Raw genomic sequence first — 54,573 nt, 5'->3', positions numbered from 1 at the left:
ACAGATCAGCCACCATCAGCTCAGTCCCGCGGCGTCCATCCCACGCAGTTCCTTCTTCAGGTCTGCGATCTCGTCGCGCAGCCGGCCCGCCAGTTCGAACTGCAGTTCGCGGGCCGCGTTCATCATCTGGTCGGTGAGGGAGGCGACGAGGTCGGCCAGTTCGGCGCGCGGCATCGACTTCACGTCGCGTTCGGCGTAGATGCCCGCGCTCACCGCACGGCCGGGTTCGCCCTGGGCGCGCCTGCCACGGCTGACGTTGCGGCCGGAACCGCCGACGGCCACTTCGTCGCCCGCCTCCAGATACACCTGGTCGAGGATGTCGGCGATCTTCTTGCGCAGCGGCTGCGGGTCGAGGCCGTTGGCTTCGTTGTAGGCGATCTGCTTGGCGCGGCGGCGGTCGGTCTCGTCGATGGCGTGGCGCATCGAATCGGTGATCTTGTCGGCGTACATGTGTACTTCACCCGACACGTTGCGGGCCGCGCGGCCGATGGTCTGGATGAGGCTGGTGCTCGACCGGAGGAAGCCCTCCTTGTCGGCGTCGAGAATCGCCACCAGCGAAACCTCGGGCAGGTCGAGACCCTCACGCAGCAGGTTGATGCCGACGAGCACGTCGTACTCGCCGAGGCGCAGCTGGCGCAGCAGTTCCACGCGGCGCAGTGTGTCGATCTCCGAGTGCAGGTACCGCACCCGGACCCCGAGCCCGAGCAGGTAGTCGGTGAGGTCCTCGGCCATCTTCTTGGTGAGCGTGGTGACGAGCACGCGTTCGTCGCGTTCGGTGCGCTGCCGGATCTCGTGCACGAGGTCGTCGATCTGGCCCTTGGTCGGTTTCACCACAACCTGCGGGTCGACAAGACCGGTCGGGCGGATGACCTGTTCGACGACCTCACCGCCCACCTGGCCGAGCTCGTACGGCCCGGGTGTAGCCGACAGGTACACCGCCTGCCCGATCCGGTCGGCGAACTCTTCCCAGGTGAGCGGCCGGTTGTCGACCGCAGAGGGCAGCCGGAACCCGAATTCGACGAGGTTGCGCTTGCGCGACATATCCCCCTCGTACATGCCACCGATCTGCGGGACGGTGACATGGGATTCGTCGATGACCAGCAGGAAGTCGTCGGGGAAGTAGTCGAGCAGGGTGGCGGGCGCCGACCCGGCGGGGCGACCGTCGATGTGACGCGAATAGTTCTCGATGCCCGAGCAGAACCCGACCTGGCGGATCATCTCCAGGTCGTATTCGGTGCGCATGCGCAGGCGCTGTGCCTCGAGCAGTTTGCCCTGGCCCTCGAGCTCGGCCAAGCGGGCGGCCAGCTCCTCCTCGATGGCGGCGACGGCCTTCTCCATGCGCTCCGGGCCCGCCACGTAGTGGGTGGCGGGGAAGATGCGCAACGAGTCGACCTGCCGGACCACATCGCCGGTGAGCGGGTGCAGGTAGTACAGCGCCTCGATCTCGTCGCCGAAGAACTCGATGCGGACCGCGAGCTCCTCGTAGGAGGGGATGATCTCGACGGTGTCGCCACGCACCCGGAACGACCCACGCGTGAACGCCATATCGTTGCGGGTGTACTGCACGTCGACCAGCAGCCGCAGCAGCGCGTCGCGGTCGATCTCGCCGCCGACCTCGAGCTGCACCGAGCGGTCCAGGTACGACTGCGGCGTACCGAGACCGTAGATGCACGACACCGACGCGACCACCACCACATCGCGGCGCGACAGCAGGCTGGAGGTGGCCGAGTGCCGCAGCCGCTCGACGTCGTCGTTGATCGAGCTGTCCTTCTCGATGTAGGTGTCGGTCTGGGCGATGTAGGCCTCGGGCTGGTAGTAGTCGTAGTACGAGACGAAGTACTCGACCGCGTTGTGCGGCAGCATCTCTCGCAGTTCGTTGGCCAGCTGGGCCGCCAGGGTCTTGTTCGGCGCGAGCATCAGGGTGGGCCGCTGCAGTTTCTCGATCAGCCAGGCGGTGGTCGCCGACTTGCCGGTGCCGGTGGCACCGAGCAGCACCACGTCCTTCTCCCCCGCGTTGATGCGGCGCTCGAGCTCGGCGATGGCGGCGGGCTGATCGCCTGCCGGCTGATGCGGGCTGACCACCTCGAAGCGGCCACCCTTGCGCTCGATCTCACCGACCGGGCGGTGCTCCGAATGCGCGAGCGGGTGCCCCCGCTCTTCGTACCCTTCGGCCGGGATCTCGGTTGCGAATGCCATGCACACCAGGTTAGGCGCAGCCACCGACAGATTCGTCCCGGCGCGAAAGCGAGCGGCACACCTGCCCGCGTGCCGGTAGATTCTGCGCACATGACCCAGGCCTCGACCGTGCACGTGCACCCGCCCAAAATCGAGCTGTTCGACGTAGCGGCCAAGACCAATACCGATCCGAAGGGTTTCGTGCGGCCGGTCGAGGTGTACCGGGAGGAGCCGTGGGGCCTCTACATGGGGCGGCACTCCGACCATGCCAGCTTCCACTATCTGGAATCGTGGCTGCTGCCGAGTCTGTCGCTGCGCGCGTCCAAACTCTGGTACAACCCCGGCATCGAGCAGTGGCAGGACGTCTACGTCGATGTCGGCGTCTTCGCCAGGGACTCCCCGACGCTGTGGCGCTCGGTGGACCACTACCTGGACCTGCTGGTCCGCACGGGCCGCGATGTGCGCCTGGTCGACATCGACGAGCTGCTCGCCGCGCGGACCGACGGCTTGCTCGATGCCGAACAGGCTCAGGCGGCGATCGAACACGCGGTCGCGGCGGTCGACGGGATCGCCGCGCACGGGTACTCGCTCGAAGCGTGGCTCGCCACCCTGGGCATGACCCTGACCTGGCGTTGAAACGACGAAACCGCCCGTGACCGGACAGGTCGCGGGCGGTTTCGCCATCGATCAGCCCGCCGAACCGCTGCCGAGCAGGTCGCCGAGGCCGCCGCCGCAGCCTGCGCTGCCGGTCGCGGCCGCCTCACCGACGGTCACGGTGATCGAGTCGCTGATCAGCAGCTGCCGCGCCTCGAGCTTGTGCTGGCCCGTCGTGGTCGGCTTCCAGGTCATGCTCACCGTGCCGGAGAGCAGCGACGGGGAGACCGTGCCGATGTCGCGGCCGTTGTCGGTGAACTTCACCGAGGTCAGCCTGTCGACCTCCACGCTGGCTGTCAGCTTGTAGCTGCACCCGACCTTGTGATCGGTGCCCGCGACGCTGAGGTTGCCCACCCAGGCCGAGGCCTGTGGCGCGGCCAGCACGATGGTGGCGGCGACAGCGCCGAACGCGGTGATGCCGAAGCCCGCACGGCCGAGACGGTGATGTGTTGTCATACGCGCTACAACTTCCCTGTGAATCGAGTCACCCGGTAGTGACTCGCCACAATGTAACCAGCACGCCGTCCACTACGGACAGTTTTTGAAACATTTGTGTTTAACAGATGCCACGCGGGGTTACGCGCGGGCGCGAGCCCACTCACCGACCCTCGGGTAGACCACGTCGAACCACGGTTCCTTCACCGCGTAATAGGCCTCCCCCGCCGCCTCGCCCGACTTCCCCGACGCCGTCCGTTCGGCCGTCCGCTTGATCTCCAGATACTCCGTCCGCACGCCCTCCTCCGCCCGCAACCAGTCGCGGAAGTCGAGCGCGAACCGCTGGCCGGGCGAATCCTGCACGCGCAGATGGATATTCGCCGGTCGGCCGGGATCCGCGTTGCCGTGCAAGCGTTTTGCCCACAGGTCAACGTCGGTGCCCGCCGGATCCTCGGGCGTGGGCTTCGGGTTGTCGTGCGTGATGCCGACCGCGCGCGGGAATCCCGCGGCTGCCAGCGAATCTGCCAGTGCGTCAGCGGTTTCCAGGTCGGGCACAGTCACCTGGATGTCGATGAGGTCCTTGGCGGGAAGCCCGCTCACCGCCGTGGAACCGACATGGTCGATACGCACCGCCGCCGCACCGCACACCAGGTGCAGCCGGGCGATGATCCGGCGGGCCTGCGCACCCCATTCCGGGTCGTGCGGCACCAACCGGTACTCCGCCCGTGTCCGCACCCCTTCGCGCTGATTGCGTTCGAACGGGACGAGCCGATGCTCCCACAGCGCCCGCACCTGCTCCTCGACCGCGCCAGGTGCGCCGTTGTTGTCCAGCCACACGTCGGCCACGGCGTGCCGCTGCTCGTCGGTGGCCTGCGCGGCGATCCTGGCCAGCGCGTCGGCCTCGGCGACACCGCGCTGTTCGACCAGCCTGCGCAACCGGGTCTCCACATCGGCGCCGACCACGACCACCAGCTGCATGAGCGGAGCGAGCCCGTTCTCCACCAGCAACGGGATGTCTTGCACCACAATGGCATCGGCGGGGGCGGCGCCGATGAGCTCGGCCGTACGGGCACCGACCAGCGGATGGGTGATGGCGTTGAGCTTGCCGCGTGAGGCGTCGTCGGCGAAGGCCACCGCCGCCAGCGCGGGCCGGTCGAGGCTGCCGTCCTCGGCCAGGATCGCGTCACCGAACTCGGCGACGAGCGCGGCCAGACCCGGCGTTCCCGGCGCGACGACCTCGCGGGCGATGGCATCGGAGTCGATCACCACCGCCCCCAGCTCGACCATGGTCCGCGCCACTGTGGACTTACCCGCTCCCATGCCTCCGGTGAGGCCGATCCGCAACATGCGCCAAGTCTCGCATCCCCACGCCGGGAGCAGGGCAGGTGCTCCCGACACGCCGATGTGCGGCGGCGGCAAATCCGGGGCCGGGCGCGTCGCGTCGACTACCCTTCGCGCAGGCGAGAAGGCCAATCACCAGCGAGCGAAGGATGATCATGGGCACCACACAACACCGGACGGCTCGCCACCGCCTCGGCATGCCCGGCGGTGTGCACTGCGTTGAATTGCCTGCTGTGGCAGCGACTCTCGCCGAATATCGCCGGTCCTGGTTCACCGCTCTGATCTCGCCCGCCAGACACAGTTTCGCCGCGATGCGCAAGCGCACCAGTATGGGCGCCACCTACTGGGTGCCCGCCGCCGCCGCGAACTGAGCACCGACCACCCGAGCCCACCCGTTGCGAACGGGTGGGCTCGTTGTCGTGCACGCCCCGGGTGATCGAATGGGCCGGAAACAGGCCGAAGGCCCCGGTCCGTGTGGACCGGGGCCTTCGACAGTGTTGCTCTACCCGAATCGGGCGTTGCCGCTCACTCAGGCGTTACCGCTGAGCTTCTCCCGCAGAGCCGCCAGCTGCGCGTCACTGGCGAGCGAACCGCCGGTGGACTCGGCCGGACCGGAGGTGGCCTGCGTGGCGTTGCCGCTCTCGGAGGAGTAGTTGCCCGCGGCCGGACCGCCGGCGGCGGCTTCGGCAGCCGCGTCGGCGGCCATCTTCTCCATCTGAGCGGTGTGCATCTTGTGGCGACGCTCGGCCTCGGCGTAGCGGCCTTCCCACTCTTCCCGCTGCTTGTCGAAGCCCTCGAGCCATTCGTTGGTCTCGGGATCGAAGCCCTCGGGGAAGATGTAGTTGCCCGCTTCGTCGTAGCTGTCGGCCATGCCGTACTTCGACGGGTCGAACTCGGCGTGGTAGTCCTCGTTCGCCTGCTTCAGCGACAGCGAGATCCGGCGACGCTCCAGGTCGATGTCGATGACCTTGACCATCGCGTCGTCGCCGACGGCCACGACCTGGTCCGGGACCTCCACGTGGCGCTCGGCCAGCTCGGAGATGTGCACCAGGCCCTCGATGCCCTCTTCGACGCGCACGAAGGCACCGAAGGGAACCAGCTTGGTGACCTTGCCGGGCACGATCTGGCCGATGGCGTGGGTCCGGGCGAACTGACGCCACGGGTCTTCCTGGGTCGCCTTGAGCGACAGGGAGACGCGCTCGCGGTCCAGGTCGACGTCGAGAACCTCGACGGTGACCTCGTTGCCGACCTCGACGACCTCGGACGGGTGGTCGATGTGCTTCCAGGACAGCTCGGAGACGTGCACCAGGCCGTCGACGCCGCCCAGGTCCACGAAGGCACCGAAGTTGACGATCGAGGAGACCACACCCTTGCGGACCTGGCCCTTCTGCAGCTGGTGCAGGAACTCGCTGCGGACCTCGGACTGGGTCTGCTCGAGCCAGGCGCGACGCGACAGGACCACGTTGTTGCGGTTCTTGTCGAGCTCGATGATCTTGGCCTCGATCTCCTTGCCGACGTACGGCTGGAGGTCGCGGACACGACGCATCTCGACGAGCGAGGCGGGCAGGAAGCCACGGAGACCGATGTCGAGGATCAGGCCGCCCTTGACGACCTCGATGACGGTGCCCTTGACGGCCTCGTCCTTCTCCTTGAGCTCCTCGATCGTGCCCCACGCGCGCTCGTACTGAGCCCGCTTCTTCGACAGGATCAGGCGGCCTTCCTTGTCCTCCTTGGTGAGAACCAGGGCCTCGACCGCATCGCCCACGGAAACGACCTCGTTCGGGTCGACATCGTGCTTGATGGAGAGTTCACGGGAGGGGATGACGCCTTCGGTCTTGTAACCGATGTCGAGCAGGACCTCGTCACGATCGACCTTGACGATGGTTCCCTCGACGATGTCGCCATCGTTGAAGTACTTGATCGTGGCGTCGATGGCGGCGAGGAAATCCTCGGCGGAGCCGATGTCGTTGACGGCTACCTGCGGCGAGGTGACGGTGGTGGGCATATGTGGGTTTGCTCCGGACGGATTGTGGTCGGTTGCGGACATTGGAACTTTCGGTACGCTGCGAGATCACCGCGACGAGGCGACGAGGGACCGAACAAGTATCGCACGGACCGCCGACATTGCCGCTGATCAAACTCAGCACGGGCGACTCCGTCATCGGATACTGTACGCATCAACCCCGGCGCACGGCGTTCCTCGTGAGAGGTTCCTCGAAAGACACTCGCGTGCCTCAGCGTACGCGAGGGTGTTCCAGCCGGGCAAACCACCCCCCGTTCCCGCCGATACCCTTGGCGCCGTGTCCGATGACGAACGCCATGCGCAGGCGAACGCGCTGCTGGGAACCGCGGCGACCACCCGAACCAGGATCGGCTCGGCCGACAGCGAACGCGCCAGCAGGCGCTGGTGGGACGCCGACGCCGACCAGTATCACCAGACCCACGCCGATTTCCTCGGTGTCGACTCCCCCGGCGGCGAGTTCGTGTGGTGCCCGGAGGGGCTGCACGAGGGCGACATGCGCTTTCTCGGCGACGTGACGGGCAAGTCGGTGCTCGAGATCGGCTGCGGTTCGGCGCCGTGTTCGCGCTGGTTGGCGGGGCAGGGCGCGTATCCGGTCGGGCTGGATGTGTCGATGGGAATGCTCGCGCGCGGCGTGGCGGCGATGGAGCAGGGTGGACCGCGGGTGCCGCTGGTCCAGGCCGGCGCGGAGGCGTTGCCGTTCGCGGACGAATCCTTCGATCTGGCCTGTTCGGCGTTCGGCGGGGTGCCGTTCGTCGCCGATTCGGCGCGGGTGATGCGCGAAGTGGCGCGGGTGCTCAGGCCGGGCGGGCGCTGGGTGTTCTCGGTGAATCATCCGATGCGCTGGATCTTTCCCGACGATCCGGGTGAGGCCGGCCTGGTGGCCCGGATACCGTATTTCGATCGCACGCCCTATGTAGAGGTCGACGGCGACGGCGTACCGACCTACGTCGAGCACCATCGCACGATCGGTGACCGGGTGCGCGAGATCGTCGGCGCGGGGCTGACCCTGCTCGACATCGTGGAACCGGACTGGCCGGAATGGCTCGACCGCGAATGGGGGCAGTGGTCGCCGTTGCGCGGGGAGATCTTCCCCGGCACCGCCATCTTCGTCACCGAGAAGCCCGGCGCCTAGAACTCGGGAAGCGCGGCGAACGACGGGGCGACCTGGACGTTCGGCACCGTTTCGGCGACCCAGCGACGCGCCCTGGTGAGCGCGTGATGCGGGAATTCGGCGTCGAAGCGGACGTCGTCGGACAGCAGGTACGGCAGTTTCCCGTGCAGGCCGGGCGCGTAGGGGTGAGGCGGGCACATCTCGTCGCGGCGGAATCGGCTGCCGATCGTCCGTTCCCGCTCCCCCGGCGGCCCCGTCTCCGGACAGATGATCTGGAACACCGCCGAGCAGCGGTCCCTTGGCACCACGATGGACGCCGCGAACACGAGCTCACCGTGCGGACCCGGCATCCGCGTCTTCTCGACGCGCAGCAACGCGGGCAACTGGTCGACCCACACCACGAATGCCTCGATCAGACAGCCGGTGCGCGCGTGGTGTTCGGCCAGCCGCCTGCGCAGCCGCTTCGGATCGTCGAGCCGCGCGGGCAGATCGGGTGCGCCGTTGACGTAGTTCAGCGCGACGACATCACGAGTGGCCGGATTCCCCCAGGTCGTGTCGTCCAACTGTTGCATTCCAGGAATGTCGAACGAGATGGGCACCGGATCAATTTACCGGCGCGGTCGAGTTCGGTTGTCGCCGTGCACGGCTCGGCGCGTTGTTCCAGACGAAACCCGGTGATCGCCCAGGTCGGCCGGTCGGGTGCCGTGACAGATCACCACATTGAGCGTCCGAGGGCCCCGATCCGAGCGACTCAGTCGCGCTTGGGCTTTCGGCCGACCTGTTCGAGGGCCAGACGCAGGGCGTATTCGATCTGGGAGTTGATGCTGCGCAGGTCGTCGGCCGCCCACTTGGCGATGGCCTCGTGGACGGCCGGGTCGAGCCGCAGCAGAACCTTTTTGGGTTCTCTCTTCGGCGCGGGCACAGTCGACCTCAGTAGAGGGATCCGGCGTTGACGACCGGTTGGGTCGCGCGGTCGCCGCAGAGGACGACGAGCAGGTTGGAGACCATGTTGGCCTTGCGTTCCTCGTCGAGTTCGACGGTGCCCTGTTCGGCCAGGCGGTCGAGCGCCAGCGCGACCATGCCGACGGCGCCCTCGACGATCCGGGTGCGGGCGGCGACCACCTGCGCGGCCTGCTGACGGACCAGCATCGCCTGCGCGATCTCGGGGGCGTAGGCCAGGTGGGTGATGCGGGCCTCGATCACCTCGATACCGGCAGTGAGGGTGCGTTCGCGCAGTTCGACGGTGAGTTCCTCGGCCACCTCGGCGCCGTCGCGCAGGCTGGTGCGGGCGTCGTCGTGTGCGTCGTAGGGGTGCGTGGTCGCCAGGTGACGGACCGCGGCCTCGGACTGGGTCTCGACGTACTCCTCGTAGTCGTCGACCGCGAAGGCGGCCTTGAAGCTGTCGACCACCTTGTAGACCACCACGGCCGCGATCTCGACGGGGTTGCCGTCGGCGTCGTTGACCTTCAGCTTCTGGGTCTCGAAGTTGCGCACCCGCAGCGAGATGGACTTGCGGTCGCTGAGCGGGACCACCGAGAAGAAGCCCGGTTCGCTGACCGAGCCGATGTAGCGGCCGAAGAAGGTGACGACCTTGGCCTCGTTGGGATCGACCACGATCAGCCCGGTGGCCAGCGCCGCGACGATCACCACGCCGAGCACGCCGATCACCGCGCCCGCCCAGGCGAGGGCACCGCCGTCGTGCTTGGACACCGCGATCAGCGACAGCACCGCGAGGGCGCCGAACAGCAGGGTGGACACCAACCACCCGAGTAGGACGGCAAATCCGTTGAAGCGAAAGGCGGGCCGCAGTTCCATGACATCCTCCGATATCTGAGTGATATCATTACAATAGCAGATACAGACTGCGGCGACAACGTCGGTTACGCGCCGGGGATGGTGCGATTGGCGCGGAACATGCCGTGCGGGTCGTACTTCGTCTTCAAGGCCCGCAGCCTGTCGAAATCGGCGCGGGGATAGCCCGCCGCGGTCTGCTCGGGGCCTGCCGCGGCGCCCGCCCCGTAGAGGAAGTTGAGGCTGTGGCCGATCGTCCACGGCGCCAGTGCTTTTCGCACCGTGTCCAGCGCTTCGGGAGCGGCATCGCCGGCGCCCGCGTCGGTGATGACCCGCACGATGTACTCGGCGTCACGATGACCGACCGACGCGGTCCCCCGGCGCAGCGCCCCACCGAGATGACGGATGTCGACCACGGCGTCGACCGGCCCGCCGGGTGCGGTCTGGGCCCGCAGCGCGGCCAGCGCTTCGGGGGTGAGGTCGGCGAGCAGTGCGTTGGTCGCGGCGTAGGCGTGCGGGAAGTCGGGATCGCTGTGCACCGTGTGGGATTCGGTGTAGGGCATGGTGCGCAGGTCGTCGCGCAGGCGGTCACCGATCGCGCGCAACGGTGCGATCAGGCGCTCGGCTGCCTCGGCGGCCAACGTGGTCGCCACCCGGATGGAGGCGACGTGCCTGCCGCGCAACGGCTGCGGGACCGGTGGGATGTCGGGGAAGGTCAGCACGGCGAGGGTGGAGGTGATTTCCTCGGGCACGGTCGCACTCCACTGCCGCCAGGTATCGAGCACCGTGTCGACGAGCGGGGTATCGAACATCAGCTGGCCGCCATAGATTTCGGTGACGGGCACGAGGTCGAGTTCGAGGGCGGTCACCACGCCGAAGTTGCCGCCGGTGCCGAGGACCGCCGCGAACAGTTCGTCGGCGGGACCGATGGTGCGGACGCGACCGTCCGCCGTGACGAGTTCGATCGAACGCACATGGTCCGCGGCGTAACCGAATTCGCGGCCGAGCAACCCGAGTCCGCCGCCGAGCACATAGCCGACCACACCCACCGACGGTGACGAACCGTTCAGCGGGGCCAACCCGTGCGCGGCGGCGGCCTCGACAAGTGCGCCGGCCCGGACACCGGCGCAGACCCTGGCGGTTCGTTTGTCCGGGTCGACGGTGATCGCGTTCATCCGACCGGTGGTGACGAGCACCCCGCCGTCGACGGCGACCGACAGCCCGTGCCCGGTGGCCTGCACAGCGAGGGGAGCCCGGTGCCGCACCGCGTATTCCACGGCGGCGCGCACGTCCTCGGCGTGGACGGCACCGGCGACGAGTGCGGGCCGGTGGGTGTAGGCGGTCTGGAATCCGGCGATCTCCTGCTGGTACCCGGCGTCGTCCGGGGTGAAGACGGGGCCGGTGAAAGTGGCGGTTTCAGTCATGACTCCACTGTGCTCACCATGGTGGAATAAGCCCAACAGATAGTTTTTCTGGGTCCTATAATCAGTGGTTATGGAACTGCGGCAGCTCCGGTACTTCGTGACCGTCGTCGACGAGGGCGGCTTCACCCGGGCAGCCCAGCGCCTGCACCTGAGTCAGCCGGGTCTGAGCGCGCAGCTCAAACAGCTCGAACGCGAACTCGGCCAGCGGCTTCTGGATCGCGGCGCCCGGACCGTCACCCCGACCGAGGTGGGCCGGGCGGTTCTCGACCACGCCCGCGCCGCCCTGGCCGCCGTCGACCGCATCGACCAGACCGTCCAGGAGTTCAGCGGACTGCTGCGTGGCCGGGTGCGGTTGGGTGCCGTCTCCGGTGCGGCGGCCGACGAGTTCGACATCGCGGGCGTGCTGGCCGGCTTCCACGACGACCACCCCGGTGTCGCGATCAGCCTGACCGAGGACACGTCCGAACGCATGCTCGACGCACTCGACCGCGACGACCTCGACCTCGCGCTGGTCGGCCTCACCGGCGCCGAGCTCGGACCCGGCATCGCCACCGACGTGGTGCTCGAGACCCCGCTCGTCGCCGCGGTCGCCGCCGGGGCCGACGAACCCGCCGACACCATCACCCTGCGGGCGCTCACCGGGCGACGTCTCATCTGCCTGCCCCGCGGCACCGGCCTACGCGGAATCTTCGAACGTTCCTGCGCCGCCGCGGGTTTCGTTCCGGAAATCGCCTTCGAGGCAGCCGCTCCCCCGCTGCTGCTCGAGCTCGCCGCACGCGGCCTCGGCACGGCGGTGGTGCCCGCGCTCGGGGCCGAGGAAGCGGCGGGATTCGGGGTTCGCGTGCTGCCGATCGTCGAGCCGGCGATCCGCGGCAGGCTGGCGCTTGCCTGGCGAGCCGATCGCCCACTCACCCCGGCAGCCAAGGTGCTGCTCGGTCAGCTGCGCATCGCGCTGCGCACCGGCACCTGATGCCGCCCGCGCCGCCGTCGTCACGGCGGCGTTAGGCTCGCACCCACACTGATGAAGGAGAGCTCGACCACGACAGGAAGGGCGCGACATGGGGCAGTCGACAACCGCGGGGAAGTTGCGGGAGCTGCGGCAGAATCTGAGGGCGGCACAGGAACCGGCGGGGGAAGCCGGCGTCGCCAAGCGGGCGGCCAAGGGGATACCGAGTCCGCGTGAACGGATAGACATGCTGCTGGACAAGGGCAGTTTCGTCGAAATCGGCGCCCTCGTGCGGCAGCCGGGAGAGGGCCTCTACGGCGACGGCGTGGTCACCGGGCACGGAACCGTGGACGGACGCCCCGTGGTGGTGATCGCCCACGACCAGACCGTGTACGGCGGGTCGGTCGGTGAGATGTTCGGCCGCAAGGTGGCCATGGCCATGGACCGCGCGGCCGACGTGCAGTGCCCGTTCATCGCGATCAACGACTCCGGCGGCGCCCGCGTGCAAGACGCGGTGACCTCGCTGGCCTGGTACGCGACCATGAGCCGCCGCCAGCTCCGGTTGTCGGGCCTGGTGCCGCAGGTATCGATCATGCTCGGCAAATGTGCTGCGGGAGCGGTGTATTCGCCGATCAACACCGATGTGCTGATCGCCACCGAGTCGGCGTACATGTTCGTCACCGGTCCCGAGATCATCCGTGAGACCACCGGTGAGGTGGTCACCCTCGAGGAACTCGGGGGTGCGTTCAACCAGGCGCAGAACGGCAACATCCACCACGTCGCCGCCGACGAGCGGGCCGCCTTCGACTGGGCGCGAGCGTATTTGAGTTACATGCCGTCGAGCTGTTTCGACGAGGCGCCGGTGGTGAATCCCGGTCTCGAACCCGAGATCACCGAGTCCGATCGCGAACTCGACTCGCTGATCCCCGATTCCGATCGCGCCGGTTACGACATGTACGACGTGCTGTTACGCATCTTCGACGACGGCGACTTCCACGAGATCGGTGGCAACGCCGCCCGCAATCTCATCACCGGTTTCGCGCGTGTGGACGGCCGCAGTGTCGGCGTGATCGCCAACCAGCCGCTCGTGTCCAGCGGCGCGATCGATGCCCGCTGCTCGGACAAGGCGGCCCACTTCATCCGGCTCTGCGACGCGTTCGGTTTGCCGCTGGTGTTCGTCGTCGACACACCCGGTGTGCTGCCGGGGGTCGAAGAGGAGAAGATCGGCGTCATCAAGCGGGGCGGGCGGTTCTTCTACGCGGTGGTCGAGGCGACCGTGCCGATCGTCACCGTCGTCGTGCGCAAGGCCTACGGCGGTGGTTACGCGGTGATGGGCTGCAAGCAGCTCGGCGGCGATGTGAACCTGGCCTGGCCGACCGCCCGCATCGCGGTGATGGGCGCGGAAGCGGCGGTCGGGTTGACGCAGCGGCGCCGACTGGCCGCTGTCGCCGAGGAACAGCGCGGCCAGGTCCGTCAGCAGATGATCGACTTCTACAACGCCACCGTGGCCACCCCCTGGATCGCCGCCGAACGCGGCTACATCGACGCGGTGATCGAACCGTCGCGGACCCGCCTGGAAATCCGCAAGGCCCTGCGCCTGCTCGCCGACAAACGCGAGATCCGAGGGCCACGCAAACACCTGCTCATGCCGTTGTGACACCGTGCTCGGCCCGGCGCCCGCGCCGGGCCGGCCCGCACGCCGCCACATAGCCGCGGACCACGGGGCGGGTACCGTCGCGACGCCGGGCCAGGGCCAGTTCGCGAGCCGGTCGCGCCACACCACCTTCTCCGAGAACTGAACGACGACCGGCCGGCCGACGGCGTTCACACGATGGCCGGATCCGCCTGCGGCGCGGGGGGATTCGGCACCCGGCTCACCACTGTCCGCAGTACGAGATAGATCGGGAACGCGATGGGCGACAAGAGAATCGTGCCGACCAGCAGGGGTCCCATGAGCAGCGGGTGGATGGCGCGGTCACGGCTGTCGAGGTAGATCCAGCGGCCCAGGAACAGGTCCCAGGCGAGGATCTGGGCCCACAGCGCGGTCAGGACCGCGGGCTCGGCGGCGGCGGAGGTCATGGCGGCCAGCGACGGCGAGGTCACCAGCGACCACAGAGTTCCCAGGACCGGGATCGCCACGATCGCCCAGATCACCAGGGACGGCGCGACGATCCACGGCGAGGCGATGATCGGGCGGGTGCGCCGCCACGTCGGCGCGAAGATCATCAGCGCCCAGAACGGCACCGTGACATAGAACGACAGGTCGAACAGCGTGCTCATGCGGTGACCACCTTCCGGTTCCCGATCGCGCTCGCGAACGAAACCACTACTCCGACAACAACTCCCACGGCGACCGCCGCGGCGACGACAAGGGTTGCCCGGTCCGGGTGGACGAGCGGCTGCCCACGCAGCGCCTGCCAGGTCACCAGGGCAAGCACCGCGGCGTAACCACCCGAGGCGGTGAGGATCAGGCCGAGCCGCACGCGTGCGTGCCGCAGCAACGGAATCCGTGGCGCGAGGACTACGAGCAGGGCGGCGAGCAGCGGCAGAATCTGCAACGCGTGCATCCCGACGAAGTGGGGAATGCGCAGGTCACCGTTGGTGGTGCTCCAGCCGGTGATCGGCATACCCGGTGTGCCGTCGGGCGCACCGACGGTGTGCGCGCCCGCGATGCCCTCCACCCCCGATTCCCGCATGGGCATCAACTGCCCGAGCGCCAGGCCGACGAGGGTGATCGCGAGCCCGAGCCGGATCGACCAGGTGACGGCGGCATCGCCGATGCGGGCACGCGACAGACCGACCGCGACGGCCATCGTCGCGAGGAACAGCACGACGATGGTGACGGCCATCGTCACCCAGAGCACCGTGTCGAACACCGTCGTCGTGTTGAAGTGACTGCGGGTGCCGCGCACCACCTGCCCGACGATGATCACCTGCTCGATGGTTCCGGCGATCACGATCACCGTGGCCATCCACCACAGGAATCGGGAAGGCTTGGGCCGCAACGAGATCAGCCAGGCCAGTGCCACGCTGTAGAGCACGAACGACAGTGCGAATTTGGACGGCTTGAACCAGGCGGTCGACCCGGCGATCACCCGGTCGTCGACCAGCATCCCGACGACGGTCACCACCGCCAGGACCGCGTTGACGGCGGCGAAGTACAGCAGCGGCCGATGCAGTGGGGCGTGGCGGCGAGGCAAGGACTCTGCGATGGGGACGGACATGCGAATCTCCCGACGTTCTAGATAGCTACACTATCCGTTATGGATAGTTAGACTATCCATGAACGGGGCGCTAAGCAAGAGGGGCGAACGAAGGAGGCGACGGTGCGGATCTCGGAGTTGAGCGAACGCAGCGGCATCGCGGTGGCGACGATCAAGTACTACCTGCGTGAAGGGCTGCTGCCGCCCGGCGAACGCACCGGCCCCAACCAGGCCAGTTACGGAGACGAGCATGTCCGCAGGTTGCGCCTGGTGCGCGCGCTGATCGAGGTCGGCGGGCTACCGGTGGCCACGGTAGGTGACGTTCTGAGGGCCGTCGACACCCCCGATCTGCCGATGTTCAGCCTGCTCGGGGTGGTGCAGGGCAGCCTCATCTCCCCCGCTCCCGCCGCCTCCGACGCCGAGTGGGAACGCGCCTACGAGACCGTGCGCAGGGAAATGGATCGGCGGGGATGGTCGATGAAGCCTGCCCAGCCGGTGATCGAGGCCCTCACCGCCGTCCTCGTGCGCGCCGCCCAGCTCGGCTACCCCGAATGGGGCGAGACCGCGCTGCCCGCCTACTTCGACGGCGCGCGCATCGTCGCCGAAACCGATGTGGCCGAAGCACTTTCGGCGGGCGATCGCGATGCCGTCGTCGACGCGGTCGTAGTCCTCACCGTCCTGGGCGACACCGCCCTCGCCGCCATCCGCCGCATCGCCCAGGCCCAGGTCTCCCTGGAACGCCTGAACGTGAATCCCGACCTGCCCCACTGATCCCGCGAGAAATCCACCGAGTGATCTCGCACTCGCCGCCTCGAAAAGCCTCCCCGCGCCTGAGTCCGGCCCGAAGTCGCGGGGAGGCGGCTACAGCAGGCGGGAGAGGAAGGACTTGGTTCGTTCGTGCTGTGGGTTGGACAGCAGCTCACGCGGCGGTCCCGACTCCACCACCACACCGCCGTCCATGAACACCAACTCGTCGGCGACTTCGCGGGCGAAGCCCATCTCGTGGGTCACCACCAGCATCGTCATGCCCGAATCGGCAAGCTCACGCATGACCGTGAGCACCTCACCGACCAGTTCGGGGTCCAGCGCCGAGGTCGGCTCGTCGAACAGCATCAGCTTGGGATCCATGGCCAGCGCCCGCGCGATCGCCACCCGCTGCTGCTGACCGCCCGAGAGCTGTGCCGGGTAGGCATTGCGCTTGGCCGACAGACCGACCCGCTCGAGCAGTTCCTCGGCCCGGGCGATCGCCTCGGACTTGCGGATACCACGCACCTGGGTGGGTGCCTCGATGACGTTCTCGAGTGCCGTGCGATGCGGAAACAGGTTGAAGTGCTGGAACACCATGCCGATATCGCGGCGCTGGACCGCGGCGTCGCGCGGATGCATCTCGTAGAGCTTGCCGTTCTTCTCCCGGTAGCCCACGAGCTCGCCGTCGACGTAGAGCCTGCCCGCGTTCACCTGCTCGAGGTGGTTGATGCACCGCAGGAAGGTCGACTTGCCCGAGCCCGACGGGCCGACCAGGGTGAGCACCTTGCCCCGGTGCACCTCGAGCGAGATGCCCTTGAGCACCTGCAGCGCACCGAAGTTCTTGCACACCCGATCGGCGAGCACCATGGGAGGTGCGGTCACTGCTTCGCTCATTTCGCCTTCACCGCCGCCTGTGCCGTGGCCAGTTCCTCGAGCTGCTTGGCCGTCAGCTGCCGGGTGGCACCGCGCGAGTAATACCGTTCCAAGTAGTACTGCCCGACCATCAGCACGCTGGTGATCGCCAGGTACCAGGTGGCACAGACGAGCAGTAACGGGATCGGCTGGAAGTTCACGCCGTAGATGTCGCGGGCACGGCCGAACAGGTCGGTGCTCAAGGGGATCGCGGTCACCAGGGACGTGGTCTTGAGCATGCCGATCAGCTCGTTGCCGGTGGGCGGGATGATCACCCGCATCGCCTGCGGCAGCACCGTGCGGCGCATGGTCTGCGTCCACGACATGCCGAGCGCCACCGACGCCTCACGCTGCCCCTCGCCGACGGAGTTGATGCCCGCGCGCACGATCTCGGCCATGTACGCGGCTTCGTTGAGGCCGAGGCCGATCACCGCGAACAGGAACGCGGCCTGCAGGTTCTGCACGTCGATGTGGAAGAACTGCGGACCGAACGGCACACCGAGGTCGATCTGCTTGTACAGCGACGGGACAAGACCCCAGAACACCAGCTGCACGAACACCGGGGTGCCGCGGAAGATCCACAGGTAGACCCACGCGGTGGTGCGCAGCACCGGGTTCGGCGACAGGCGCATCACCGCGAGAATCGTGCCGAGACCCACCGCGATCGCCATCGCGAGCACGGTGAGTTCCAGGGTGACGATCGCGCCCTGGGTGATGCGCTTGTCGAACAGGTAGTCGCTGTAGGTGTCCCACTTGTAAGCAGGATTGGTGGCGGCGCCGTAGACGAACAAGCCAACCAGGATGAGGATGATTGCCGCCGCGATCCAGCGGCCCGGCCTGCGCAGCGGGACCGCTTTGATCGGTTCGGGTTCGGTGCCCGGTCCGGGCACCTCCACCGTGTCTTTCTCGTCGGTCACGTCAGCTCACTGCGCCGTTGACGACCGAGGTCTTGATCTGACCGTCCTGGACACCCCAGTTCGTGGTGATCTCACCGTACTTGCCGTTGTCGATCAGGTGCTGCAGCGCCTTCTGCAGCGACACCGCGAGCGGCGAGCCCTTCTGCACCGCCCAGCCGTAGGGCGCCGAGTCGAACAGCGGGCCCGAGGACTCGATCTTGCCTTCGCTCTGCTTGATCGCATACGCCGTCACCGGCGAATCGGCCGACATCGCGTCGACCTGACCGAGGACGAGCGCGTTGGTCGCGGCGCTCTGCTCGTCGAACGGCTTCATATCGATCGGCGGCTTGCCTTCGGCGACGCACTTGGCGCTCTTGGCGGGAATCTCTTCGGTGTGCTCGACCGTAGTGGCCTGTACGGCGACTCGTTTACCGCACGCATTGTTCGGATCGATGGTTTTGCCGGTTTGCTGGGCCCACTGGATTCCCGCGTTGAAATAGGTCGTGAAATCGACCTGCTGCTCACGTTCACGTGAATCGGTGATCGAGGACATACCCACGTCGTAGGTGCCTGCCTGGATCGCGGGAATGATCTTCTCGAAGGCGGACTCCTGATAATCGACCGTCAGCCCGAGGGTGGCGGCGACCGCGTCGAGCAGGTCCACGTCGAAGCCGACGATCTCGCCGCTGGCGTCCTTGTACTCGTTCGGCTGGTACGGCACGTTCACGCCGACGACGATCTTGCCTGCTTGCTTCACCTTGTCGGGCAGCGTCGCGGCGATGGCATCGACCTTCTCGACCGAGACCTTGGTGACCTCGGTGGTATCGCCCTCGGTGTTTTCCGCGCAGCCGGTCAACACCATCGCGCCCGCGGCGGCGGTACAGAGCAACCGCACGGCACCGCGGCCGAGCACAGTTCGAACAGACAAAGGAGCCTCCACATTTCACGTCGACGCCGGCCACGTGTCAGCGCCTGTTTGGCAATGTATGCGAACCGGACACAGCGTGGTGCGACAGTAACCGAAGATTGATCAGCGAATGTGAAAGGGGTGGGTTCACCTCCGGTGCACGCGGGCGGCGACCTGTTCGGTGAATTCGCTGGTCGAGGCGAGACCACCGAGATCCGCGGTGGCGATTCCGGCGGCGAGTGTGGCCGCGACCGCACCGGAGATCCGGTCCGCCGCCGCATTCAGCGCACGATTTCCGTCACGAACTCCCAACCAGCGCAACAACATTGCCGCCGACAGTTGCAATGCCACCGGATTCGCCCGATTGTGCCCGGCCAGACCGGGCGCGGCACCGTGCACCGCCTGCGCCATCGCCTTGGTATCGGAGCAGTTGAGTGAGGGCGCCATGCCGAGCGACCCGCTCAGCTCGCCCGCGAGGTCCGAGAGGATGTCACCGAAGAGGTTCTCGGTGACGATCACGTCGAATTCGCCGGGCGCGCGCACGAGGTGCGCGGCCATCGCGTCGACATGCGCGTCGTCGACCCGCACGTCCGGATACTGCCCGGCAATCTCGTAGCACACGTCACGGAAGAGGCCGGTGGTCATCGGGAGGACGTTCGCCTTGTGCACCACCGTGACCCGCTTGCGCCGTCCCCGCGCCAACCGCAGCGCCTGATGGGCGATCCGTTCGCACGCCTGCCGGGTGATCACGGCCACCGCCATGGCCACGTCCTCGGTCGGTTTGAACTCCCCCGACCCGGCGAACATGTTGCGATCGGCGTAGAAGCCCTCGCTGTTCTCCCGCACGATCACCAGGTCGATATCGGCTGCCGTCGCACGGACTCCCGGGAAGGCCACGGCGGGACGGATATTCGCGTACAGACCGAGGCGCTTGCGGATGGCACCGCCGGGCGCCACCCGCATGTCGGCGGGGTAGGAGGCGTTGTCGTGCGGGCCGAGGATCCAGGCGTCGAGTTCGTCGAGTGCCGCGAGGGTCTGCTCGGGCAGCGGGTGGCCGAATTCGGCGATGGCGTCGTGGCCGATGCGCAGTGGCACCCAGTCCACCGGGTCGAGCCCGGTCGCGCCGACCGCCTCGTCGACCACCGCGCGGGTGGCGGCCACCACCTCGGGTCCGATGCCGTCACCGTCGATCACTCCGAGCCGCACGCTCGCCTTCGTCGTGTTCACGCGCTCCATCCTCGCCCCTGCCGCCGCGCCACCGGCACGCGGACATACCGGAGCGACTAGTTTCTGCAGATCATGGTGCAGTCGGTGGAGCTCCTCCTGGACGGCGCGGGCGAGGCCGAGGTCCGCAGACAGTGGGCCGAGCTGGCCCGTCTCGGCCTTGCCGCCCCGCGCGGGGACACTCATCGACCACACATCACCGTCGCGGTGGCCCGCGAGATCTGGCCGAGGATCGACCGGGCGCTGGCGGGCCTGGAGTTCGCACCGTTGCCGGTCCGCCTGGGCGGACTGCTGATCTTCGGGGCACGCAGGCCGATTCTCGTGCGATCGGTGATCGTCACCGCGGAACTGCTCGACCTGCACCGCCGGGTCGACGAGCTGGTCAGCCCGTGCCCCGGTATGCCCGCGAACACGCGGCCGGGCGCGTGGACACCACACGTGACACTCGCCCGCCGCGTGACCGCGGAACAGCTCGGCACGGCGGTGGACGCGGTAGCCACCGACCATGAATTTCCGGCCGTTGCGGTGGGCATTCGCCGTTGGGACGGAGACGCGCGGCAAGAGCATGTGGCAGTCGGTGGAAGATAGAGGGACGCCGAGGCGTTACAGCCGAGGACACCGACAAGGAGAGGACGTCATGGCCACCCAGACGCTGACCCAGCAGAACTTCGACGAAGTCGTCACCGGAAACGACGTGGTACTCGTCGATTTCTGGGCTTCCTGGTGCGGGCCCTGCAAGAGTTTCGCACCGACCTTCGAGGCGTCGTCGGAGAAGCACACCGACGTCGTCCACGGCAAGGTCGACACCGAGGCCGAGCAGGGGCTCGCCGCCGCCGCCAACATTCGGTCGATCCCGACCATCATGGCCTTCCGCGAGGGCGTGCTCGTGTTCGCCCAGCCCGGTGCGCTGCCGCCCGCCGCGCTCGAGGATCTGGTGACCCAGGTCAAGGGCCTGGACATGGACGAAGTGCGCAAGCAGATCGCCGAGCAGCAGAACTCGCCTGCCGAATAGGCCGACTGCTCGGCCGTTGAAATGGCAAGGGCCCGTTCACCTTTCGTGAGGTGAACGGGCCCTGAACGTCGATCTGTCAGTTGGCGAGCAAGTTGACGCCGGCGATCATGGCGCGCACGGTCGACTCGGCGCCGCCGGCGCCCATGGCGGCGGCCCATCCACGCTTGCCGTTGAACTCGCACTGCACGAAGGTGGCGATACCGGCCTCGGTGCGGCGCTGGTGGAAGCGAAGGATCTCGAGGGGGTAGCCCTCGTCGTAGAGCGCCGAGGTCATCGCGGCGACCGGGTTACCGGCGGCGATGACGGTGCGCAGGTGGTTGCCGAGTTCCAGCGTGGCGGTGAAATCCGTTCCGGAACAAGTGAATTCGCCGAGGGTGACCGGTCCGGTGATCCGGATGTAGCGGGCGGCGAAGTCGGCGGGGTCGAGGTCACGGAGCTCGGCGCGCAGGGCCTTGGGCGCGGCGTCGAGCATGGCATGGTCCAGTGTGAGCAGTGTCATTGCAGGTGAGGTCTTCCCGAAGATGTCTTCGTTGGCAGAGGGGACCAGCAGTACAAAAGAGAAATCAGCCCGCAGCGAGGGGGCCGGTCCGAATCAGACCCCGCTACGGCGGGTTACTACGAGAAGAATCTGCCGTGTGACAGCCGACGCGGTCTGCGCGGCTGCGACCGCGCGGTCGCGGTGAGCGACAAGCGGCGCGGCGAAGCGGTCGGCGGGATTCGGCACGACTACGACAATAGGGGCGTCGTCGTGAAATCGCAACCTTGTTTCCCGCTCGACGTGTCTACTCGTGAGTACCATCACTGCAGCTCAGGGACCACTCGCCGGACGCGGGGTACCGTGAGCGCATGGGTATGGTCTTCGCGATGACGATCCCCGGGCTGGCGATCGGGCTCATCCTGCTGACGCTCCTGGAAGTGGTTGTCAACCGGCTAACCGGCAGCCGGGTGCTGCCCTGGACCCGCAAGCGGAGCGGACCGGCTGTCGCCGCGACGGGCTTCGAACATCTGGCCGCCATGTTCCAGGGGTCCAAACATCACGAGTTCGAACAGCGGCAGACCACGCTGATGCATCGGGAGAACCCGTCCGACGGTGCACCGCCACGCGACGAAATAGACCTCAGCGGCGGGTCCGCGCGGTTGATCGCGCGCGAGCGCTGAATCCGCTGTGCGGCAACAAGAGCTCGGTCGGTTGCCGTCAGCTCTTCGCGCGGGCAGGTAGCGCGGTCACCGAGGCCAGTGCGCGAGCCGAGCCGTCGACGTCCATCTGCATCCGCAGCCCGGTCGGACGCACGCTCGTGCGCAGGACCACCTTGTCGCGGGCCATCACCGGGCCCACATGTTCGATGATCGCCCGGTAGGGCAGTTCGTGGGTGTCCGGGTGGGCGGCGAGGGTTTCCTCGAGCGCTTCCCAATACACGGCGTTGTTGACGTGGCCGAGGCGGTCGACATCGGTGACACGCAGCGGGAACGGCACCGTCTCCACGTCGGGGTCGTCGAGTTCGGTGAGGGCGGCTTTCCAGCGCAACCGGTGCTCGGTGGTGCTGGCCAGCATCGGCGCCATGAAGGTATCGGTCATCCGGGCGGGCCGCCCGGCCACGGGGTCGATATGGATCAGGAACGCGGCCGCCTCGATGTGCCCGCTCCGCTCGCCTTTCAGCTGGATCCGCATATCGCACCAGCGGTTGGACAGGGCGTCGGCCCAGCGACGCAACTGCACCCGGTCGCCGAACACGATCGGCTCGTACACGTCGATCACGGTGCGCCGCACGATCCAGGCCTGGTGGATGTCGCCGTCGGCGACCGCGTCCAGGTGGTCGAACCCGATGTCCTGCAGGTAGCGCGCCACCGCGTCGAGCCGCAACCGGTCCTGATCGTCGGTGTCGCCGAGACGGACCGGCCACGACCGCGCGAAGGCCCGCGTGATGTCGAGGCAGTCGGGCAGCGGGGTGGGGATGACGTCGACGGGCATGAGCCGATGCTGTCACACATCGGGGTCGCAGTCCGGGGACGACTCGCGAGTCGCGGGCGCTCACTGTTCGGCGGCCGCCTTGATCCCGTCGACGTGGGCGGTCCACATCTGCCGGGAGTGCTCGGCGTCCGCCTCGGTGGCGTTGTTGTCCTGGCTCAGCGACAGGTGTGTCGTCGTGTCGTCGCCGCTGAGCTCGTAGGTGAGCGTGTGGTAGTTCGCGGGAATGTCGGGTTGCCCGCTCAGGGGACTGTAATGCGTCATCCGCAGCAACCGGCCGGGCTCGGCGGCGAGGATCTCACCGCGATCCTCGTATGCCCTGCCCTGAAACTCGCCGGTCCAGGTGATCGAACTACCCGGCTGCCAATCGGTACGCACCTCGGCGCCGAACATGAACTCGCGGATCTGCGCCGGGTCGGTCAGCACCTCCCACACCCGCTGTGGAGAGGCCTCGACGTCGGTCCGCACGGTCGCGACGAATCCGGTCATGATGCTCAACTCCTTCGGTCGATCACCACCACCTTAGGACCGCGCCCGGCGCGCCGTCTTGGACAAACGCGCCAGGTAGCGGCAGGTGAACTCAGTGTGCGGCGGCGTCCCAGCTGCGCCCGGTGCCCACCGAGACGGTGAGCGGGACCGACAGCTCGATCGCGTTCGACATCTGTTCGCGCGCGAGGGCTTCCAGCGCCGCACGCTCACCCTCGGCCACCTCGAACACGAGTTCGTCGTGGATCTGCAGCAGCATGCGCGAGCGCAGCCCCGCCTCGCGGATCGCGGTGTGGACGTTGATCATGGCGACCTTGATGATGTCGGCGGCCGTGCCCTGGATCGGCGCGTTGAGCGCCATCCGCTCGGCGGCCTCGCGGCGCTGACGGTTGCTCGAGTCCAGATCGGGCAGGTAGCGGCGACGACCGAACAGCGTCTGGGTGTAGCCGACCTTGCGGGCCGCCTCGACGACCTCCGACAGGTAGTCGCGGATACCGCCGAAGCGGTCGAAGTAGACCTCCATCTGGTCCTTCGCCTCGGCGGTACTGATCTTGAGCTGGGCGCTGAGGCCGTAGGAGCTCAGACCGTAGGCGAGGCCGTAGGACATCGCCTTGATGCGGCGGCGCATCTCCGACGTGACCTCCGACAGCGGGATGTCGAAAGCCTTCGACGCGACGAAGGTGTGCAGGTCCTCCCCCGAATTGAACGCCTCGATCAGGCCCGCGTCGCCCGACAGGTGCGCCATGATGCGCATCTCGATCTGGCTGTAGTCGGCGGTCATCAGCTCCGAGTAGCCGGGGCCGACCACGAAGGTGTCGCGGATCATGCGGCCGGTGTCGGTGCGGATCGGGATGTTCTGCAGGTTCGGCTCGGTCGAGGACAGGCGACCGGTGGCGGCGATGGTCTGGTTGAACGTGGTGTGCACGCGGCCGTCGTCGGCGACCGACTTGAGCAGGCCGTCGACGGTCACCTTGAGCCGGGTCGCGTCGCGGTGGGCGAGCAGGTGTTCGAGGAAGGCGTGGCCGGTCTTCTCGAACAGCGATTCCAGCGCGTCGGCGTCGGTGGTGTAGCCGGTCTTGGTTCGCTTGGTCTTGGGCATGTCGAGTTCGTCGAACAGCACCACCTGCAGCTGCTTGGGCGAACCGAGGTTGATCTGCTTGCCGATCACGTCGTAGGCGGCGTTGGCGGCCTCGCTGACACGGTCGGCGAACTGCTGCTGCAGATTCTCGAGCTGGGTGACGTCGACGGCGATACCCGCCTGCTCCAGCTCGCCGAGCACGCCGAGCAGCGGCAGCTCCATCTCCTCGAGCAGGGCGGTGGATTCGATCTTGGCCAGTTCCTCGTCCAGGGCCTCGGCCAGGTCGGCGACGGCGCGGGCGCGCAGCATCTCCTCGCGGGCGATGCCCTCGGCGACGCTGTCCTCGTCGTCGAGCAGCGACAGCTGGGTCTGCTCGCTGGTCTCGGCGCGCAGCTCGCGCTTGAGATAGCGCAGCGACAGGTCGTCGAGGTTGAAGCTGCGCTGGCCCGGACGGACCAGATAGGCGGCCAGCGCGGTATCGGTGGTGAGCCCGGCCAGGGTGAAACCGCGCCCGCGCAGGGCGTGGCCCGCCGACTTCGCCTCGTGCAGCGCCTTGGAGACCGCCGGGTCGGCGAGCCAGGCCGCCAGCGCCGTCTCGTCCTCGGGCGTGAGCACGGTCAGGTCGATGTAGCCGCCCTCGCCGTCGGCCGCGGCGATGGCGAGCGCCCGGGCCTCACCGTGCACCGGCGTGCCCGTGCCGACGATCGAAAGCCCATGGCGCGCACCCGCTTTCGCATGCTCGGCCAGCCAGTCCGCGACCGCGCCCTGGTCGAGTGCGCCGCCGCTGATCTCGAAACCCGACTCGGCTTCGGGCTCGGGCGAACCGAGGGTGTCGAACAGCCGGTCGCGCAGCACCCGGAATTCCAGGTCGTCGAAGAGTTGATGGATCTTCTCCCGGTCCCAGGGCGCCTTGACGAGCTGGTCGGGGGTGTAGGCCAGCGGTACCTCACGCACCATTTCGGTGAGCTGGCGGTTGAGGACCACGCTCGACAGGTTCGCGCGCAGCGCGTCGCCCACCTTGCCCTTCACCTGGTCGACCCGCTCGACGAGCGTGGCGAGGTCGCCGTACTCGCGGATCCACTTGGCCGCCGTCTTCTCCCCCACCCCCGGAATGCCGGGCAGGTTGTCGCTCGGGTCACCGCGCAGCGCCGCGTAGTCCGGGTACTGCGCCGGGGTGAGCCCGTATTTCGTCTCCACCTCGGCGGGCGTGAACCGCGTGAGATCCGAGACGCCCTTCTTCGGGTAGAGCACGGTGACGTCGTCGTTGACCAGCTGGATCGCGTCCCGGTCGCCCGTGACGATCAGCACCCGGTAGCCCTGGGCCTGCGCCTGGGTGGTGAGCGTGGCGATCACATCGTCGGCCTCGTACCCGTCGATGGCCATCACCGGGATGCCCATGGCCCCCAGCACGTCTTTGGTGAGTTCGACCTGCCCGCGGAACTCGTCGGGCGTGGCACTGCGATTGGCCTTGTACTCCGGGTACGCCTCGGTCCGGAACGTCTTCCGAGACACATCGAAGGCCGCCGCCACATGCGTCGGCTGTTCGTCGCGCAACAGGTTGATGAGCATCGAGGTGAAGCCGTACACCGCGTTCGTCGTCTGCCCGGTGACGGTCTTGAAGTTCTCCGCCGGTAGCGCGAAAAACGCACGATAGGCAATCGAATGCCCATCGAGCAGCAGCAGCGTCGGCCGCTCGCCCTCCGCGGCAGTGGTCGTAGTCGATGCCTGAGCAGTCGTCGGTGAACTCACCCGCATGAGTGTAGGGACACCCACCGACACTTCGGCTATCGGTGCGCGGGCGTGCTCTGCAAAAAAGGCCGGGCACGCTGTGGCAGCGTGCCCGGCCTCCGCGGTACCCGATCAATCCACGCCCAGGTACGCCGACATCACCGCCGGATCGGTCAGCAGATCGGCCCCGGCGCCGGTCTTGGTCACCTCACCGGTTTCCAGGATGTAGGCCCGGTCGCTGCGGGTCAGCGCCTGCTGGGCGTTCTGCTCGACCAGCAGCACGGTCGTGCCCTGCCGGTTGATCTCACTGATGATCCGGAAGATCTGCTGGATCACCATCGGCGCCAGACCCATCGACGGCTCGTCGAGCAGCAGCAACTTGGGCCGCGCCATCAGCGCGCGTCCGATGGCCAGCATCTGCTGCTCACCACCGGAGAGCGTGCCGCCCACCTGCTTGCGGCGCTCGGCCAGCCGGGGGAACAGCTCGAATACCCACTCGAGCGTCTTCTGATTCTCCGCCTTGTCGTCGAAAGGTCTGCCGTAGCAACCCATATCGAGGTTCTCCAGCACCGTCATGCCGGGGAAGACGCCGCGGCCCTCGGGCGCCTGGATGAGCCCCTCGACCACCCGGTCGTGGGCCTTCATCGTGGTGATGTCCTTGCCCTCGAACAGGATCCGGCCCGAGGTGAGCGGCAGCAGGCCCGACAGCGCCCGCATGGTCGTGGTCTTGCCCGCACCGTTGGCGCCGAGCAACGTGACCAGCTCGCCCGGCGCGACCGACAGCGAAATACCGTGCAGCGCTTCGATTCTGCCGTAGTGCACCACCATGTCGCGCACTTCGAGCAGCGGTGTCGGCGCAGCGGGCTCGGCCGGTTCGTCCTTCTCGAGCACCGTCGTGCTCGCCACGGCCGCACCCGCCGTCGGCGTCGCACCCGCCGCCGCGGCGGCATCGGCTTCCTCCCGCACCTCGGCGACCGTATCCGCGTCGGGCACACCGAGATACGCCGCGATCACCGCCGGATCCTCGCGCACCTGGGTCGGCAGCCCATCGGCGATCTTGCGGCCGAACTCGAGCACCACGATGCGGTCGGTCACGCCCATCACCAGCCGCATGTCGTGCTCGATGAGCAGCACGGTGTACCCGTCGTCGCGGATCTTGCGGATCAGGTCCATCAGCGCCGACTTCTCGCTGGGGTTGAACCCGGCGGCCGGCTCGTCGAGGCACAGCAGTTTCGGCTCGGTGGCCAGCGCTCGCGCGATCTCGAGCCTGCGCTGGTCGCCGTAGGACAGGTTGCGCGCCTTCTCCACCGCGCGCGGTGCGATACCGACGAATTCGAGCAGGGCCATGCCGCGCTCGATGGCGTCGCGTTCCTCGCGCCGGTGTTTGGCGGTGCGGAACACCGCGCCGGGCACCGAGGTGGTGTGGCGCGCGTCCGTGCCGACGACGACGTTCTCGAGTGCCGTCATCTCCCCGAACAGCCGTACGTTCTGGAAGGTGCGCGCGATCCCGAGCCGGGTGATCTCGTTGCGCTTGGTCTTGGCCAGCGGTTTGCCGTCGAAGTGCACGCTGCCCGCCGCCGGTTTGTACACACCGGTGATGGCGTTGAAGCAGGTGGTCTTGCCCGCGCCGTTGGGGCCGATGAGCCCGAGGATCTCGCCGCGGCGGATCTCGAAACTCACCCCGTCCAGCGCCGTCAGACCACCGAACTTCACCGTCAGCCCGTCGGTGCGCAACAAGGGCTCACCGACGGCTGTCTCGATCGCACGGTGCGGTGCGACGACGTCGGCCACGGCCTCGGCGTCGCCCAGTTCGGGCAGCACCGCCGTCACGTCGACCTCGCCCGCGGGCTCGACCTCCGGTGCCGCTTTGTATCCGGCGGCCATGTCCTCGTTGTCGTACAGCGCGTCGCCCGCGCCCGGCCCGGTCATCGCCTCGCTCCGATCAGTTCGGCCGGCTTGCGCACGGCCTGGTACACCTGTCTGCCGTAGGTGAGCAGTTTCTGCCGCACCGGGAACAGGCCCTGCGGTCGCAGAATCATCATCACCACCAGCGCGATGCCGAAGTAGAGGTACTTCAGGTCACCGAGGGTTTGCGCACCGCCCTTGCGGAACAGCAGCACACTGCCGAACAACAGCAGCCCGAAGATCACCGCGACGATCGAGGCCGTGATCACCCCGCGCCGCGCCCAGACACCGAGCACGTCACCGCGCCACCGCCACAGCAGCCACAGCCCGACGAGCAGGGCGATATCGAGCGCGAGCAGCACGTAGCCGGTCGACTCGTTCGACACCAGCTGCACCGACTGCAACCGCATCGGCAGGTAGGCGATGAGGAACGCGCCGACGATCACGCCGAGCTTGTTGCCCGAACCGCCGAGCACCACCGCGCACAGGAACAGCATCGACAAGATGATGTCGAACTGCTTGGGGTTCACATAGGTGACCTGACCGGCATACATGGCACCGGACAGACCGCCGACCGAGGCACCGATCACGAACGCCCACAGCTTGAACTTGAAGGTCGGCACGCCCATGATCTCGGCGGCGTCCTCGTCCTCGCGGATCGCCACCCAGGAGCGGCCGACGCGGCTGCGCTCGAGGTTGCCGATGATGAGCAGCACCACGATCACCAGCACCATGCCGAGCCAGAACCACCAGGTTCCGTTGCTGGCGCGGGTGAACGGATTCCAGCTGTCGGGGTTGCCGAGATTGCCCGGCGAGAAGAACCCGCCGGGTCGGGCCTCGGACTCGCCGACCTCCGGGTAGGAGATCTTGGACAGGCCGAGGCTGCCGTTGGTGAGCTCGCCGAGGTTGTCGGCCATCAGCCGGACGATCTCACCGAAGCCGAGCGTCACGATGGCCAGGTAGTCACCGCGCAGCCGCAGGGTCGGCGCACCGAGGATCAGGCCTGCCACCGCGGTGAGCGCCACCGCCAGCGGCAGGCACGCCACCCAGGCCCAGCCGGGTTCGAGCCAGCCGCCGTCGGTCTGGTTCCATGGGCTGTTGGGGCTGGTCAGCAGGCCGACGGTGTAGGCGCCGACGGCATAGAAGCCGACGTAACCGAGGTCGAGCAGACCGGCCTGGCCGACCACCACGTTCAGGCCGATGGCGATCAGCGCGTACATCGCGAACTGCGCCATCACACCGCCGAAACTCACACCGGGAGTGTCGATGAGCGGGGGCGGGAACAGCGGAAGCAGGGCGAGCGCGGCGATGATCGGGATTCCGACCGCCCACTGCCCCGGCCGCGACAACCCGTCCCACCAACCGCGAATCGCGTCGCCGATGCCACGCTTGTCCTGTTGCGCCACTGCGGTTTTCGTCATGTCGGTCATGCGCGTGCCCTCCCCAGACTCTCGCCGAGGATGCCGGTGGGCCGGAACATCAGCACGGTCACCAGCAGCACGAACGCGACCACGTCACGCCATTCGGTGCCGAACAGGATCTGCCCGTACTGCTCGGCGATCCCGAGGATCAACCCGCCGAGCAGCGCGCCGCGCAGGTTGCCGATGCCACCGAGTACCGCGGCGCTGAAAGCCTTGATACCGAGAATGAATCCGCCGGAGAAGATGATGCCGGTGGGAATGTAGAGCGTGTACAGCATGGCGGCCGCACCTGCCAGCAGACCGCCGATGAGGAAGGTCAGCATGATGACCCGTTCCCGCGAAACGCCCATCAGCGTCGCGGTGTCGGGGTCCTGGGCCACCGCGCGGATGCCACGGCCGAACTTGGTCCGGTTGATGACGACCTCGGTGATGATCGCGAGCACGATCGCCGCCGCGAAGATCACCAGTGCCACATTGGTCACCTGGGCGCCGAGGAAGGTGAACTGCACCTTCGGCTCGACCAGCCGGATGCCGGTCTGCGCGTTGGAACCACCGAGACCCGGCTTGATCTTGGGCAGGATGTAGTGCACGAATTCCTGGATCACGAACGACATGCCGATCGCCGTGATGAGGAAGGCGAGTGGTTTGGCGCCTCGCCTGCGCAGTGGCCGGTAGGCGACGCGTTCCAGGCCGACGGCGGCGATGCCCGAGACCAGCATGCCGAACAGCATCGCCAGGCCGAGATAGGTGATCGTCAGGACGACACCCTGGGAATACACATTGCCGCTCGGGGCGAAGCCGAGCAGCTCCAGCCCCACGTAGGTACCGAACATGCCGAGCATGAAGATCTCGGAATGGGCGAAGTTGATCAGTCGCAGCACGCCGTAGACCAGCGTATAGCCGACGGCGACCAGCGCGTAGATCGAGCCGTAGGTGAGTCCGTCGACCGTCAGTTTCCAGAACTGGTCGATCACCCCGGACACATTGAAATCGATGGACCCCTCGGCCAACAAGGTCACACCGAGCGATGCGGCTGATGTCATGGTTACTCTCGCGTCAGGCGAGCGGTGCGCGTGGCGACAGCTGCCACGCGCACCGCAACACGCTCAGGTGGACTACTTGACCTCGTACATCCAGATCTGGATGTTGGCCAATTCGCCGGTCTCGCTCCACTTGTACTCACGAGCCACACCGGTGCCGGTGTAGTTGCGGACGTAGTCGACCAGCTCGGCGCGGGTCAGCTTGCCCGAGTCGATGCCCTTGAGCAGGATCGTGGTCAGGTCGTAGCCCTCCACGGAGTAGACGCCGGGCGCCTGGCCGTTGAGCGCGGTGTACTCGGCGGCGAACTTCTCCGGCGCCGGGCTGCACGGGCACGACAGCAGCGCGTCCTTCGACGACGAACCGGCCTGGCGGACGAACTCCGGGTCGTTGCTACCGTCGGCGGAGACGAACGTCGCGGTCACACCGCCGGAGCGAAGCTGCTGCACGAACGGGGCGCCCTCGGCGTAGTAGCCGGCGTAGAAGATGGCGTCGGGCTTGGCGGCGGCCAGCTTGGAGACCGTCGCCGAGAAGTCCTTGTCGCCTTCCTTGACATTGGCCGCGCACGACGGGTCGGCCGCCGAGCCCGCCGCGGTGATGAAGGCCTGCGCGAGACCGGCACCGTAGTCGGTGTTGTCCTGCACGACGCAGATCTTCTTGTAGCCCTTCTCGCCGGTCAGGTACTTCGCCACGGCCGGGCCCTGCGAGTTGTCGTTGCCGAGACCGCGGAAGAAGGTCTTCCAGCCGTTCTGGGTGAGCGTCGGGTTGGTGGCCGAGGCGGTCAGCGTCGGCATGCCCGCCTCGCTGAGGATCTGGCCGGTCGCCTTGGTCTCACCGGAGAAGGTCGGGCCGATCAGGCCGACGATGCTCGGGTCGGCGACGATCGTCGGGATCACCTGGCTGGCCAGCTGCGGCTTGCCCTCGGTGTCGAACTGCTTGACCGAGACCTGGCAGTCCGGGTTCGCCTTGTTGTGTTTGTCGAGCGCGAGCTTGACGCCGTTGATGATGTTGATGCCGAGTGCGGCGTTGCCGCCGGTCAGCGGGCCCGCCATCGCGATGGTCTGGGGCGCGCACTTGGCCTTGCCGTCACCGGCCGGGTCGGCGGCGGTGCCCGCGTCGACCTGGGCGACGGCCTTACCCTCGGTATCGAGCTGCACGACGGGCTGGATGGAGAGGTCGGTGTTGCCGCCACCGCCGCCGTCGGACGACTTGTCACTACATCCGGACAACACCAACGACGCGGCAGCTCCGATTACCAGAACTCCCCGCGTCGAACGACTGCGCCATGTCGAACTGAGCACGTCTCACCTCTATGTCCTGTGCACCCCGGGGTCGCCGAGGGGGCCGACCCACGTTCGACCCGGTGAGAACATATCGCCGCTTTGTTAGATCCGCATCACATTCGCATCATGTCGGATGCTTCGTGTGCGGTCATAGTTCACGTTATTGTTTCGCTTACGTAAAGTTTTTCCGGTTTCCTGGGCGTGCACCGGAGCTTTACGGTTCGGCGTCACTGCGGGGTGAGGTTCTCCAGCACGACTTCGGCCACCGCCTTCATGGTCGTGCGCCGGTCCATCGCCGTGCGCTGAATCCATTTGAACGCCTGCGGTTCGGTCAAACCCTGGGTCTGCATGAGCACGCCCTTGGCGCGCTCGACCAGTTTGCGGGTCTCGAGCCGATCGGACAGATTCGCGACTTCTGTTTCCAGCGCGGAGATTTCGTGAAAGCGGCTGGCCGCGAGTTCGATCGCCGGCACCAGATCCGACTTGGTGAACGGCTTCACCAGATACGCCATCGCGCCGGCGTCGCGCGCCCGCTCGACCAGGTCGCGCTGACTGAACGCGGTCAGGATCACCACGGGCGCAACACGTTTCGTCGCGATCTCGGCGGCGGCATCGATGCCGTCGCGGCGCGGCATCTTCACGTCCATGATCACCAGATCGGGGCGCAGCTGCTCGGCCAGCTCGACGGCCTGCTGACCGTCGCCTGCCTCGCCGACGACGTCGTAGCCCTCTTCTTTGAGCATTTCCACGAGGTCCATGCGGATGAGGGCCTCGTCCTCGGCCACGACAACGCGCTTGGCCACCACGTCACCCGCGGCGCCAGCGCCTGCTGCATTCGTGCTCATAGGTTCGACCCCTCTGGATTCCGACTGCCGATGTCGAGAGTACCTATCGCGTCCACTTCCGAATGCGTGGAGCTGCCGGAACCGCGGGTGACACGTGTGCGAGGTCATCGCGTGCCCCGCGACAGATACTCCCCCGCGGAGCGCGGCCGATGCCGCGCTTCCGCCGTGGTGCCGAGTGTGGGACTCGAACCCACACGTCCTTTCGGACAACGGTTTTTGAGACCGTCGCGTCTGCCAGTTCCGCCAACCCGGCGCACCGCGGTCACTATAGCGTCCCGGCACGCCCGGAAGCGAACCGGGCCTCGCCCACCGTCGGCCACCGGCCTGCCGCGCGGGTCGGCGGCGAAGACCGGCCGATCGGAATTTATTTCCGAACCGAATTATCGTGGCCCGGAACCAGTGATGATCGACACATCTGGAACGAAGGTTTACCACCCCGATCACACGGGTATCACGGTCACACACAACGGATTTCGCGTCGCGACGAATGTACGGAATTCAACCGAAAGGTGAATAAATAGCAGCACGCTTGTGATGGTTACAATTCTGGCCTACTGCACGACAATGACCGGGATTACGGTATCGGTATGCACGTGCTGTTCGTCTGCAACTCCAATGTCTGCCGCTCGGTGATCGCCGAACGGCTCACCCGGGCATTCGCGGCGCACAACGGACTGCCAGGCCTCACCGCCGAAAGCGCGGGAACCCGTGCCCTCGTCGGATTTCCGGCCGAACCGCTCGCTGCGGAGACGATCGCCGGGCTCGGTGGCGACACCACCGGATTCAAGGCCCGCAAACTCAAGCCCGAAATGGTCGATCGCGCCGATCTGGTGCTCACCATGACCGAGGCATTACGCGACCAGGTGGCCGAACTGGCCTTCGGCGCCGCAGCGCGCACGTTCACCCTCATCGAGGCGCACCGCATCGCCAAGGTCACCGGCGCGAAATCCATTGCCGCACTGCACCGCGCCCGCAACGACCTCGCCTACGTGGGCCGGGAGAACATCGCCGACCCGATCGGGTTGTCCGCCGAGGCATTCGTCGAGGTCGGCGACCGCATCGCGGAGGTGCTCTTCCCCCTGCTGAGCGCACTCGCACCACACGAGCAGACCAAACTCAGCGAGGACGAACGGCCGGGACTGGTGATCGAACCCGGCGGTGCACGTCCGCTGGCGGCCTTCCTCGCCGCGCAACGCAGGAGATGAAGGTCTGTTCGCGAGAGCGGACACCGATTACACTTCGGCGCGGACGTGGAAGTTTCCCATGCTGGTTCGACACACGACAGGACTCGGACATGCCGAAACGCATTTCGGATGTTTCTCTCCATGTGTATGTGACCCCGGACGTCCTCGACCGCATCGTCGCCGATATCCGAGGTGTCCTCGCCGACCACATCCAGGACCGCGACGTCTTCGCCTGGCGCTTCACTCTCCCGGTCGACGCCACCGACACCGTCCACCAGGACCTCGAAAACCGATGGCGCGCAAGCCATCCCGGACACCATCCGGAGACCGAGGCGACCTTCGAGATCGCGCTGAGCCTGGTCGGCGAACCCACCGACCTCAGCGACGACGACATCGCCGACCTCGAATCCGGGCTGGCGCTCGCCGTGTACGGCGCGGACCAGACGGTGCCGTTCACGCTGCGCGCTCATCAGCGCAGCGACGTCGAGTTCGAACCCGACGTCGAGCGCCTCTGAAATCCTGCCTCAGCGCGCCGGGAAGTGGCGGATGACGCCCTCTTGCACCGTGGTGGCGAGCAATTCGCCACTGCGCGAATAGAACCGGCCCGTCGCCAGTCCACGCGAACCCGCCGCCACCGGCGACTCGGTGGCATACAGCGACCAGTCGTCGAACCGGAACGGGCGATGGAACCAGATCGAATGATTCACCGTCGCCGCGAGAATCCGGTCCAGCCCCCACGACAAACCGTGCGTGGTGATGATCGAATCGAGCACCGTGGTGTCCGACGAATAGCCGAGCGACGCCACGTGCAGCAGCGGATCGTCGGGCAGGGAACCGTCGGTGCGCATCCACACCCGGTTGTGGTTGAGCTTGGCGCCGGTGCCCTTCAGGATCCATGCCGGATCGTTGGTGTAGCGCATATCGATCGGGTGCGGGGCGTTGATGAACATCTCGAGCTTGTCCTCGAACCCCGCGAAATGCTCCTCGATCCGGGGTAACGACTCCGGATCGGGCACCACGGGCGCGTCGTGGGCGTGCTCGAGGCCCTTGCCCCAGTCCTGGAACGCGGCCAGCATGACGAACAACTCCTGGCCGTCCTGGCTGGCGGTCACCGTCCGGTTGGCCAGCGCGCGCCCGTCGCGATGCCGCTGCACGTGGTACTCGATCGGCTTCTTCACGTCGCCGCCGCGCACGAAATGCGCGTTGATCGCGTGCAGTGGGCGATCACCCGCGGTACGGCCCGCGGCGACGATCGCCTGGGAGACGAGCTGACCACCGAAGGTGCGGCTCCACACCTTCTCCGGATGGTTGCCCAGGTAGACGTCTTCGCTGATCTGCTCCAGGTCGAGCAGGTCGAGCAGCACCCGCAGGTCGGATGTCGGCTCGCCGGGCCCGATGTCGATCATCTCGTCTACCGAACTACTCACTGCTAATGGTCCTCTTCGCCGATGCGGTGCACGTGGATCAGGTTGGTGGAACCGACGGTACCCGGCGGGGAGCCGGCCACGATGACGACCAGGTCGCCCTTGCGGTACCGATCCAGCGACAACAACGCCTGATCCACCTGGTGGATCATCGCATCCGTGCTGTCGACCATGGGCACGATGAAGGTTTCGGTGCCCCAGGTGAGCGTGAGCTGACTGCGCACCTCCGGCAGCGGGGTGAACGCGAGCAGCGGCAGCGGGGTGTGCAGGCGGGCCAGGCGGCGCACGGTGTCACCGGACTGGGTGAACGCGACGAGGGCGCGGGCGTTGAGCCGCTCGCCGATGTCGCGCGCGGCGTAGGAGATCACGCCACGCTTGGTGCGCGGCACGTGGGTCAGCGGTGGCACCCGCGACGTCTCGGACTCCACGGCGGTGACGATGCGTGCCATGGTGCGCACCGCGTCGATCGGCCAGGCGCCGACCGAGGTCTCCCCCGACAGCATCACCGCGTCGGCACCGTCGAGCACCGCGTTCGCGACGTCGGAGGCCTCCGCGCGGGTGGGGCGCGAGTTCTCGATCATCGATTCGAGCATCTGGGTGGCGACGATGACCGGCTTGGCGTTCTCGCGCGCCATCTGGATCGCGCGCTTCTGCACCAGCGGCACCTGCTCGAGCGGCAACTCGACACCGAGGTCACCACGCGCGACCATCACCGCGTCGAAGGCGAGCACGATGGCCTCGAGGTTCTCGATCGCCTCCGGCTTCTCCAGCTTGGCGATCACCGGCACTCGGCGCCCGACCCGGTCCATGATCTCGTGCACGAGTTCGATATCGGAGGGCGAGCGCACGAACGACAGGGCGATGAAGTCGACGCCGAGCTTCAGCGCGAACTCGAGGTCCTCCACGTCCTTGCCCGACAGGGCGGGCACCGACACGTTCATGCCGGGCAGCGACAACCCCTTGTTGTTGCTCACCGGGCCGCCCTCGGTGACCCGGCACACCACGTCGTTGCCCTCGACGGCCTCGACGGTGAGCCCGACCTTGCCGTCGTCGACGAGCAGGCGGTCACCGGCCTTGGCGTCCTGGGCGAGTTCCTTATAGGTGGTCGACACCCGGTCGTGGGAGCCGTCGACGTCGTCGACGGTGATCCGCACCTGCTCACCGGTCGCCCAGTGGGTCTTGCCCTCGGTGAAGCGGCCGAGGCGGATCTTGGGGCCCTGCAGGTCGGCGAGGATGCCGACCGCGCGACCGGTCTCGTCGGAGGCCGCGCGGACCATCTTGTAGTTGTCGGCGTGGTCGGCGTGCTCGCCGTGGCTGAAGTTCAGCCGGGCTACATCCATGCCGCTTTCGACGAGCTCACGAATTCGGTCCTGGGAGGCAGTGGCCGGCCCGAGGGTGCACACAATCTTCGTCCGTCGCATCACGCCCCTAGCCTAGTACTCGGGGAGCGCCCAGTCTTTTCGCCTGCCGCGTCGCACCCCGAGTTCCCTTCGTGTTCACCGAAAGAGCTCTGGCTACCGAACAGCGACGTGGCGCGAAAGCCGGGTTTCGAGGCGGGTTTGGGCGAAGCCGAGGACCAGGCAGATGGCCCAGTAGTAGAGGGCCGCGACGCCGTAGAGGGCGAAGAAGTCGAAGGTGGGTGCGGCGGCGAGCTGGGCGGTGCGCAGCAGTTCGGTGACCAGGATGGTCGAGGCCAGTGAGGTGTCCTTCACCAGCGAGATCAGGGTGTTGGACAGCGGGGGAACCGCGATCCGGGCGGCCTGCGGAAACACGACGTACCACAGGGTTCGCACGTACGTCATGCCGAGCGATTCGGACGCCTCCCACTGACCGTGGGCCACGCTCATGATCGAGGAGCGAACCACCTCGGCGGCGTAACCGCCCACATTCAGACTGAACGCGATCACCGCCGCGGGGAACGGATCGATGACGACACCGAATTGCGGCAGCGCGTAGAACACGATGAACAGCTGCACCAGCAGCGGGGTGCCGCGAATGATCGAGATGTAGAAGCGGGCGGGCCACGACAGCACCCGCCGCGCCGACATCCTGGCCAGCGCGACACCCACCGCGATGGCCAGGCCGATGACGAAGCTGATCGCGGTGAGCGGCAACGTCATCGTGACCGTCGCCTCGAGCATCGGCCACAGATTGCGCCGGATCAGCTCCCAGGTCGCCGGATCCATCCGCTACTTGCTGACGTCGGTGCCGAAGTACTTCTCCGACAGGCGAGCGAGGGTGCCGTCGGCCCGCAGTTCTGTCAGCGCCCGGTCGATGTCGGCGATCAGCGCGGCGTCGTCTTTGCGCGCGGCGAACGCCTGCTTGCTGACCTCGCCGGTCTTGGCCGCCACCTTGATCCCGGAATCACCATTCTTCTTCGTGTACTCACCGACGGCGAGGGTGTCGTTGACGGTGGCGTCGACCCGGCCTGCCTTCAGCAACTGCACCGCCTGCACGAAACCTTCGACCACCTCGACCTTCGCACCGGCGTCCGTGGCCACCTTGTTCCAGTTGCTCGTCGCCGTCTCGGCACTGGTCTTGCCCGCCAGGTCGGCAAGGCCGGTGATGGTCGTGTTGTCGGCGCGGGTCACGATCACGCCCTCGGAGGTGGTGTACGGCTGCGACAGCGAATACTTCGCCGTGCGCTCCGGGTTCACCGTCACCTGGTTGGCGACCAGATCGAACCGCTTGGATTCCAGTCCGGCGAAGATCGAGTCCCACGGTGTCTGCACGAATTCGACCCGCTTGCCGAGCTTCTCGCCGACCGCGCGGGCGACCTCGACGTCGTAGCCGGTGAGCTCACCGCCCTCCTGATAACTGAAGGGTGGGTAGGTGCCCTCGGTGGCCACCTTCAGCACATTCGGGTCGGACGCGGACGAGCAGGCCGACAGACCGGTCGCCGCGACGACGGCGAGCACGACGGCGGCAAGAACTTTGCGCACGGACATCCCTTTCTCCGCTGCGCGCCGGAACACGCGCAGGCCAAGCGACGCTAGCGGCGCCGCGCACGACCGACACAGAGTATCGCTCATCATGATCGGAATGCGGGCGGGGAAACGCGAGACGGGTGCCCCGCCGAAGCAGGACACCCGTCGCCCGACGCGGGCTGGATCAGTCGCGCAGCGGGCGGCCCTGCGCATCGGGCACCTTGCCGGTGAGCATCATGATGCCGTCGATCAGCGGCCAGATGGCGCCGAGACCACAGGTCAGCCAGACCACCGCGATCTGGGCGATGCCGAGACCGGTGTAGCCGAGGTAGAAGCGGCCGACACCGAAGCTGCCGAGGAAGATCTCGAGCAGACCGGCCATCAGCTTCTGCTTGTCCGAGAACGGAACCCCGTACATGTCCCGACCGTAGGGGGCCTCCGGGTCGGCCGGGTTGTACCCCTGCGGCATGCCGTACGGCTGCGGCTGACCGTAGCCCGGCTGCGGCTGGGCGTACGGGTCGGCGGGCTGACCGTACTGCGGCTGCGGCGCACCGTACTGCGGCTGACCGTAAGCGGGCTGCTGGGCGTACGGGTCCGACGGCTGCTGGCCGTAGGCCGGCTGACCGTACTGCTGGTGCGCGCCCGAATCGGGCTGCTTGCTCAGGTCAGGGCCGTATTGCGGATTGGGGTTGTAGGGGTCGGTCACTCATGTCCTCCATCATTCGTGCGGGTACCCGTCGTGGCCCCCGGCCATGTGGTGATCGGCCGAACGGCGGTGCGCCCGCGACGATCACGGTCATTGTGGCCGGTACCACCGGCCGCTGTCTTCTCGGGTGCCTCGTCGTCACGAGCACGCAGCACTCACGGGAATATCGCGACGGGCGTTCGTCGTGTTGACGAACACCCGTCGATCAGTTCGGTTCCGCGAGGGATCAGGCCTTCTTCGCGTCCGATTTCGTCGGCTCGCCTGCCTCGTCGGCCTCGGTGGCGGACTCTTCCTCGGTGGCAGCCGCGTCCACGGCCGGTTCGGTGGTTGTCACGGCCGAATCTTCGGAGCCCGCTGCGGAATCCGGCTTCTTCGCGAGGTCGACCTGGCCGCCGTCGGCGTTCTCGGCCGCACCGAGCGCGCGCAATTTCGACAGCTGCCACGGCCACGGGCGCGGCGCCGCTGCGGGCTGCAGCGAGGCCGGGTCCTCGCGGCCCTTGGTCGCCAGTGCGAAGTAGGCCATGGCACCGAGGAATACGAGCGCGGAGGTGAACGAGTTGACCCGGATACCGAGCACGTGGGTCGCCTCGTCACTGCGCATCAGCTCGACGAAGAACCGGCCGAAGCTGTATCCGGCCACATAGAGCGCGAACAGGCGGCCGTGCCCGATCCGGTAGCGCTTGTCGATCTGCACGAGCAGCACGACGACGAGCACGTTCCAGATCATCTCGTAGAGGAACGTCGGGTGGACCACCTCGAGCACCTGCCCGGTGGACACCCCGTTCATCATGTCGCGCGCGCCGGTCTCGGTGTCGTAGCGGGCGTAGATCTCGAGACCCCACGGCACCTCGGTGGTGCGGCCGTAGAGTTCCTGGTTGAAGTAGTTGCCGAGCCGGCCGATGGCCTGGGCGAGCAGCACGGCCGGGGCGATGGCGTCACCCAGCGCGGGCAGCGGGGTCTTGTAGATGCGGCAGGCGATCCAGGCGCCGATGCCACCGAAGAACACCGCACCCCAGATGCCGAGCCCACCCTGCCAGATATAGAGCGCCTCGACAGGGTTCTTGTCCGGCCCGAAGTATTTGTGCCAGTCGGTGGCCACGTGATAGATCCGGCCGCCGACCAGTCCGAACGGCACCGCGAACATGGCCACGTCGAGCACCGCCCCGGCCTGCCCACCACGCTGCTGCCACCGGCGTTCACCCCACCAGATGGCCACGATGATGCCGAGGATGATGCACAGCGCGTACGCCCGCAACGGAAAGGGCCCGAGCTGCCAGACACCCTGCGGCGGACTCGGGATATAGGCCAGGACTGAGTTCACGGTCCCCACGTTAGTTCAGTCCGGTCTCCAGAAGTGACCTCGACCCGAACGCCTGTGGTCGAGCACAGGGCGACACCGTGAATCGGAGCGAGGCGCGGCCTGTCCTGCGGACATCGGACCGGTCCGGGCGAACCATTTACACCCCTTTGACGGCAGTTCGGTCCATGAAGCCGAACAGGTATCCGGCTACCCGTCGCATCTGAATCTCCTCCGCACCCTCGGTGATGCGGTAGCGGCGATGGTGGCGATAGATGTGTTCGAACGGTTTGTGTCGGGAGTAGCCGAGGCCGCCGTGGACTTGCATGGCCCGGTCGGCGGCTTCACAGCACAGCCGGTTGGCCCAGTAGTTGCACATCGATACCTGCTCGGAGGCGGCGAAAGTGCCGTGGGTGTCCATGGTCCAGGCGGTTTTGTGGATGAGCGCGCGCAGCATTTCGCATTGAGTGTGCAGTTCCACCAGCGGGAATTGGATGGCTTGGTTGGCCGCCAGGGGCTTGCCGAAAGGCTTGCGTTCCTTGGCGTACGCGACGGCCTGGTCGATGCAGTACTGCGCCGCACCGAGGCTGGAGGCCGCTTGGCGGATCCGGTTCTCGTTGAAGAAGTGCTGGACGACACCGAGCCCGTGCCCCTCCTTCCCGAAGATCGCCGAACCCGGGACGCGCACGTCGGTCAGCGAGATGCGCGCGTGGTCGGTGGGCATGTTGAAGGTCCAGAGGTACTCCTCGACGCGGAAGCCAGGCGCGTCGGTCGGCACCAGGAAGGCGGTGATGCCGTGGCCGTCGCCGGGTCGCCCCGAGGTGCGGGCGAAGATCAGATCGGCGTCGGCGAGGTGGACTCCGGTGTTCCAGGTCTTGGTCCCGTTGATGATCCAGTCGTCGCCCGCCCGAATGGCGGTGGTTGCCATGTGGGTGGCGTCGGAACCGTGATCGGGCTCGGTGATGCCGAAGGCGAAGAACTTGGTGCCCGCGGCCAACCCGTCTACCCACTCGGCTCGCTGGGCCGGGGTGCCGTATTCGAGCATCAGCAGCAGACCAACATTGTTGGCGACGATGGCGTGCTCGTTCTGCAGGTCGCAGTGCAGGCCGAGCCCCCGCGCGGCCAGATGCTCGCGGATCACGGCCATGCCGAGATTGTTGCCGTCGCGCCCGCCGAACTCGCGGGGGAAGGCGTAGCGGTAGTGGCCCGCGGCATCGGCGCGTCGACGCGCTTCGGCCAGTAGTTGTTCCCATTCCGCGCTCGGCAGGCCACCGCGGTCCCAGTCTGTGCGGGCGTCCTCCCGGCGGTGGTCGAAGAAGCGAATGTTGTCGGCCTGCTGTTCGAGCGGGATGATCTCGGCCTCGATGAAAGCGTCCAGCTCGGTGAGATATCCGGCCAGGTCTTCGGGCAGTGCGAAATCCATGCTCTCTCCTACACTTTCGCCTCGGGCCGAATCAGCATGAGCAGATCCCACTCGATTTCCGAAACCCGGCGGCCGCTGGCGGCCATGACGATGTCGCGGACACTGCCGTCGACATGCGCGGCGGCCTGAGCGGCCAGGCCGACGCCCCAGGCCAGCGTGCCCATCACCTTCCACCAGCGGAATCTGTCGAGATCGAACTCACCACCTGCCCCTTCGTAGCCGCGCAGAAAGCTCGCGCGGTCGGCGAAACCGCCGAACTCCCGTTCGTCCGCGCCGAAGCGCCACATGCGCAAGGCAGACCAGGCCACGTCGCGCATCGGGTCACCGAACCGCTGGGCGCCCTCCCAGTCCAGCACGGCCCGCAGACCGTCCGCGGCGACGACGATATTGCCGTTGCGCAGGTCGGTGTGCAGCAGCGCGGTGCGCGGCGGCGGGTCAGGGAGCCGACGTTCGAGCCAGCGCAGCGCCAGCCCGAACACCGGCCGGTCACCGAGCAGCACACGCACGTCTGCCTCGGCCGCCGCGAACAGGTCGGCAGCCGGATCGGTCCCCGCGGCCGGTACGGTGCGCGGAGCGGCGGCCGGGTCGATGGCGTGCAGCCTGCCCATCGCCTCGCCCCATTCGCGAGCCACCGTCTCGGCGTTGTCCGCGGCCTCGATGAGGCGTAACACCTTGCGCGGGACGGTCTCTCCGGCCACGTGGTCGCTGACGACGAACGGCTCGCCAACCACGGCCGGGTCAGCGCATACCGCCACCACCGCCGGCACCGCCACGGCGTGCGTGCGTGCCAGTTCACGCACCGCCGCCTCGTCCTCGACCGACATGATCTGCACGGGGGCAGGCACGAGCGTGGCGACCAGCGTGCGGGCGCGCTCCCCCTCGGTGTGCGCGGCGAAGACGACGTTGCGCCTGCGCGCGCCCGCCGAGAGGTATTCCAGCTCGTCGACCAGTGTGGGCGTGGCCCAGGTCCGGGTCAGGAACTCGGCCAGGCCTGCGGCGAGATCGGTGGTCATTCCCCTTCCCAGCTGTCGTAACCGGGTTTGGCGATCGCCAGGTCGGCACGCACCGCCTCGACGAGTGCCTGCCACAGGGCGCGCTCGTCGTCGGCCGCGCTCAGCAGTTCGTGTTCACGTCGGCTCGCCGCGGGCGCGAGTTCGATCTCGCGCCGCACGATCCTGGCCAGATTCGCGCCTACGCGCGCACGGTGCTGCAGCGGGGACGGCAAGGCAGGCAGCAATGTGCTCTCCAGCAGTTCGGCCAGGGACTCCAGCAGTTCGGCTGCGGGTGGTTGATTCTGCACAGTGACACCTCTGGCGCGCGTATCGACTCGAAGTGGAAGCTACGCCAGATCAGGCAACGAGATAACAAAAGACTCAAAGCCTATATATCTCACAGTCGGCATGTCAGACATACCGCCAACGGCTAGGAGGCGGTTGTGGCACGGTCGAGGCGATGCTCGGCGCCGGGCCGCTCCCTCGCCGTGGCGACGTGAAAGTCGCCAGGGTCGAACTGATCAGTCCACCGGAGCCGCTGCGGGCGGGCGGTGATCTAGACCCGACCGGGCACCCGGGACCGCACGCCGTCGGCGAGTTCGGTGGTGAGGGCGCGGACGGCGTCGAGGCCTTCGGCGGCGGCCGAGACCAGGGCCGAGCCGACGATGACGCCGTCGGCGTAGGCGGCGATCTCGGCGGCCTGGGCGCCTGAGCGGACGCCGAGGCCGACGCCGATCGGGATGTCGGAGTGGGCGCGGATGCGGGAGCACAGGGCGGGGGCGGCCGAGGAGACGGCGTCGCGGGCGCCGGTGACGCCCATGGTGGAGGCGGCGTAGATGAATCCGCGCGAGGCTTCCAGGGTCTTGACGAGGCGTTCCTCGGTGGAGGACGGGGCGACGAGGAAGATGCGGTCCAGGTTGTGGGTGGACGACGCGACGAACCAGTCGTCGGCTTCCTCGGGGATCAGATTCGGCGTGATGATCCCCGCGCCGCCCGCGGCGGCCAGGTCGCGGGCAAAGTTGTCCACGCCGTACTTGAGCACCGGGTTCCAGTAGCTCATCACCACGGCCTGACCGCCGGCGTCGGTGATCGCTTCCACCACGGAGAACACGTCGCGCACGCGCACACCGCTGCGCAGCGCCTGCTCGGCGGCGTGCTGGATGACCGGGCCGTCCATCACCGGGTCGGAGTAGGCGACGCCGACTTCCACGATGTCACAACCGGATTCGACCATCGCCCGGACCACGTCGATGGAACCGGCCAGATCGGGATAGCCCGCGGGCAGGTACCCGATCAGAGCGGCCCGGCCCTCACTCCGTGCGGCCGCGAAGGTGTTGGCCAGACGGGACTGCTGACTCACTGCTTGTTCTCCTCGGCGGAGTCGTCGAACAGACCGAACCAGCGGCCCGCGGTGTCCATGTCCTTGTCGCCACGACCGGACAGATTGACCAGGATGATGGCGCCCTCGCCGAGTTCCTTGCCGAGCTTCAGCGCGCCGGCCACGGCATGGGCGGACTCGATCGCCGGGATGATGCCCTCCGAACGGGAGAGCAGCAGCAGCGCGTCCATCGCCTCGGTGTCGGTGATCGGCGCGTACTCGGCGCGGCCGATGTCCTTGAGGTGGGCGTGCTCGGGGCCGACACCCGGGTAGTCCAGACCGGCCGAGATCGAATGCGATTCGATGGTCTGGCCGTCCTCGTCCTGCAGCAGGTACGAGTAGGCGCCTTGGAACGCACCGGGCGTACCGCCGGTGAAAGTGGCTGCGTGCCTTCCGGTTTCGACACCGTCGCCGGCCGCTTCGTAACCGACGAGCCGCACGCCCGCGTCGGGGATGAAGGCGTGGAAGATGCCGATGGCATTGGAGCCGCCACCCACACACGCCACCACGGCGTCGGGCAGGCGACCGGCGCGCTCGAGCATCTGCTCGCGCGCCTCCATGCCGACCACGCGCTGGAAATCACGCACCATCAGGGGGAACGGGTGCGGGCCCGCGGCGGTGCCGAAGCAGTAGTAGGTGTCGTCGGCGTGGGTGACCCAGTCGCGCAGCGCCTCGTTGATGGCGTCCTTGAGAGTCTGCGAACCGCTGGTCACCGAGATCACCTCGGCGCCCAGCAGCCGCATGCGGGCCACGTTGAGCGCCTGGCGGGCGGTGTCGACCGCACCCATATAGATCACGCAGCCCAGGCCGAGCAGCGCGCAGGCGGTGGCGGTGGCGACACCGTGCTGACCGGCACCGGTCTCGGCGATGACGCGCGTCTTGCCCATCCGCTTGGCGAGCAGTGCCTGACCGAGCACATTGTTGATCTTGTGCGAACCGGTGTGGTTCAGGTCCTCACGCTTGAGGAAGATTCGTGCGCCACCGGCGTGTTCGGCCAGCCGGGTGCATTCGAACACCGGCGAGGGGCGACCGGTGTAGTCGCGCTGCAGGCGGTCGAGTTCGTCGAGGAAGGTGTGATCGGAGCGCACCTTGTCGTATTCGGCGGTGACCTCCTCGATCACGGCCATCAACGCCTCGGGCACGTGCCGTCCGCCGTAGACACCGAAGTGCCCGCCCGCGTCGGGTTCGTAGTCGCTGTGCTGGGCCACCCCCGCGCTGGCCTGGGGCAGCGCGGTCACCGGATGCTCCGTCGGGCCGGCTTCGGGCAGGAGGGATGGGTGCCCGCGGTCACCAGCTCCGAGACGGCGGCGCGCGGGTTGCCGCTGGTCACCAAGCTTTCGCCGACGAGCACCGCGTCGGCGCCCGCACCGGCGTAGGCGAGCAGGTCGGCGGTGCCGTTGACGCCGGATTCGGCCACTCGGATGATCTCCGAGGGCAGGCCGGGTGCGATCCGGGCGAACACATCGCGGTCGACCTCGAGGGTCTTGAGATTGCGCGCGTTCACACCGATCACCGAGGCGCCCGCTTCCAGGGCACGATCGGCTTCCTCTTCGGTGTGTACTTCCACGAGAGCGGTCATGCCGAGTGATTCGGTGCGGTCGATCAGCGAGGACAGCACGTCTTGTTCGAGCGCCGCCACGATCAGCAGGATCACGTCGGCACCGTGGGCGCGGGCCTCGTGGATCTGGTACGGGCCGACGACGAAGTCCTTGCGCAGCACGGGAATGTTCACCGCGGCGCGCACGGCGTCGAGATCGTCGAGCGAACCGCCGAAGCGGCGCTGCTCGGTGAGCACGCTGATGATGCGGGCGCCACCGTCTTCGTAGGCCTTGGCCAGGACGGCCGGATCGGGAATGTCGGCCAGCGCGCCCTTGGAGGGGCTGGCCCGCTTCACCTCGGCGATGACACCGATCCCGTCCTCGTGCAGCGCGGCGCGCGCGTCCAGCGGTGCCTTCGCGGCGGCCGCGGCAGCTTTGATCGCCTGAAAATCGAGGAGGGCTTCGCGAGCGGCAACATCCGCCCGAACCCCGTCGAGAATCGAGTCGAGTACCGTCATCTGGCTCGAATCCTTTCTGGGGAGACGAACTTCTCACCCGAGAGTCCCCCCGGGCGCTGTCTCACCGATGCCTGACAAGAATAAATGGCCGCCGCGCGTGTCACTGCGGCGGGGGTGCCGGGGGTCACGTGCCCGGTCACGGCTCGCGCCGGCCCGGGCGGTCGTCGTCGTCCGGGGTGTCGGCGGTGTCGGTGGGGTCGGTGCCCGCGTCGAGGGCATCCCACAGCACGCGGTCCGACAGCGGCGCGGCGCCGTCCTGGTCGTTCACCTGGGCGCTGGCGTCGGCCCGGCGGAAGACGGGGTTGTCGTACTTGCCCGACAGCTGGGCTGTGGTCTCGGCCCGCCGCGTCAGCAGCACGCCCGCGGCCAGGGCGCATGCCGCCGCCAGCACCGAGAGCACAGCCGGGAAGACGTGCGCTTCGGCGCCGGTCACCGTCGCCCGGCCGGGCAGCTCGGCGAGCGTGCCCGCCCGTTCAGCGGTTCTGCCCGCGCCGATGGTCAGCGCGAAACCGGGGACCGCCGCCACCGCGGCGACCACCGCGACCACCACGCCGAGCAGTTGACGCAACACACCCTTCACCGCGAACACGGCGGCGATGGCGGCGACGAGCACGAGGGCGAGCGGAGTGAGCGCCCCGAACCAGGTGCCGCCGTCGAGGTTGTCGGTGCGGGGTTCGGTGAGGCCGTCGGCCGACCGCACCGTCACCCACGTCATCCGGGACGACGCCCACAATCCAGCCGCCGACACGGCCAGCAAGATCACCGGAACTACCGGTTTGGCGGCAGGTGCGGGCACTTGCACGCCCGCTGTCAGGCCGTCGCCCTTCGCGCCACTGTCGCCTGCTGCTGTGCCGCGCTCGACCACCGAGCCGCTATCTCCCGCCGTGCCGCCGCCCACCGGGCCGCTGTCACGCGCCGTGCCGCTATCGCTCACCGAGCCGCTGTCACGCGCCGGGTCGCCGCTGTTCGGTGTGTCGGCATCCCGCGCACTCACTCGGCGCCGCCCTCATAGGTGCGAAGGGTCTCGGCGGCCGCGATCGCCTTGAGGACCGCCATGGCCTTGTTACGAGCCTCGGTGTCCTCGGCGACGGGATCGGAGTCGGCGACCACGCCGGCGCCCGCCTGCACATAGGCGGTGCCGTCCTTGAGCAGGGCGGTGCGGATGGCGATGGCGGTGTCGGCGTCACCGGCGAAATCGAGGTAGCCGACCACGCCGCCGTAGATCCCGCGCCTGGTCGGTTCGAGTTCCTCGATCAGCTCCATCGCCCGCACCTTCGGCGCACCGGACAGGGTGCCCGCCGGGAAACACGCGCGCACGGCGTCGAGCGCGATCTTGCCCTCGGCCAGCTGACCCGACACCGTCGACACCAGGTGCATCACGTGGCTGTAGCGCTCCACGTGCCGGTACTGGGTGACGCGCACCGTGCCCGGACGGCACACCCGGCCCAGATCGTTGCGGCCCAGGTCGACGAGCATCAGGTGCTCGGCGTTCTCCTTGTCGTCGGCGAGCAGGTCCTTCTCGAGCAGGATGTCGTCCTCGGCGCTCGCTCCGCGCCAGCGGGTGCCTGCGATCGGATGTGTCGTGGCGACACCGTCTTTCACGGTCACCAGCGATTCCGGGCTGGAGCCGACGATGGAGAACGCGGTGCCGCCGTCTCCGTCGGGGATGTGCATCAGGTACATGTACGGGCTCGGGTTCGAGGCCCGCAGCATCCGGTAGACCGCGAGCGGGGAGCCGGTGTAATCCATTTCGAAGCGCTGCGAGAGCACCACCTGGAACGCCTCGCCCGCCTCGATCTCCTTGATGAGCCTGCGCACGCCCGAGCAGAATTCGTCGGTGGTCCGCCTGCGCAGGTAGTCGGGTTCGGGCTGGTCGAAGACCGACACCGTCGACGACGCCGGAGTGGCCAGCGCGGCGGTCATCCGGTCGAGCCGGGCCACGGCGTCGTCGTAGGCGGCGTCGACGTGTTCGTCGGTGCCGTTCCAGTTCACCGCGTTGGCGATCAGCGTGATCGCGCCCTCGTGGTGGTCGAAGGCGGCCAGGTCGGTGGCCAGCATCAGCACCAGCTCGGGCAGCTGCAGATCGTCGTCGGCCAGCTCGGGCAGGCGCTCGATGCGGCGGACCGCGTCGTAACCGAGATAGCCGACCATGCCACCGGTGAGCGGGGGCAGGCCGGGCAGGCGTTCGGTGCGCAGCAGTTCGAGGGTTTCGTGCAGCACGCGCAACGGATCGCCGCCCGAGGGCGCGTCGGCGGGGACGGTGCCGAGCCAGGCGGCCGCACCGTCGACCACCGTCAGGGCCGACGGGCTGCCCGCGCCGATGAACGACCAGCGCGACCAGGAGCGCCCGTTCTCGGCGGACTCGAACAGAAAGGTGCCCGGCCGGTCGTCGGCCAGTTTGCGGTAGGCCGAGAGCGGAGTCTCGGAGTCGGCCAGCACCTTTCGGGTCACCGGGACCACCCGGTGCTCGGCGGCGAGCAGCCGGAACTGCTCGCGGGTGGTGGTGGTCGGTGTCGGCGCGCCCTGCATTCGGCCATCATCCCAGGCGCCGCGACGTGGCCGCATCCTGCCCCGACCACCCCGCCGAAGGCGGTCACGACCGGGCGCTGAAGGCGGTCGTGACCGGCATCACTACACTCGCGCGCGTTCCATGTCGCATGCGGTATCCCTTCTTCCGAGAGGAGCCATGTTGAATCCCTCGCATCAGGGCGCACAGATGGGCAGGCAGGCCCCTGTGTCGCAGCACTACAACGGTCCTGGGCAGCAGTCCGCGGCGAGCGCGCTCACGTCGTTCGTCACCTACGCCAAGGCCATGCAGGATCTGGACGAGAAGTCGTTCCCGGTCGAATACGAAGCGCACCGCGATCGTCTCCTGAAGCTGGAGCCGATGCTGCGCGTGCACGGCATCCTCGATGTGATGGAGATCCGCAACCCGGAGATCAAAGCGCTGTTGCGGATTCCCTAGCGCCGCAGGGCGGGTCGAAAAGGCGGGTCCCCGTTCGCGTTCGTGAACGGGGACCTTTTGCGCTCGGGCACCGGCCGTTAGGGTCGTGCGCATGCAGCCAGGTCAGACCGCGCCCCCGTTCGAACTTCCCGATCAGTCCGGCGAACTCCGCTCCCTCGACGCCCTGCTGGCAGGCGGGCCGCTCGTCCTGTTCTTCTATCCGGCCGCCAACACTCCGGTCTGCACCGCCGAGGCCTGCCATTTCCGTGATCTGAGCGCCGAGTTCGCCGCCCTCGGTGCGTCCTGCGCCGGGATCAGCACCGACAGTGTCGAGGTGCAGGCCGGTTTCGCGGGCAAGCAGCGGCTCGACTATCCGGTCCTCTCCGACGCAGACGGCGAGGTCGCGGCCGGTTTCGGCGTCAAGCGCGGACTGCTCGGCAAGCTCGCCCCGGTCAAACGACACACCTTCGTCATCGATACCGATCGCACGATCCTGAAGGTCGTCACCGGTGAACTGCGCGCGGCCGTGCACGCCGACGAGGCGTTGCGCTTTCTGCGTGAACGGGCGAAATCCGCCGGATAGCGATCTGACGAAACGCCGGGCACGGATCGGTGCCCGGCGCCGCGGCGCACCTACGCTGGGGGAATGACATCCGGCGAAGTGCGGTCGAGCGGTCACAAGTCCACGGCTACCGTGTGGCGCAACCGGGCGATCATGATCCTGGCGACAGCGGTCGTGCTGGTGATCGCCTATTTCATCCTCGCCTCGTTCATCCCACGATGGTGGGCGCAGCGCTTGGCGAGCCTCGTGCACGGCAGCTTCACCCAGGGCATCTGGTGGGGCCTGGTCTACGGCCTGGTGTTCACGCTGGTGCCGTTGCTGCTGTTGCTGCTCGCGGTACGGATGTGGAAGCGCAAAGGCGGCAAGTTCATCGCCGGGGTGGCGGTCGTCATCGCGCTGCTCGGCTCCCTTCCGAACCTGATGACGCTCACCATCGTGCTCGGTGGCAACAATGCGGCGCACGCCGGTGAACGCATTCTCGATGTCGACGCGCCCGCGTTCCGCGGTGCCTGCCTGGTGGGTGCGATCGTGGCCGCGATCGTGTTCGCCCTCGTGCTCGGTCTGATGGGTAAGCGGGGCATCAACCGCCGCCGAGCCGCCAAGGCCACCCCCGAACCGACGGTCCCGCCGCGGGAGACTCGCGAGTACTGATGTTTCGATGACGCGTCCCGGGTTGTGAGTGACCTCACGACCCCGGCGATCCGGCGGACGCCACAGCGACGTCGTGGCAAACTCGGTCCGGTGCGCGTCCCTCTCCTCGATCCGTGCCGCCCGACCGCGAGGCGGCCTCAGCCATGACCAGATGGCTGGATCCGGTAGAACAGCGCGCCTGGCACGCGGTAGTCGCCCTGATGACAAGGGTTCCGGCCGCCCTCGACACCCGCTTGCAGCGCGAGTCCGGGCTCACGCATTTCGAATTCCGGGTGCTGAGCCTGCTGTCGGAGGAAGCCGGGCACCGGATGCAGCTCAGTGATCTCGCCCACAAGGCAAATGCTTCGCTATCGCGACTGTCGCATGTGGTGTCGAAACTGGAGCGACTCGGCTGGGCGCGCCGCGATTCGGCGGCGGGCAGACGCGGGGTGTACGCGGTGCTCACCGACGACGGTTTCGAGAAGGTCGTCGAGGCCACGCCCGGATATCTCGAGGCCGTGCGCAAGCTGGTGCTCGACGGCCTCGACTGCGCCCAGACAGCCCAGCTGGCCGCCCTCGGCGAAAGCCTGTCCAGCCAATTGGACCAGGTCCTCGCCGAGGGGTGCGAATAGACCTCGGATCCGGTTCAGCCGAACGTGCGCCGGTAACTCTGCGGGCTGACGCCGGTGGTGCGCTTGAAGCGCTCCCGGAAGGCGGTGGCCGACCCGAAACCGACCTGGCCGCTGATCCGTTCGACGGAATGCTGTGTGGTTTCGAGCAGATGCTGTGCCTGCCGGATCCGGACGCGGTGCAGCCAGCGCAGCGGTGTGGTTCCGGTGTGTTCACGGAACCGCCGGATCAGCGTGCGGGTGCTGGTTCCGGCCCGCTGGGCGATATCGGCGAGGGTGAGGTCCTCGGCCAGGTTCTCCTGCAGCCAGGTGAGCAGCGTTTCGAGCTCACCGCCGTGCGGTGTCGGGACGTGGTCGTGGACGATGAACTGCGCTTGTCCGCCTTCGCGTTCGAGCGGCATCACCGACAGCCGGGCGGCGTGCGCGGCCACGGCCGAGCCGTAGTCACGGCGAATCATGTGCAGGCACAGGTCCATTCCCGCCGCGGCGCCCGCCGAGGTGAGGAACTGACCGTTGTCGACGTAGAGGACGTCCGGGTCGAGGTCGATGTCGGGATGGGCGGTGGCAAGTGCGCCCGCCGCCTGCCAGTGGGTCGTGGCGCGCAGCCCGGCGAGCAGGCCCGTGGCGGCCAACGGGAAGGTGCCGACACAGATCGAGGCGATACGGGTGCCCTCGGCGGCGGCCGAGCGTAGTGCCTCACGGATGGCGGGTGAGAGCGGCGCCGTCGGATCGGCGATGCCAGGCACGATGATCGTGTCCGCGTTCCGGAGGCCGTCCAGGCCCCACGGGGCGCGCAGGGTGAAGGCGCCCGCGTCGACCTCGGCGTGCTCGGCGCAGACCCGCACCTGGTAGGCGGGCCTTCCGTCGGGCAGCCGGGTCCGCGAGAACACCTCGATCGGAGTGGACAGGTCGAACGGGATCACCTTGTCCAGTGCCAGGACGGCGACGGTGTGCATGGCCCGAGAGTACCGAGGCTGGCATTTTTCCGTCGAAACCTGTCACCAGTGCCACTGGGCTCTCGCGGCGAGCGCCGGTTGACTGTGGGGTGTCCAGCGGATAACGGCGCGAGGGAATTCATCCATGCATAGTCAGATCGTCCTTTTCGACGGCTTCGACCCACTCGATGCCATCGCTCCCTATGAAGTGCTGTACGCGGGCGGCGTGGCGTCCGACGGTGCCCTCACCGTCGAACTGGTCTCCGCACAGGGTCCTCGCGAGGTGATCAGCGGCACCGGCGGACTGACATTGCGCGCCACCGGCACCCTCGACCCGGAACGTGCGGACATCGTCGTGGTACCCGGGGCCTCGGGCCGGGTGGGCGACCTCGGCGAGGTGCCGGAAGCACAGGTGGGTGCGGGCGAGTGGGAACCGGACCAGCCCATCCCGGTGCTGCTCGGTCGCACGCTGAGCACCGAACTGCCCGCGCTCCTGGCGCAGGCGATGAAAGCGCCAGGGGTCACGGTCGCCACCGTCTGTGGAGGCTCACTGGTCCTGGCCATGGCCGGCCTGCTCGAAGGCCGTCACGCCACCACCCACCATCTCGGCCTAGATCTGCTCGACGCCACCGGCGCGCACGCGGTCTCGGCGCGGATCGTGGACGACGGCGACCTGATCACCGGCGCGGGTGTCACCTCCGGCCTCGATCTCGGCCTGTATCTGCTCGAGCGCGAGCTGGGCCCCCGCGTGGCGCACGCCGTCGAAGAGCTCTTCGCACACGAGCGGCGTGGCACCGTCTGGCGCGCCGACGGTCTGACACCGACCGCCTTCTGAGCACCGAACCCCACCATTCATCGAACAGTCAGGAATCGCATCAGCATGTCCTTCGCAGGCACCTGGAACATGTCCATCGCCACCCCGATCGGCAAGATCGACGCCGTGGTCGAGATCCGTGAGCAGGACGGGGTGCTCACCGGCGTCGCGCACGGAGCGGGCGAGGACGTGCCGCTCACCGAGCTCCGCGCCGACGGCGATCGGCTCACCTGGAAACAGGCCGTCACCAAACCCCTGCGGCTGAACCTGGCATTCGACCTGACCGTCGACGGCGACACCCTGCGGGGAACCTCCAAAGCCGGGCGCCTGCCGTCGTCGAAGGTCGTCGGCGAACGACGCCGTTGACGCTCAGTCGCCCTGCCTGCGCAGCATTTCCGCGATCCGGATGGGCGCGACCGGCGAGGACCGCCGGCACGGTCGTCTCACTCGGCCTCGCGGGCGAGCAGCACATCGGTGTCGAAGCAGGTGTGGGTTCCGGTGTGGCAGGCCGCACCCTCCTGGTCGACGATCAGCAGCACGGTGTCACCGTCACAGTCGAGCCGCACCTCGTGCACGTACTGTGTGTGCCCCGAGGTCTCCCCCTTCACCCAGTACTGCTGCCGCGAACGCGAATAGTAGGTGCCCCGGCGGGTTTCGAGGGTGCGGGCCAGGGCCTCGTCGTCCATCCAGGCCATCATCAGCACGTCTCCGGTCGCCTTCTCCTGCGCGATCGCGGCGACGAGCCCGGCCTCGTTGCGTTTGAGGCGAGCGGCAATTGCAGGATCCAGACTCATCCGTCGTTTATAACAGCTCGATCGCCACCAGCAGTTCGACGAGGTCGTTGACGCTGCGCACGTTGCGTCCGGTGAGTTCCTGGATGCGGCCCAGCCGGTACTTGGCGGTGTTGAGGTGGATGTGCAGGGCGTCGGCGGCTTCGCGCAGGTTCATGTCGGCGGCGGCGAAGGCGCGGACGGTGTCGGCGAGGGTGCCGCCCCGGGCGCGGTCGTCGGCGAGGGCGGCGCCGACGCGGGGGTCGACGAGCTGGCGGGTGGTGTCGTCGGCGCGCAGCAGCAGGTACCGGAACGGCGTCATCTGCGGCAGCGCGAGCACGCCACCCTCCTCGGGGAGCAGGGCGAGGGCGGCCCTGGCCTGGCGGTGCGCCCGGGGGATCTGGCCGACCTCGGTGACCGAGGTGCTCACTCCGACGGCAAGTGCCACACCGTCGGCGGCCAGTTGTTCACGCAGCGCCCGCAGTCGCTCGCACAGCTGCTCGGCCGACCCGTCGGGGCGCAGCGCCGGGATCGCCACGATCTCGGTATCGCGCACCACCGACAGGGTGCGCAGCCCGTTGACACCGGTGCGCGCCAGCGCGGCCGACACCACTTGCCTCGTCTCACACAGGGAGTCGGCCGTCGGCGCGGGATCGAGAACCATCGCGGTGACAACCACCAGCGGCGCGGTCCGTTCGGCGCCGATCCCGTGCGCGGTGGCCACGGACAGGTGCGGTCCGCTCGCGGGCAGGGCGCCGTCGAGCAGGGAGTCCATCAGCGCCTGGCCGTCGCGGCTCGACTCCGCGGTGACGTACTGCTGGAATTCCAGGTAGGCGTCGGTGGCCTGGGTGCTGATCAGGTCGGTGTAGCGGGCCAGCGGTCCGGCCAGCGACAACACCGCCTCACGTCCCGCGTCGGTGTCGCCCGCGTGGGCGAGCAGCGATTTCCAGATCGCGCGCTGACCCAACCGGAACGCGGCGATGTAGTCGACCAGCGGCAGCCCGCAGCGGGCGCGGCGGGCCGCGGCCTGCCTGGCGTAGGAGACGTCGGCCGGGGTGACACGTTTGTGCTCGAGCAGGGCACCGAGCCCGGTGCGGCTGAGCCGGGCCAGCTGGTCGTGCACATCGGCGAGGAACCCTGCGTCGGCGGTGCCGTAACCGGGCAGTTCGACGCGCAGCTTGGCCATCACATCGTCGGCGATCTCGTCGGCGTGCTCGTAGGCGCACCCGACGATCCGGGCGCGCTCGGCGTGCACCGGGTCGGAGTAGCCGAGCAGTTGTGATCCAGCTGACATGTCCGGGGAGTTTGCAGCGCCGCGCTCGAGGTGTCAACCAGATCACACTGTCCGCAG

General features: G+C 67.8%; 57 protein-coding genes, 1 tRNA gene and 1 pseudogene. 17 read left to right on the top strand and 42 right to left on the bottom strand.

Going from position 1 to position 54,573, the window contains the following annotated elements:
• Nucleotides 1–15 precede the first annotated feature (15 nt).
• A complete protein-coding gene (uvrB, locus tag AB0I35_RS26705; protein WP_357399081.1) occupies nt 16–2,196 on the bottom strand; it encodes an excinuclease ABC subunit UvrB in 2,181 nt (726 codons plus the stop codon).
• Nucleotides 2,197–2,286: 90 nt separating this feature from the next.
• Here uvrB and AB0I35_RS26700 point away from each other — a divergent pair, with 90 nt between their 5' ends.
• Nucleotides 2,287–2,811, top strand: a complete 525-nt coding sequence (locus AB0I35_RS26700) for a DUF402 domain-containing protein (protein ID WP_357399079.1) — start codon at nt 2,287–2,289, stop codon at nt 2,809–2,811.
• A 51-nt stretch (nt 2,812–2,862) separates the two neighbouring features.
• Here the strand turns inward: AB0I35_RS26700 and AB0I35_RS26695 are convergent, their stop codons facing one another.
• Nucleotides 2,863–3,285: a hypothetical protein gene (locus tag AB0I35_RS26695; protein WP_181697694.1), complete on the bottom strand. Its 423-nt coding sequence runs from the start codon at nt 3,283–3,285 to the stop codon at nt 2,863–2,865.
• A 120-nt stretch (nt 3,286–3,405) separates the two neighbouring features.
• On the bottom strand, nt 3,406–4,611 hold the full coding sequence (gene coaE, locus AB0I35_RS26690; RefSeq protein WP_357399077.1) for a dephospho-CoA kinase: 1,206 nt from the start codon (nt 4,609–4,611) through the stop codon (nt 3,406–3,408).
• A gap of 149 nt (nt 4,612–4,760) precedes the next feature.
• On the opposite strand from coaE, the gene AB0I35_RS26685 reads away from it, so the two are divergent.
• A complete protein-coding gene (locus AB0I35_RS26685) occupies nt 4,761–4,976 on the top strand; it encodes a hypothetical protein (protein WP_357399076.1) in 216 nt (71 codons plus the stop codon).
• Nucleotides 4,977–5,134: 158 nt separating this feature from the next.
• Here AB0I35_RS26685 and rpsA read toward each other — a convergent pair whose 3' ends face one another.
• Entirely contained in the window at nt 5,135–6,610 is a 1,476-nt protein-coding gene (gene rpsA, locus AB0I35_RS26680; protein WP_067498011.1) for a 30S ribosomal protein S1, read from the bottom strand.
• A 295-nt stretch (nt 6,611–6,905) separates the two neighbouring features.
• Between rpsA and AB0I35_RS26675 the strand changes: the two genes are divergently transcribed.
• On the top strand, nt 6,906–7,760 hold the full coding sequence (locus AB0I35_RS26675) for a class I SAM-dependent methyltransferase (protein ID WP_357399074.1): 855 nt from the start codon (nt 6,906–6,908) through the stop codon (nt 7,758–7,760).
• Here the strand turns inward: AB0I35_RS26675 and AB0I35_RS26670 are convergent.
• The 4 genes from AB0I35_RS26670 to AB0I35_RS26655 all read right to left on the bottom strand — a co-directional run bounded on the left by AB0I35_RS26670 (nt 7,757) and on the right by AB0I35_RS26655 (nt 10,954).
• On the bottom strand, nt 7,757–8,311 hold the full coding sequence (locus AB0I35_RS26670) for a hypothetical protein (protein ID WP_357399072.1): 555 nt from the start codon (nt 8,309–8,311) through the stop codon (nt 7,757–7,759). The two genes, AB0I35_RS26675 and AB0I35_RS26670, sit on opposite strands and share 4 nt — an antisense overlap.
• A gap of 179 nt (nt 8,312–8,490) precedes the next feature.
• On the bottom strand, nt 8,491–8,661 hold the full coding sequence (locus tag AB0I35_RS26665) for a hypothetical protein (protein WP_166655833.1): 171 nt from the start codon (nt 8,659–8,661) through the stop codon (nt 8,491–8,493).
• Between the two features lie 8 nt (nt 8,662–8,669).
• A complete protein-coding gene (locus AB0I35_RS26660) occupies nt 8,670–9,554 on the bottom strand; it encodes an SPFH domain-containing protein (RefSeq protein WP_357399071.1) in 885 nt (294 codons plus the stop codon).
• Nucleotides 9,555–9,619: 65 nt separating this feature from the next.
• Nucleotides 9,620–10,954 carry an FAD-binding oxidoreductase gene (locus AB0I35_RS26655; protein ID WP_357399070.1) on the bottom strand — a complete coding sequence of 445 codons (1,335 nt, stop codon included), beginning with the start codon at nt 10,952–10,954 and terminating at the stop codon, nt 9,620–9,622.
• Nucleotides 10,955–11,024: 70 nt separating this feature from the next.
• On the opposite strand from AB0I35_RS26655, the gene AB0I35_RS26650 reads away from it, so the two are divergent.
• On the top strand, nt 11,025–11,924 hold the full coding sequence (locus AB0I35_RS26650; protein WP_357399069.1) for a LysR family transcriptional regulator: 900 nt from the start codon (nt 11,025–11,027) through the stop codon (nt 11,922–11,924).
• 88 nt (nt 11,925–12,012) lie between these two features.
• The gene (locus AB0I35_RS26645; RefSeq protein ID WP_357399068.1) at nt 12,013–13,557 is read left to right on the top strand and encodes an acyl-CoA carboxylase subunit beta; all 1,545 of its coding nucleotides are present in this window, start codon (nt 12,013–12,015) and stop codon (nt 13,555–13,557) included.
• 167 nt (nt 13,558–13,724) lie between these two features.
• Here AB0I35_RS26645 and AB0I35_RS26640 read toward each other — a convergent pair whose 3' ends face one another.
• A complete protein-coding gene (locus AB0I35_RS26640; protein WP_357399066.1) occupies nt 13,725–14,180 on the bottom strand; it encodes an ABA4-like family protein in 456 nt (151 codons plus the stop codon).
• Nucleotides 14,177–15,124, bottom strand: a complete 948-nt coding sequence (locus AB0I35_RS26635; RefSeq protein WP_357399065.1) for a hypothetical protein — start codon at nt 15,122–15,124, stop codon at nt 14,177–14,179. Before AB0I35_RS26635 ends, AB0I35_RS26640 begins: the two co-directional genes overlap by 4 nt.
• 102 nt (nt 15,125–15,226) lie before the next feature.
• Here AB0I35_RS26635 and AB0I35_RS26630 point away from each other — a divergent pair, with 102 nt between their 5' ends.
• On the top strand, nt 15,227–15,874 hold the full coding sequence (locus AB0I35_RS26630; RefSeq protein WP_357399063.1) for a MerR family transcriptional regulator: 648 nt from the start codon (nt 15,227–15,229) through the stop codon (nt 15,872–15,874).
• Between the two features lie 90 nt (nt 15,875–15,964).
• Here AB0I35_RS26630 and AB0I35_RS26625 read toward each other — a convergent pair whose 3' ends face one another.
• The 4 genes from AB0I35_RS26625 to AB0I35_RS26610 form a co-directional block, all read right to left on the bottom strand.
• Nucleotides 15,965–16,717 (bottom strand): amino acid ABC transporter ATP-binding protein, encoded by a 753-nt coding sequence (locus AB0I35_RS26625; RefSeq protein WP_133734253.1) that lies wholly within the window; start codon nt 16,715–16,717, stop codon nt 15,965–15,967.
• A 23-nt stretch (nt 16,718–16,740) separates the two neighbouring features.
• The gene (locus tag AB0I35_RS26620) at nt 16,741–17,679 is read right to left on the bottom strand and encodes an amino acid ABC transporter permease (RefSeq protein ID WP_357399062.1); all 939 of its coding nucleotides are present in this window, start codon (nt 17,677–17,679) and stop codon (nt 16,741–16,743) included.
• A gap of 1 nt (nt 17,680) precedes the next feature.
• A complete protein-coding gene (locus tag AB0I35_RS26615) occupies nt 17,681–18,520 on the bottom strand; it encodes an ABC transporter substrate-binding protein (RefSeq protein WP_357399102.1) in 840 nt (279 codons plus the stop codon).
• Between the two features lie 192 nt (nt 18,521–18,712).
• Nucleotides 18,713–19,801 carry an isocitrate/isopropylmalate dehydrogenase family protein gene (locus tag AB0I35_RS26610; RefSeq protein ID WP_357399060.1) on the bottom strand — a complete coding sequence of 363 codons (1,089 nt, stop codon included), beginning with the start codon at nt 19,799–19,801 and terminating at the stop codon, nt 18,713–18,715.
• A 75-nt stretch (nt 19,802–19,876) separates the two neighbouring features.
• On the opposite strand from AB0I35_RS26610, the gene AB0I35_RS26605 reads away from it, so the two are divergent.
• Both AB0I35_RS26605 and trxA read left to right on the top strand, forming a co-directional pair.
• Complete coding sequence (locus AB0I35_RS26605; protein WP_357399059.1) at nt 19,877–20,377, top strand: 2'-5' RNA ligase family protein; 501 nt, start codon at nt 19,877–19,879, stop codon at nt 20,375–20,377.
• 49 nt (nt 20,378–20,426) lie between these two features.
• On the top strand, nt 20,427–20,801 hold the full coding sequence (gene trxA, locus AB0I35_RS26600) for a thioredoxin (protein ID WP_067644661.1): 375 nt from the start codon (nt 20,427–20,429) through the stop codon (nt 20,799–20,801).
• A gap of 76 nt (nt 20,802–20,877) precedes the next feature.
• Here the strand turns inward: trxA and AB0I35_RS26595 are convergent, their stop codons facing one another.
• Nucleotides 20,878–21,300: a 2-keto-3-deoxygluconate kinase gene (locus AB0I35_RS26595; protein WP_357399057.1), complete on the bottom strand. Its 423-nt coding sequence runs from the start codon at nt 21,298–21,300 to the stop codon at nt 20,878–20,880.
• Between the two features lie 347 nt (nt 21,301–21,647).
• Between AB0I35_RS26595 and AB0I35_RS26590 the strand changes: the two genes are divergently transcribed.
• Nucleotides 21,648–21,959 carry a DUF6191 domain-containing protein gene (locus AB0I35_RS26590; protein WP_357399056.1) on the top strand — a complete coding sequence of 104 codons (312 nt, stop codon included), beginning with the start codon at nt 21,648–21,650 and terminating at the stop codon, nt 21,957–21,959.
• A 37-nt stretch (nt 21,960–21,996) separates the two neighbouring features.
• On the opposite strand, the gene AB0I35_RS26585 is transcribed toward AB0I35_RS26590, so the two are convergent.
• The 10 genes and pseudogenes from AB0I35_RS26585 to AB0I35_RS26540 form a co-directional block, all read right to left on the bottom strand.
• Nucleotides 21,997–22,770: an acyl-ACP thioesterase domain-containing protein gene (locus tag AB0I35_RS26585; RefSeq protein WP_357399055.1), complete on the bottom strand. Its 774-nt coding sequence runs from the start codon at nt 22,768–22,770 to the stop codon at nt 21,997–21,999.
• A gap of 60 nt (nt 22,771–22,830) precedes the next feature.
• On the bottom strand, nt 22,831–23,256 hold the full coding sequence (locus tag AB0I35_RS26580; RefSeq protein WP_357399054.1) for an SRPBCC domain-containing protein: 426 nt from the start codon (nt 23,254–23,256) through the stop codon (nt 22,831–22,833).
• A gap of 91 nt (nt 23,257–23,347) precedes the next feature.
• Nucleotides 23,348–26,086 (bottom strand): DNA polymerase I, encoded by a 2,739-nt coding sequence (polA, locus tag AB0I35_RS26575; RefSeq protein ID WP_357399101.1) that lies wholly within the window; start codon nt 26,084–26,086, stop codon nt 23,348–23,350.
• Between the two features lie 105 nt (nt 26,087–26,191).
• On the bottom strand, nt 26,192–26,887 hold the full coding sequence (locus AB0I35_RS26570; protein WP_357399099.1) for an ABC transporter ATP-binding protein: 696 nt from the start codon (nt 26,885–26,887) through the stop codon (nt 26,192–26,194).
• Between the two features lie 147 nt (nt 26,888–27,034).
• Nucleotides 27,035–27,943, bottom strand: a pseudogene (locus AB0I35_RS26565) (ABC transporter ATP-binding protein); the annotation flags it as partial.
• Nucleotides 27,944–27,984: 41 nt separating this feature from the next.
• Nucleotides 27,985–29,394, bottom strand: a complete 1,410-nt coding sequence (locus AB0I35_RS26560; protein WP_357399053.1) for a branched-chain amino acid ABC transporter permease — start codon at nt 29,392–29,394, stop codon at nt 27,985–27,987.
• On the bottom strand, nt 29,391–30,428 hold the full coding sequence (locus AB0I35_RS26555) for a branched-chain amino acid ABC transporter permease (RefSeq protein WP_357399051.1): 1,038 nt from the start codon (nt 30,426–30,428) through the stop codon (nt 29,391–29,393). Before AB0I35_RS26555 ends, AB0I35_RS26560 begins: the two co-directional genes overlap by 4 nt.
• Nucleotides 30,429–30,500: 72 nt before the next feature.
• Nucleotides 30,501–31,658 (bottom strand): branched-chain amino acid ABC transporter substrate-binding protein, encoded by a 1,158-nt coding sequence (locus AB0I35_RS26550; RefSeq protein WP_357399049.1) that lies wholly within the window; start codon nt 31,656–31,658, stop codon nt 30,501–30,503.
• Between the two features lie 275 nt (nt 31,659–31,933).
• A complete protein-coding gene (locus tag AB0I35_RS26545) occupies nt 31,934–32,551 on the bottom strand; it encodes an ANTAR domain-containing response regulator (protein WP_067498083.1) in 618 nt (205 codons plus the stop codon).
• Between the two features lie 166 nt (nt 32,552–32,717).
• Nucleotides 32,718–32,804: transfer RNA gene (locus AB0I35_RS26540), tRNA-Leu, on the bottom strand.
• Between the two features lie 334 nt (nt 32,805–33,138).
• Here AB0I35_RS26540 and AB0I35_RS26535 point away from each other — a divergent pair.
• Together AB0I35_RS26535 and AB0I35_RS26530 are read left to right on the top strand one after the other, a co-directional pair.
• On the top strand, nt 33,139–33,756 hold the full coding sequence (locus tag AB0I35_RS26535; RefSeq protein WP_357399048.1) for a low molecular weight phosphatase family protein: 618 nt from the start codon (nt 33,139–33,141) through the stop codon (nt 33,754–33,756).
• A gap of 89 nt (nt 33,757–33,845) precedes the next feature.
• Nucleotides 33,846–34,250 (top strand): hypothetical protein, encoded by a 405-nt coding sequence (locus AB0I35_RS26530; protein ID WP_357399047.1) that lies wholly within the window; start codon nt 33,846–33,848, stop codon nt 34,248–34,250.
• A gap of 9 nt (nt 34,251–34,259) precedes the next feature.
• Here AB0I35_RS26530 and AB0I35_RS26525 read toward each other — a convergent pair whose 3' ends face one another.
• The 14 genes from AB0I35_RS26525 to AB0I35_RS26460 all read right to left on the bottom strand — a co-directional run bounded on the left by AB0I35_RS26525 (nt 34,260) and on the right by AB0I35_RS26460 (nt 48,467).
• Nucleotides 34,260–35,141, bottom strand: a complete 882-nt coding sequence (locus AB0I35_RS26525; protein WP_357399098.1) for an acyl-CoA thioesterase II — start codon at nt 35,139–35,141, stop codon at nt 34,260–34,262.
• A 23-nt stretch (nt 35,142–35,164) separates the two neighbouring features.
• Nucleotides 35,165–36,583: a pyruvate kinase gene (gene pyk, locus AB0I35_RS26520; protein ID WP_357151440.1), complete on the bottom strand. Its 1,419-nt coding sequence runs from the start codon at nt 36,581–36,583 to the stop codon at nt 35,165–35,167.
• 90 nt (nt 36,584–36,673) lie between these two features.
• Nucleotides 36,674–37,345 carry an amino acid ABC transporter permease gene (locus tag AB0I35_RS26515; protein ID WP_357399045.1) on the bottom strand — a complete coding sequence of 224 codons (672 nt, stop codon included), beginning with the start codon at nt 37,343–37,345 and terminating at the stop codon, nt 36,674–36,676.
• 3 nt (nt 37,346–37,348) lie between these two features.
• Entirely contained in the window at nt 37,349–38,107 is a 759-nt protein-coding gene (locus AB0I35_RS26510; RefSeq protein WP_357399044.1) for an amino acid ABC transporter substrate-binding protein, read from the bottom strand.
• A 163-nt stretch (nt 38,108–38,270) separates the two neighbouring features.
• Complete coding sequence (locus tag AB0I35_RS26505; RefSeq protein WP_357399043.1) at nt 38,271–38,792, bottom strand: NINE protein; 522 nt, start codon at nt 38,790–38,792, stop codon at nt 38,271–38,273.
• 226 nt (nt 38,793–39,018) lie between these two features.
• A complete protein-coding gene (gene lgt, locus AB0I35_RS26500) occupies nt 39,019–40,122 on the bottom strand; it encodes a prolipoprotein diacylglyceryl transferase (RefSeq protein WP_357399042.1) in 1,104 nt (367 codons plus the stop codon).
• A 127-nt stretch (nt 40,123–40,249) separates the two neighbouring features.
• The gene (locus AB0I35_RS26495) at nt 40,250–41,512 is read right to left on the bottom strand and encodes an acyl-CoA dehydrogenase family protein (RefSeq protein ID WP_357399041.1); all 1,263 of its coding nucleotides are present in this window, start codon (nt 41,510–41,512) and stop codon (nt 40,250–40,252) included.
• Between the two features lie 8 nt (nt 41,513–41,520).
• Nucleotides 41,521–42,525, bottom strand: coding sequence for a phosphotransferase (locus tag AB0I35_RS26490; protein WP_357399040.1), 1,005 nt, complete (start codon nt 42,523–42,525; stop codon nt 41,521–41,523).
• A complete protein-coding gene (locus AB0I35_RS26485) occupies nt 42,522–42,812 on the bottom strand; it encodes a DUF6285 domain-containing protein (RefSeq protein WP_357399039.1) in 291 nt (96 codons plus the stop codon). Before AB0I35_RS26485 ends, AB0I35_RS26490 begins: the two co-directional genes overlap by 4 nt.
• 248 nt (nt 42,813–43,060) lie before the next feature.
• Nucleotides 43,061–43,864, bottom strand: a complete 804-nt coding sequence (gene trpA, locus AB0I35_RS26480; RefSeq protein WP_357399038.1) for a tryptophan synthase subunit alpha — start codon at nt 43,862–43,864, stop codon at nt 43,061–43,063.
• Entirely contained in the window at nt 43,861–45,120 is a 1,260-nt protein-coding gene (gene trpB, locus AB0I35_RS26475; protein WP_357399037.1) for a tryptophan synthase subunit beta, read from the bottom strand. Before trpB ends, trpA begins: the two co-directional genes overlap by 4 nt.
• A complete protein-coding gene (gene trpC, locus AB0I35_RS26470) occupies nt 45,117–45,938 on the bottom strand; it encodes an indole-3-glycerol phosphate synthase TrpC (protein WP_357399035.1) in 822 nt (273 codons plus the stop codon). The genes trpB and trpC overlap by 4 nt, the downstream gene beginning before the upstream one ends.
• Nucleotides 45,939–46,074: 136 nt before the next feature.
• Complete coding sequence (locus AB0I35_RS26465) at nt 46,075–46,932, bottom strand: TIGR02234 family membrane protein (protein ID WP_357399034.1); 858 nt, start codon at nt 46,930–46,932, stop codon at nt 46,075–46,077.
• Nucleotides 46,929–48,467 (bottom strand): anthranilate synthase component I, encoded by a 1,539-nt coding sequence (locus AB0I35_RS26460; protein WP_357399033.1) that lies wholly within the window; start codon nt 48,465–48,467, stop codon nt 46,929–46,931. Before AB0I35_RS26460 ends, AB0I35_RS26465 begins: the two co-directional genes overlap by 4 nt.
• A gap of 157 nt (nt 48,468–48,624) precedes the next feature.
• Between AB0I35_RS26460 and AB0I35_RS26455 the strand changes: the two genes are divergently transcribed.
• The 4 genes from AB0I35_RS26455 to AB0I35_RS26440 all read left to right on the top strand — a co-directional run bounded on the left by AB0I35_RS26455 (nt 48,625) and on the right by AB0I35_RS26440 (nt 50,706).
• Nucleotides 48,625–48,903, top strand: coding sequence for a hypothetical protein (locus tag AB0I35_RS26455; RefSeq protein WP_067498134.1), 279 nt, complete (start codon nt 48,625–48,627; stop codon nt 48,901–48,903).
• 91 nt (nt 48,904–48,994) lie between these two features.
• Nucleotides 48,995–49,465 carry a peroxiredoxin gene (locus AB0I35_RS26450; protein WP_067644699.1) on the top strand — a complete coding sequence of 157 codons (471 nt, stop codon included), beginning with the start codon at nt 48,995–48,997 and terminating at the stop codon, nt 49,463–49,465.
• A 63-nt stretch (nt 49,466–49,528) separates the two neighbouring features.
• A complete protein-coding gene (locus tag AB0I35_RS26445) occupies nt 49,529–50,095 on the top strand; it encodes a permease (protein ID WP_357399032.1) in 567 nt (188 codons plus the stop codon).
• A 143-nt stretch (nt 50,096–50,238) separates the two neighbouring features.
• Entirely contained in the window at nt 50,239–50,706 is a 468-nt protein-coding gene (locus AB0I35_RS26440; protein ID WP_357399031.1) for a MarR family transcriptional regulator, read from the top strand.
• 14 nt (nt 50,707–50,720) lie between these two features.
• Here AB0I35_RS26440 and AB0I35_RS26435 read toward each other — a convergent pair whose 3' ends face one another.
• A complete protein-coding gene (locus AB0I35_RS26435; RefSeq protein WP_357399030.1) occupies nt 50,721–51,659 on the bottom strand; it encodes a helix-turn-helix domain-containing protein in 939 nt (312 codons plus the stop codon).
• Between the two features lie 124 nt (nt 51,660–51,783).
• Here AB0I35_RS26435 and AB0I35_RS26430 point away from each other — a divergent pair, with 124 nt between their 5' ends.
• Entirely contained in the window at nt 51,784–52,473 is a 690-nt protein-coding gene (locus AB0I35_RS26430) for a DJ-1/PfpI family protein (protein ID WP_357399029.1), read from the top strand.
• 45 nt (nt 52,474–52,518) lie between these two features.
• Entirely contained in the window at nt 52,519–52,818 is a 300-nt protein-coding gene (locus AB0I35_RS26425; RefSeq protein ID WP_357399028.1) for a hypothetical protein, read from the top strand.
• 77 nt (nt 52,819–52,895) lie between these two features.
• On the opposite strand, the gene hisI is transcribed toward AB0I35_RS26425, so the two are convergent.
• Both hisI and AB0I35_RS26415 read right to left on the bottom strand, forming a co-directional pair.
• A complete protein-coding gene (gene hisI / locus AB0I35_RS26420) occupies nt 52,896–53,246 on the bottom strand; it encodes a phosphoribosyl-AMP cyclohydrolase (RefSeq protein WP_067988177.1) in 351 nt (116 codons plus the stop codon).
• Between the two features lie 7 nt (nt 53,247–53,253).
• Nucleotides 53,254–54,516, bottom strand: a complete 1,263-nt coding sequence (locus AB0I35_RS26415) for a helix-turn-helix domain-containing protein (RefSeq protein WP_357399027.1) — start codon at nt 54,514–54,516, stop codon at nt 53,254–53,256.
• Nucleotides 54,517–54,573: the final 57 nt, after the last annotated feature.

It is taken from the genome of Nocardia sp. NPDC050378 (assembly GCF_040655675.1).
GTDB lineage: Bacteria > Actinomycetota > Actinomycetes > Mycobacteriales > Mycobacteriaceae > Nocardia > Nocardia coubleae.
Note: the sequence above shows the minus strand (reverse complement) of the source record. Positions and strands in the feature narration are given on the sequence as shown.

What these genes read in the sequence shown, in the direction of transcription:
- uvrB (WP_357399081.1), bottom strand. Translation starts at nt 2,196, where the DNA reads ATGGCATTCGCAACCGAGATCCCGGCCGAAGGGTACGAAGAGCGGGGG.
- AB0I35_RS26700 (WP_357399079.1), top strand. Translation starts at nt 2,287, where the DNA reads ATGACCCAGGCCTCGACCGTGCACGTGCACCCGCCCAAAATCGAGCTG.
- AB0I35_RS26695 (WP_181697694.1), bottom strand. Translation starts at nt 3,285, where the DNA reads ATGACAACACATCACCGTCTCGGCCGTGCGGGCTTCGGCATCACCGCG.
- coaE (WP_357399077.1), bottom strand. Translation starts at nt 4,611, where the DNA reads ATGTTGCGGATCGGCCTCACCGGAGGCATGGGAGCGGGTAAGTCCACA.
- AB0I35_RS26685 (WP_357399076.1), top strand. Translation starts at nt 4,761, where the DNA reads ATGGGCACCACACAACACCGGACGGCTCGCCACCGCCTCGGCATGCCC.
- rpsA (WP_067498011.1), bottom strand. Translation starts at nt 6,610, where the DNA reads ATGCCCACCACCGTCACCTCGCCGCAGGTAGCCGTCAACGACATCGGC.
- AB0I35_RS26670 (WP_357399072.1), bottom strand. Translation starts at nt 8,311, where the DNA reads ATGCAACAGTTGGACGACACGACCTGGGGGAATCCGGCCACTCGTGAT.
- AB0I35_RS26660 (WP_357399071.1), bottom strand. Translation starts at nt 9,554, where the DNA reads ATGGAACTGCGGCCCGCCTTTCGCTTCAACGGATTTGCCGTCCTACTC.
- AB0I35_RS26655 (WP_357399070.1), bottom strand. Translation starts at nt 10,954, where the DNA reads ATGACTGAAACCGCCACTTTCACCGGCCCCGTCTTCACCCCGGACGAC.
- AB0I35_RS26650 (WP_357399069.1), top strand. Translation starts at nt 11,025, where the DNA reads ATGGAACTGCGGCAGCTCCGGTACTTCGTGACCGTCGTCGACGAGGGC.
- AB0I35_RS26645 (WP_357399068.1), top strand. Translation starts at nt 12,013, where the DNA reads ATGGGGCAGTCGACAACCGCGGGGAAGTTGCGGGAGCTGCGGCAGAAT.
- AB0I35_RS26640 (WP_357399066.1), bottom strand. Translation starts at nt 14,180, where the DNA reads ATGAGCACGCTGTTCGACCTGTCGTTCTATGTCACGGTGCCGTTCTGG.
- AB0I35_RS26635 (WP_357399065.1), bottom strand. Translation starts at nt 15,124, where the DNA reads ATGTCCGTCCCCATCGCAGAGTCCTTGCCTCGCCGCCACGCCCCACTG.
- AB0I35_RS26625 (WP_133734253.1), bottom strand. Translation starts at nt 16,717, where the DNA reads ATGGTGCTCGCCGATCGGGTGTGCAAGAACTTCGGTGCGCTGCAGGTG.
- AB0I35_RS26615 (WP_357399102.1), bottom strand. Translation starts at nt 18,520, where the DNA reads ATGGTGTTGACCGGCTGCGCGGAAAACACCGAGGGCGATACCACCGAG.
- AB0I35_RS26610 (WP_357399060.1), bottom strand. Translation starts at nt 19,801, where the DNA reads ATGGAGCGCGTGAACACGACGAAGGCGAGCGTGCGGCTCGGAGTGATC.
- trxA (WP_067644661.1), top strand. Translation starts at nt 20,427, where the DNA reads ATGGCCACCCAGACGCTGACCCAGCAGAACTTCGACGAAGTCGTCACC.
- AB0I35_RS26595 (WP_357399057.1), bottom strand. Translation starts at nt 21,300, where the DNA reads ATGACACTGCTCACACTGGACCATGCCATGCTCGACGCCGCGCCCAAG.
- AB0I35_RS26590 (WP_357399056.1), top strand. Translation starts at nt 21,648, where the DNA reads ATGGGTATGGTCTTCGCGATGACGATCCCCGGGCTGGCGATCGGGCTC.
- AB0I35_RS26585 (WP_357399055.1), bottom strand. Translation starts at nt 22,770, where the DNA reads ATGCCCGTCGACGTCATCCCCACCCCGCTGCCCGACTGCCTCGACATC.
- AB0I35_RS26580 (WP_357399054.1), bottom strand. Translation starts at nt 23,256, where the DNA reads ATGACCGGATTCGTCGCGACCGTGCGGACCGACGTCGAGGCCTCTCCA.
- polA (WP_357399101.1), bottom strand. Translation starts at nt 26,086, where the DNA reads ATGCGGGTGAGTTCACCGACGACTGCTCAGGCATCGACTACGACCACT.
- AB0I35_RS26570 (WP_357399099.1), bottom strand. Translation starts at nt 26,887, where the DNA reads ATGGTGGTGCACTACGGCAGAATCGAAGCGCTGCACGGTATTTCGCTG.
- AB0I35_RS26560 (WP_357399053.1), bottom strand. Translation starts at nt 29,394, where the DNA reads ATGACCGACATGACGAAAACCGCAGTGGCGCAACAGGACAAGCGTGGC.
- AB0I35_RS26555 (WP_357399051.1), bottom strand. Translation starts at nt 30,428, where the DNA reads ATGACATCAGCCGCATCGCTCGGTGTGACCTTGTTGGCCGAGGGGTCC.
- AB0I35_RS26545 (WP_067498083.1), bottom strand. Translation starts at nt 32,551, where the DNA reads ATGAGCACGAATGCAGCAGGCGCTGGCGCCGCGGGTGACGTGGTGGCC.
- AB0I35_RS26535 (WP_357399048.1), top strand. Translation starts at nt 33,139, where the DNA reads ATGCACGTGCTGTTCGTCTGCAACTCCAATGTCTGCCGCTCGGTGATC.
- AB0I35_RS26530 (WP_357399047.1), top strand. Translation starts at nt 33,846, where the DNA reads ATGCCGAAACGCATTTCGGATGTTTCTCTCCATGTGTATGTGACCCCG.
- AB0I35_RS26525 (WP_357399098.1), bottom strand. Translation starts at nt 35,141, where the DNA reads ATGATCGACATCGGGCCCGGCGAGCCGACATCCGACCTGCGGGTGCTG.
- AB0I35_RS26515 (WP_357399045.1), bottom strand. Translation starts at nt 37,345, where the DNA reads ATGGATCCGGCGACCTGGGAGCTGATCCGGCGCAATCTGTGGCCGATG.
- AB0I35_RS26510 (WP_357399044.1), bottom strand. Translation starts at nt 38,107, where the DNA reads ATGTCCGTGCGCAAAGTTCTTGCCGCCGTCGTGCTCGCCGTCGTCGCG.
- AB0I35_RS26495 (WP_357399041.1), bottom strand. Translation starts at nt 41,512, where the DNA reads ATGGATTTCGCACTGCCCGAAGACCTGGCCGGATATCTCACCGAGCTG.
- AB0I35_RS26490 (WP_357399040.1), bottom strand. Translation starts at nt 42,525, where the DNA reads ATGACCACCGATCTCGCCGCAGGCCTGGCCGAGTTCCTGACCCGGACC.
- trpC (WP_357399035.1), bottom strand. Translation starts at nt 45,938, where the DNA reads ATGACGGTACTCGACTCGATTCTCGACGGGGTTCGGGCGGATGTTGCC.
- AB0I35_RS26460 (WP_357399033.1), bottom strand. Translation starts at nt 48,467, where the DNA reads ATGCAGGGCGCGCCGACACCGACCACCACCACCCGCGAGCAGTTCCGG.
- AB0I35_RS26455 (WP_067498134.1), top strand. Translation starts at nt 48,625, where the DNA reads ATGTTGAATCCCTCGCATCAGGGCGCACAGATGGGCAGGCAGGCCCCT.
- AB0I35_RS26450 (WP_067644699.1), top strand. Translation starts at nt 48,995, where the DNA reads ATGCAGCCAGGTCAGACCGCGCCCCCGTTCGAACTTCCCGATCAGTCC.
- AB0I35_RS26445 (WP_357399032.1), top strand. Translation starts at nt 49,529, where the DNA reads ATGACATCCGGCGAAGTGCGGTCGAGCGGTCACAAGTCCACGGCTACC.
- AB0I35_RS26440 (WP_357399031.1), top strand. Translation starts at nt 50,239, where the DNA reads ATGACCAGATGGCTGGATCCGGTAGAACAGCGCGCCTGGCACGCGGTA.
- AB0I35_RS26435 (WP_357399030.1), bottom strand. Translation starts at nt 51,659, where the DNA reads ATGCACACCGTCGCCGTCCTGGCACTGGACAAGGTGATCCCGTTCGAC.
- AB0I35_RS26430 (WP_357399029.1), top strand. Translation starts at nt 51,784, where the DNA reads ATGCATAGTCAGATCGTCCTTTTCGACGGCTTCGACCCACTCGATGCC.
- AB0I35_RS26425 (WP_357399028.1), top strand. Translation starts at nt 52,519, where the DNA reads ATGTCCTTCGCAGGCACCTGGAACATGTCCATCGCCACCCCGATCGGC.
- hisI (WP_067988177.1), bottom strand. Translation starts at nt 53,246, where the DNA reads ATGAGTCTGGATCCTGCAATTGCCGCTCGCCTCAAACGCAACGAGGCC.
- AB0I35_RS26415 (WP_357399027.1), bottom strand. Translation starts at nt 54,516, where the DNA reads ATGTCAGCTGGATCACAACTGCTCGGCTACTCCGACCCGGTGCACGCC.